Raw genomic sequence first — 56,616 nt, 5'->3', positions numbered from 1 at the left:
CGCCGCCTGGGGCGGCGGTGCGGGCGAGGCCTTGCCCGATACCGGCCCGAAGCCGCATGAGGCCGGGTTGTTGCGGCTCGATTGCTCCAAGGCGCGGGCTGCGCTGGGCTGGCGGCCGGCCCTGACGCTCGATGAAGCGCTACGATGGATCGTCGCCTGGCACAAGGCGGTCGGTTTGGGCGAGAACGCGCGTGAGGTCACGCTCGGGCAGATTGCCGATTATGTCGCGGCCTAGCCACGATTTGCCGTTCACTCAGGCTGACCGCGCCTTTACCTGCCCATATAGGCTTTTGGGTCGACTGGCTCCCCCTCGCGTCGCACTTCGTAGTGAAGATGGGGCCCGGTGGAGCGGCCGGTCGAGCCGACGTGACCAATCACCTGGCCCTTGGCTAAAGATTGGCCCGGGGCGACTCTTATGCGGGACATATGCGCATAGCGCGTCTCATATCCATTGGCGTGCCTGACGACCACCAGCAGACCATACCCACCCGACCATCCTGCGCGTGTCACAACGCCATCGGCTGTTGCGCGCACGGCTTTGCCAGCCGGGGCCGCAAGATCGACTCCGGCGTGGAACATTTGCCGGCCAAGTATTGGATTGACGCGCATCCCCATGCCGCTGGTCACGCCGCTTGCCCGGCCACCATCGCCCGTTTGCCCGGGCAGAGGGGTGATGCTGCGCCGCGCGGATGTTGAGCGCCGGGGCGCGGGTTCCTTGTCCAGCCAGTGCTGAAACAGTTCCTCGAACTTTTCTCTCTCGCCTTCGGCAGCGGTTGGGCCGGAATCGGCCCGTGCCGGACTCGAACCGATCAGGGCAAGGGCAAGGAGCGCTGTGGTCAGAGCCAGCGGTTTCATCGCTACATCCCTGTCACGTCGATGGCGCCGTGGCGACCCGATGAGCCAAGCGACCGCCCGTTGGACAATATCTTCTCGCCAGCAATGGCGTCGCCGTCGATCATGGCTACGCTCAAGGCTAGCACACCGCTCCCCTGACCGTTTACAGCGATGCCATTGGCAAATGCCTTCGTCTTGCCGCTGATGCGCAGATCCAGTTGTGTGTCGCTGCAATTATCGAGAGCGACAGCCGCCGCATCGCTGCGTTTGCCCGGATTGTGAATTTGTCCGCGCAACACGCTGCCGGTGCAGCGGGACAAATGCACGGGGCTGGCAAAATCCACCAATTTGAGCGCGGTTACATCGAGGCCGCTGCTGTCCTGCACCCACAGGCCCGTTGCACCGGGGGAATTGCTGTCGCTGCGGCCGATCAATTGGCCGCCGATGATGGACCACGCGCCATGCGCGGCCTGTGCCGCGATGGCCGCGCGCGCGCCTGGGGCGACTGCCACATAAGGATCGCTGATGTCGACGATTGCGTGCCCGGACAGATCGAGCAGTTCGATCCCTACGGCACTGCATTGGTCGATGATCGGCATACGGATGTGCAGATTGGAATGCCCGGCGACAGCCATTCCGCCGATTTTGCCGGCGTCCCCCGCGATGCGGATGCCGGTCTGCAGGCCGGTCGCTTCGAAATTCTCGATAAAGCTGTCGGCAAAACCGGCTTCCAGCAGAAGTCCGACCGAGTCCGCCACGCCCGGCGCCCCGCCGATCGACACGTTGCAATCGACAACGAAGATCGATCCATTGGCCCCGGCCAATCCCACCTGCTCCGCGCCGCCCAGCAAGAAGCCGCGATAGGGGCTGCCGGGCGTCGATCCCGGCAACGACCGAAAGGCGATGCAGTCCGAGAAATAGCTCCGCACAACCCCTTTCGCGGCAAATCCGATGCTGCTTTCCCGCGCGCTCAATCCTTCGAACCGGCAATGCAGCAGATATTGGGCGCGCAGCCCCGCCGCATCCGGCGCGACAGGCAATGTCCGCCCCAATTCCATCCAGCGGATGTCCACGCCTTGCAAGAAATCATTGACCGCGCCGGGAAAACGCGCCGGGCCAACTCTCAGCACATCGACCGTGCCGCTTTTGACGAGCAGCCGTGTGCCCTGGCCGTCCTGCGCGCCGCGATATCCTGCGCCCCAGATACGGGCGAAGGGCCGTTCTATGACGAAGCTATCGGACAGATAGTAATCCGCCGCGCGCAACAGCATGATCGGATGGGCGGCAAGGCAGGCGGAGAAGGCAGGCAGGCAATCGGCATTGCCATCCCCGGCTATCGCTCCCCACCATTCGGGAAAGGCCGCAGGAGTGCGCGAATGGTTGAGATCGACCCAGCCCGCGCCAGTGAATATATGCGAAACAGGCGCACTGAAATGGCCTTTTAAGGTCAGCGTCCGCCCGGGGGCGACTTCTATCCGCGCGCCGGGGGCAAGCGACAGATCAGCGGCGATGACAAGGTCTTCGGTTATTCGATGAATGCCGGGGGGAAGCGTTTGGTGACCGCTGCCGAGCGGCTGTGCTCCGGCAGATCCTGCCACTAGCAAGCCGGTCGCCGCCCCGCCGCCCAGCAACGCCAGATCGCGTCGCCGCCAGCCAGCCTCGGGCAAGAGGTGTTTCTTTCTCATTACGCTGTCATCCGCGAGGAAGGCGGTTCGGGTGGCGTGACGCCTGGCAAAATGGGCGCATCCCGGCGGAAACGCCAGCGCGATTCCCATCCCTGATGCCGGATGTCGGTCCATACGTCGCGCAGGGTGACAGCGGAAAGTGCCCACACGATCGACAGTAGCAGCAATGGCCGGATGAACGGGCCTATGGTGATGTAATAGGCGAAAAAGGTCGCGTGCCCGGCCAGATAGCTTTCCTGCACTTGCGGGGGCACACGGCCGACAATGATGTCGAACGGCATCAGCAGGATGTAGCACATGAAGATCGCCCAGCTGCGGCCAAATCCCCGCCACCGCTCCAGGAAAACCAGGAAGATCAGGAAATTTTCGGTATAGCCGCCCGGTTCGGACGCGACCATCGCCATGGCGAGGCCCAGGAAGGTCAAACGGTGCATCGGTACCACTTCCGGCCGGAGCCAGGCTGCTGTTGCTGCGGCCGCGATGGACGCCATGGTGGTGTATTGTAGTCCATTCAGCAGGACGATGAGCATGTCCGTGATGCGAGATCCCGCGATTCCCGCAACCACCTGATATTGGCCGGTAAGCAGCGAGATGAATGGTTTGTAAGTGGCCGCATACCACAGGTCCAAGAAGGTGACGGCCTGGTAGATACCCGAAACGTCGGCGATGTTCCTGTAGAGTTGAAGGGGTGTGCCGTCTCCCATGAGTCCGTAGGTGACGATGTAGATGGCGATGGTCGAAAGCAGCGCGCCTTCAAACCACAACCAGCGTCTCCGCAACAGTTGCGGGAACAGTCCTGCAATCAGATAGACCTTGAAATTGACCGCAAGCCCCACTGCGATCCATCGCCAGCGCGCCGACTTGAGCAGAGGTCCGAAGCCGAGGATTACGAAGGTGAAGCAGACGATCACCAGATTGCCGCGTTCCAGCCCGTAGAGGGAGGGCAAGCCCAGGCCGAGCGCCAGTGTGCGCCAGAGGGCTGTTTTGCGGTCCACCCGGCGGAAAGTCAGCCACAGCAGAAGGATATTGAGCAGGAAGAAACCGTGCAGCGTTGCAAGGCCGACCCAATCGCATTCGCGGATGATGTATCCGCTGGTTTCCCCATAGCAGCTCCCCAGACTGAAGATGCGCAGGAAAACGAATGACAGCGGCGGATAGATCGTGCCCCAGGAGTCATATGCGCCTTTTTCATAGGCCCAATAGGATGTGTTGAACCAATCCATCCACACATCGAACGGTTCGTAAAAGAACGGCTGCGGAAAATGATAATATTCCAGAAAATAGAAGAAGGCGCGGATGATCGCACCCAGTATCACAAGCAGCAGCAGCGGTTCGAGCCAGCGGTTGATCGGGAGGAACCGGAAGCGCATGGGTCAGCCTCTTTTTCGGGGCGCGAACACCAGCCGTTTGAGGATCAGGTAATTGACAGCAGACGTCAGGATGATCGCAGCCAGCCCCGCCGCGTAAGGCGATTTGAGGATCAGGCTCACCAGCGCCAGAAAGCACAAGCTTATCAGGTAGTTTACGACATAAGAGGCCGCGAAGCGTGTCTTGGCCGGATCGGCGCCGCGGAACACATGGCTGCTATATGTGAAATAGTTGAACGCAACGCCCAGAATATGGGCGATCAGCTGCGCCATATACATGCCAAGACCTGCCCACAGCAGGAGCGCATAGAGGCCGTAGCCGAATGCGGCGTTGACCGCGCCCGCTTGATAATAGCGGACAATTTCCCACAGGCGGAAGGAAAGTGTGGCGCCGGGCATGGCTTCAATAGCCTTCCGGGAAGTTTACCCGCTCGCGTTCGAACACCAGCGGCACATCCCGGGTGCGTTCCGACACCATGCGCAGCTGGTCCCCGATGAGGCCCATGAAAATGAACAGCAGCGCCAACTGCGCCTGCGCCGCGAATGCCGCGAGCCATCCCCAGCTGAAATTTCCCAGGATCAGGCTCGCGATCAGGCCGATCAGGCAAAGCCCGGCGCCGATCCCGGCGATAGCGCCGATGAAGAATGGCGCGCGCAGCAGCTTTTTCGATGAGCTGGTGAGGCCCGAGAGCGCGAAATCCAGCAGGGTGAAGAAATTGTTGTTGGATTTGCCCCTGCGGCGGATCGGCCGCGAATAGGGAATGGTTTCGATCTTGTAACCCGTTTCGACCAGCATTCCCCGGAAAAAGGGTTCCGGCTCCCTGATCGCCTTGATGGCATCCACGACCCTGCGGTCATAGAGGCCAAAGCCGGTCGCGTTGCGAATGACCGGATAGTCGCCGACCTTGCGGACAAAGGCGTAGGAAAATTCCCGCGCCCAACCCAGCAACAACGATGTCGATTCCGTTTCCCGCACGCCCAGCACGATGTCCGTCCCGGCGCGCCAGCGCTCCACGAAGGCGCCCAGCAGTTCGGGAGGGTCCTGAAAATCTGCGCACATGCCGATCACCGCGCGACCACGGGCTTCGAAAATGCCGTGGGTAGGCGAACGCATCTGGCCGAAATTGCGTGTGTTGACGATCAGTCGGATGCGTGGGTCGCGCGCGCATAATTCGCGGATCACTTCGACCGTGCGGTCGGACGAATGATTGTCGATGAAAATTATGTCGAAGCTGACCCCGGCATTCTCGAGCACCTTGGTCACTGCCGCTGCGATGGCCGGTGCATTTTCCTCTTCATTGAGGCAGGGAATGACGACCGAAATGTCGGGGATGGCAATGGTTTGGGCAGTCATTCGACCGACTTCGTTTCTGAAACGGGTGGGCGGAGCCGATAGAATTCGATCGCGCCGGCGAGCAGGGCGATCAGCATGGCGAGCGCCAGCGGGATCAACCGATACTGGCGGTCGGTGTCGATAAAGGGCTGTTCGAGCACGCGGATATTGGCGGAAGAGGTCAGGTCTTCGACCGAAGTGCCCTCCAGGAAGCGGCGATAGCTATAGTAAAGGCTCTTGGCGAGGGCCAACTCCCGCTCCAGCCGTTCCGCTTCCGTGGATTGCTTGACGACCAGCCCGATCGAGTTGTCCTCCTTGGGGTTGATGTCCTGAAGCTGCTTCAGTTGCCGATGGAGCGCGTCGAGCTGTGCGATGATCTGGCGCACCGACATATTATCGTCCGTAGCGAACTGTCGGGCGGCATTCAGCTCGACCTCCTTGGCCTTGATTGCCGTTTCCAGCGCCGGAATCCGCTGGCCGATGGAGTCGATTGCAAACTTGGGGTCGGAATAGCGTGTGGTCAGGCGGAAATTATTGTAGTCCGCCTGGGCCTTGGCCAAGCGCGTATTGGCATCTTCCACCAGCTTCAGCAGGATGTCCCGCTTGTATTCGGTCTGGCGCAGGGCGATCTTCCCCAACTGCTCGCGCAGGGCGGCGGTGACGGTCGCCACCAGATCGGTCGCCAGCTTGGCGTCCCGGTTGACACATTCGACTTGCACGATTCCGCCGCGCAGCGAGCTGATTTCGACATTCCGCTCCATCCAGCGGCTTGCCTCGATCTCGTTATCGAAGCCCAGGCGGTCGACCAGGTTGAGCTGCTTGATGACGACGCCGCGCGTATAGACGCTGCGTCCGATCTTCAGGCTGACCTCGACCGCCGCTTGATTGCCGAACACGGTGTTGAGCGCGCCAAGCTGGCCCAGCGCGCCGCTGAGGCCAAGGCTCGATGGATCGGTCGGGGTCAGGGTGGAGGCCGCGCGATAGCGTTCGGGGAATACCGAAAACAGCAGGCATACAAGGACCAGGGCGCCCAGCACCAGCCGCCGCCACCGGGCATTCCGCATCAGCGGACTGTTGGAGATCCTGCCCATGATGGAAGGCCGCGGCGTCACTTGGTAACCGTTATGAAAGCCGCGGCCGACAGGCCGAGCTGGAAAATGATCGTGCTGATATCGCGCAGCTTCGCCCAGAAGCCGGAGCTTTGCGTCTTGACCGGCACGAATACGACATCGCCCGGCAAGGCGGGCTGACCCAGTGCGCCCGCCCGCTTGGAGATTACCTCGCCATTGGCGCGCACCACGAAAATCTCGCCGCGATCGGCTGAGCGCAGCGGCCCGCCCGCCCGCTTGAGGTAGGATTTAATCGTGGCCGGGCGGCTGTCGTCGATCGAGAACGAAGCCGGGCGATACACCGCGCCGAACACGCCCACCGTGGTTGGGCGGGGGGGGATGACAATACGGTCGTTGTTTTCCAGCACGAAGGAATGGGGCAGCGCGCTGGCGGTGGGCGGCAGGTCGAGCACCACCCGGCCGTCAGGCTCCGCTTGGCGCAGTCTTTCGAGCACTGCCTTCGCCGCCGCCATCTGGGCGCCACGGTCGTTCCCGGCTCCCAGCTGGCCTGCTGTCAGGGGCGCCGCCGCCAGAGAGACTTCCATCTGGTCGATCGCTGCGAGATAGCTCTCTCGCTGTTGCATCCGCACCGAAACGCGCTCCAGCTTCGTTCCGTATACATAGGCGCGCGGCGTAAGGCCGCCCGCCTGCGCGATCACCTCGTTCATTTCGGTGTTGGCCGGAACATAATAATTGCCCGGTCGCGCAACCTCGCCTTCCACCCTGACCAGAACGGCCTGCTTCGATATCGAGCGTATCAGGGTGCCTTCCGACAAGACCTGCACAATGTCGCCGCCCTGGGCGAGCAGGGTCGCGGCCTCGGCGCGCGGTATCTCGCGCACGCCCAGACCGTCGAAATCCGTCACGCTGTAAAGCATCAGGCGCGAACGGTCCGCCAGACTGTTGGGGCCGCCCGCGAAGCTGAGCAGGTTTTCCAGCGTCTCGCCTAGCTTGATTTCGTAAATCGCTTCGTTGTTCACGCTGCCGGTGACGGCAATTTCATTGCCGACCGGGGCAATGCGGATGACATCCTCATTCTGCAGGATCGCGTCATCCGCCTTGCTGCCGTTAAGGACGAAATCGTAAAGATCAAACTCGCGGATGACTTCGTTGTTGCGCAGCAGCTGGATGGACCGGAAGCTCCCGCCAGCCGAAGGCCCGCCCGCAGCCAGCACCGCGTTTGCCATCGTCGACAGGCTGCTCACGGTGTAAGAGCCGGGGTTATTGGCAAAGCCCGTCACATAAACGCGGATCCCGCGCAGCGCCCGGATGCCGACGCTGACCGTATAGCCACGATATTGGGTGCCGATAGCGGCGGAAATGACCGATTTAAGATCGCCATATGGAACGCCGGCCAACTGCACCATGCCCACGCGTGGCAAGAAGATGCGGCCGTTGGTGTCGATTTCCTTGTCCAGGCTACCCTCGATCGAGCCTGTCATGGAGATGGTCACGACATCGCCGACGTTCAGGATATAGTCGGGCGGCACGGTGGCGGTCGCGGCCACGGCATAATCGCGATTGTCGGGCAGTAGCAATTGCTTGCCGAACCTGGGAAGGTTCTTGCCGGTATGGAACTGGACGAATTGCTCGAACTCGTTGGGCGGCGGCGGAGCTTTCTGACGTGGATTAGGCTCGGCCGTGAGCGCGCGGATCACCGCCGGGTCCGAACCACGCACCTCTACCGGCTCGATCCGGTAATCCGGGGTCGCGCTGCCGGGCGGGACAGGCGCCGTATCCCGGTCGTCCCTTCTGCTATCGGAATCCGATTGGTTCGATATAGGCGATCCCGAAGGAATGCCGTTGCGCGAACCTTCCGGCAGTAGCTGCGCCTGAACGGGCAAGGCCGCCAGATTTGCGAGGGCCAATGCGGTGATCAGGCCTCCGATCGTGCGATAAACTCGCATTCCGGGTTTCAGTTTCCTGTCACGCTCGTTCATTCCGCTATCCATGGGGCTCAATACACCTTGTTCCGAATGATGCCCGCGTGATGGCCCGGCTGATAGGCTTCGTGATGACCTCCAGTTCTGGCAACCATGCCATAACCAATACCCCTCCGGCCAGCAACGGCGATCCCATCGCAAAGGGCGCCGAAACAGTCGAAGCAATCGCTATCGGCAGGGCGCCAGCCATCGGCAGCATAACCGTAAGTCAGGAACTTGAAAGGCACGCGCAGCATTGCGGCAACCTGATAGTCAAGCTCGCTGTCGCCGACATACATGCATTCGCCCGGCGCCGCGCCCAAGCGCTTCATGGCGTATTCCAGCAGATCAGTCGCCGGTTTGGGTTGCAGGTCGGGCCGTCCTCCCACGACAATGGCGAACAGATCGTCGATACCCGTGTCGCGCAGCACCTGCTCGCACAGATTCTGCGGCTTGTTGGAGCAAATGGAGAGGATAAAGCCCATCCCTTGCAGCTTTCGCAGACTATCTGCCACAAGAGGGAACAAGGCCGTCGCAGGCGTCTTCATCCGGGCGTAACGGTTGCGAAAATCGGCCAGATCTTCGGCCGGATCGCCGCAGGCGGGACCCAACAGCGCGGCGACCATCATCTGGCCCCCCTGGCTCATGTATGAGCGGGCGAAGCGTGGATCGATCGCGTGATCGACCCCCCGGCTCCGGAGCATTTCGTTCAATATGTCGACGCAGATGGCGCAGCTGTCGACCAGCGTGCCATCGAGATCGAAGATGAGATGACGGGTCATCGCAGCGTTCCGCAAGGCGCCATGGCTTCCGCCAGCGCCTCGTCCGAAAGAAATGGAACCATATCTTCCAGCGGGGACGACACCATCGATCCGTCCTCCAGCCGGCGCGACGACAGCTTGGGAGCAAACTGCTGCCCCTTGTCGATCATCACCTCGCAGATATGCGGCCCCTCGGTTGCGAGAGAGGCGCGTATGGCGTCAGCCAGATCCGCGTCGCGGCCCACGCGCGAGGAGGAAATGCCGAACCCGGTCGCAAGACGCTGGAAATCGGGGAAGGTAAGGCCGCTGTCAGGGCCGCATCCCACGATATTATCCGCGAAATGATTCTGCTGGGCCTGCCGGATCGAATGATAGCCGTCATTGTTGAGAACGAAGATCTTGATCGGTAAATTAAGCCCCACGATGGTCTGCAGCTCCTGCAGGTTCATCATGATGCTGCCGTCCCCCGCCAGGCAGATGATGCGGCGCGGGGTGACGGCGAAGTAAGCCCCGATCGCGCCCGGCAGGTCATATCCCATCGAGGCGCAGCCCGAATTGGTGTAGAGCCGTTGTCCGGGCTTGATGCCAGCAGCCTGGAACACGGTGACGCAGGCCGTGCCGTCGCCGGTCACGATCACTTCGTCTTCCTCCAGCACATCGAACAGTATCTTGCCGAACACATAGGGATTGATCGGGCCTTCGTCCGACCAGTATTCGGGGAGCACCACTGGATATTGTTCGCATCTGGCCCGGCTGCGCGCCAGATAGGCCGCCCGCGCTTCGGCGCGATTGTCGTTCGGCAAGGGGAGGCGCTCTGCCGCTGCGAAGAAATCCCGCAGGTCGGCATGAATGGGGCGATGCAGCGACAGCGTCGGCTTGGCAAGCTCGGCATTGTCGATGTCGACCATCGCCACCTTGCCGTTGCGAGCGAAGCTGTCCCAATTATAGCTGATCTGCCGGATGTTCAGCCGCGACCCCAGCACCAGCACGTAATCGGCGGTCTGCACCGCGAAATTCCCGCCGCGGTCCCCTACCGATCCGGGGCGGCCGACGAACAGCGGATGGCTGTCCGGCATGACGTCATGGGCATTCCAGCCGGTGACGACGGGCACGCCCAGCCGCTCGACGAACGTGAGAAATCGTTCATGCTGCCCGGAAATGCGCACGCCAGCGCCAGCCAGCACCACCGGCCGTTCCGCCGCGCACAGTTCGGCCAGCATCGCGGCGACTTCTGCATCGAGCGCCGCGCCGTGAAGCGCGCCCAGTTCCGCCTGGTTGTTGGGCGCTTCGCCATCATGCTCGAGCGAAGCCGGATCGAAGGGCTCCAGCACGTCGGGATCAACCGGCGCGGCCTGCACATCGATCGGCACGTCGATCCACACCGGGCCGGGCCGTCCGCGCGTGGCGAGATAGATCGCCTTCTCCGTCACTTTGCGGGCATCGAGGGGATTATCGAGCCTCACCGCATATTTCGTGATGCCCCGCACCATCGACACGATATCGACTTCCTGATCGCCCAGCTGGCGCAGCGGGATTGGAAAATTGGGGGCGCAGTTCTCTCGCTTCACCTGGCCCGATACGACGACCATCGCAATTGAATCGACATAGGCGCCATAAACGCCGTTCAGTGCATTGACGCCCCCCGGCCCGGTGGTGACGTTCACCAGCGCGGGCCGGTTCGACAGCCGGCAATAGCTTTCCGCCGCGATCGCGGCAGCTTGTTCGTGGTGTGTGTAGATCTTGCGCAACCCGGCCTCGCGACCGAAGGCGTCATTCAGATGCATGGCGCCCCCCCCGGTGAGCATGAAGCAGTCGGTCACTCCATGCTCGACCAGTATGCGGGCGATCAGGTCGGCAACGCGGATATTGGCCATGCCTCAGCCCGCTGCCGGAAGCCGGTCGCGCCGGCGCAACTGTTTTGCATATGTGTTCACATCATTCTCCTGTAGCGTGGCAGGCGGCTTTCGTGCCGGAATCGGCCAGCCATTCGATGGTGCTTTCAACCTGCAACGACAGCGGCAGCAGGTCGATCCCCAGTTCCATCGCCAGTATCCTAGTATCCGTAAAATCTCCGAGATAGGCGCTTGAAGAGCCATGATCGACCGGCTCGCGCCGGACCGGAACATTGCCGAGCGCCGCGGCGACCAGGGCGGCGACGTCTCCCATTTCCAGCACCTCACCGCCGCACAGGTCGATCGGCCTTTGGCGGCCAACGCCCCGCAGGCCCGCCTCGATGATGAGGTTGCTCAAATCGTTCACATGCAGGAAGGACCGAAAAACCGGGATTCGTGCCTGCACCGCGATTTCGCGCTGCCTCTGCGCCTGCAAAATGAAATTGGAAATGGCATAGGCCTCATGCTTGTTGATATGCGGCCCGGCGATATTGAAGATCCGCCCTGCGATGGCCGGAACGCCGGATTTCCTGCTCCATTCCAGGAAGCGCGCTTCCTGCCGCAGCTTGACGAGGCCATAGGGATGGAGGTCCACGCCGCGCGCCGCCAGCGCCGCAGCGCCGGAAGAGGCGACGAACAGACTGGCCGGCCGTGCGCCGGAAAGGGCCGCCAGCAATGCGTCGTCGATAGCCAGATTGGTGTCGGTGAATTGCCTTTCGCCGATTTCCTCGACCTTCTCCCTGGTGAGATAGGCGAGGTGAATGACATGCGCGCCATCGACATCTTCCGGCCCGATCGAGCGAAGGTCGCGTACCGCAAGGCGTTCCCCCGACGGCAGTTCCATGCTCCGCCCGGCCGAGGCGAAGGCGATCACCCGTCCCCCCAGTGGCCCACCCGCCCGGCTCGCCAGAGCGGCGAGTGTGGCGCTGCCGATCCAGCCTGAAGGGCCGGTCAGCACGAAGCGCGCATCGGGGGGGAAGGGAAGCATGGATCTGGCTGCCACTGTCCGTTCAACCGCGGATAAACTTGCCGATGGTTTCGGCTGCGTAAGACAGATGCGCCTCCGTCAGGCCGGGGAAGAGGCCGATCCAGAAGGTGTTGGTCGTCACCAGGTCGGCATTTTCGAGACTGCCGACCACGCGATAATCGCGGCCCTTCATATAGGGCTGACGCAGCAGGTTGCCGCCGAACAGCAGGCGGGTGCCGATCTTCATGTCGTTGAGGTGGCGGACCAGATCTTCGCGGTCGATATTCGCGCCCGGGCGGATGGTGATAGGATAGCCGAACCATGACGGTTCGCTGTTCGGTGTCGCCTGCGGCAGGATCAGCACATCCTCCAGCGGGCGTAGCAATTCGGTCAGGATGGCGAAATTGCGCGCACGGGCGGCGATGAACCCATCGAGCCGGTCCAACTGGGCCAGGCCGACAGCCGCCTGCATGTCGGTTATCTTCAGATTGTAGCCGGCATGGCTGTAGGTGTATTTATGGTCGTAACCCTCGGGCAGGGAGCCGAGACGCCGAGAAAAGCGCTTGCCGCAGGTATTGTCCATGCCGGGCGCGCACCAGCAATCCCGGCCCCAGTCACGCATGGATTCGATCACCCGCTTGAGGCGGGGCTTGTCCGTGAAGACCGCGCCGCCTTCGCCCATGGTGATGTGGTGGGCAGGATAGAAGCTGAGCGTCCCGATATGGCCGAAGGTGCCCACGCCTTTGCCGTCGTAAGTCGCGCCCAGCGCGTCGCAGCAATCCTCGACCACCCAGAGATTGTGCTTCTCGGCAACGCGTATCACCTCGCCAAGGTCGAAGGGATTGCCCAGCGTATGCGCGATCATGATCGCGCGGGTCCTGTCGCTGACTGCCGCTTCGATCATTTCCGGCCTGATATTGTATGTCGGAATGTCGACATCGACGAAAACGGGCACCAGCCCGTATTGCAGCGATGGATTGACCGTGGTCGGAAAGCCGGTGGCGACAGTGATTACCTCGTCCCCGGGCTTGAGCGCGTCGCCCCGGAAATAATGGGAGGTCAGCGTCGAGAGCGCCAGCAGATTGGCCGAGGAGCCGGAATTGGTTGTGAGGGCATGGGCCACGCCCAGCCGTTCCGCCAGCCGGGCCTCGAACTGTTCGTTGAAGCGCCCAGTGGTCAGCCAGAAATCCAGCGCGCTGTCGACCAGATGGCGCATGTCGGTGTCGCCATAGACCTTGCCGGAGACCGGAACGGCGCTTTCGCCCGGAAGGAAGGGCTTGGTAGTGTGGAAGCGACGCGCATATTCGCCGGTCAGATCGAGGATCAGGGACCGCAACTGCCCTTCATCGCAATCATCCGGAATGTTCCTCGGATCGAGCTGTTTGACGTCGGTCATTTCATTCCCTTCCGGTCAAGGCGGTCATGCCCTGACGATAGTATCGAGGTCGAATAAGATATATCCAATGCGTCACGGTCCATCCTGGCTATTCTGGATCAGACGAGCGTGGCGCGCATGGAATCATCGAAGGGCGTCAGTTCAGCCCCGGTGCGGAAGCGATCGGCCAGATCGGGGTTGGCGATGAAGGCGCGGCCCCAGGTCACGCAATCGATCGCGCCATCCGCCAGTTCCCGTTCCGCATCTTCCAGGGAGAGCGAGGCCCCTGCCATCAACACGCCGGAGAAGATCGGGCGGATCTTGCGCACCATGCGGCCCGATGTTTCGGCATAGGGAGAATTGGCGCAGCTTACATCCAGCGCGCGCAATCCGCGTTGCTCCAGCGCCGGGATGAAATAGGCGAGCATTTCGTCCAGATCGGGCCATTCATACAGGCCGCCCATGAAGCGCGAAGGCGAAATACGGGCGATCACGCGTTCGGCAGGCACCTTTGCCAGCACCTTTTCGACCAGTTCCAGCGCGAACCGGCAGCGATTTTCGACCGATCCGCCATAGATATCGATCCGGTCGTTCACTTGTGCGTCCAGGAACTGGTCTGCCAGATAGCCATGGCCCATGTGCAGTTCGACCGCGTCGAATCCCGCATCGAGCGCCCGCGCGGCAGCATCCGCGAAATAGCCATAGACCACCGGCATTTCGCTGATCTCCAGCGCGCGCGGCTCGTCATAGGGCTTGTTGTTCTGGCGATTGACGCCCGCGGCCGCCCGATTGGTCGAGCTGACCGGAGCGTCTCCGGTGAAATCGGAATGCGAAATCCGGCCCATGTGCCACAGCTGGCAGGCGATGGCGCCGCCCGCGGCATGGACGGCATCGACCACAGGACGCCACGCGGCGGCATGTTCGTCGGTCGCGATATAAGGCACGTCGACCCAGCCGTCGCCGCTCGGATGGATGATCGTGCCTTCGGTCAAGATAAGCCCCGCGCCGCCCAGTGCACGCTTTTCGTAATAGGCGCGCATCTGGTCCGTCGCGCGGTGCTGCTTGTCCGCGAAGCTGCGGCTCATTGCGGACATCACGCTGCGATTGCGCAGCTTGATAAAGCCGGGCTTGTCGAGAGGGGCGAACAGATCGGGCATTTCAGGCGCCTTTCAGACGATAGCGGTCGAAATAGGGATGCCGCAGATAGGCATGGATGGTGGCGCGCCAGTCGCGTTGCAGATCCAGTCGATCTTCGCGCAGGCGCGTGCAACTGAGCACGGCTATGTCCGGGCGCTTGCCCAGTTCGTTACCCGACACGCTGGCGGCCTCCACTCGTTCGATGCGGAGACGGTCTTCCCAGCCCAATGCCGCAACGATTTCCTGCGCCAGCTCGGCAAAACTCGCCTGGCCATGGCAAGCCATCTGGTAGATGCCGCGCTTATCCGCCAGCATCATCTGGATGCTGTTCTCGGCGAGGTCGCGGGTCCAGGTCGGCTGCCATACCCTGTCGCCGATGTCGAACCGGGTCTCGCCGCGCTCCATCGCGGCGGCCATTGCGGGAATGATGCGTCCGACGAAATTCTTGTCGATCTCCTCGCCGCCGAAGAAGCCGGCCATGCGGACGATCAGCGCATCGTCCATTTCGGCGCGGATGACTTGCTCCGCTTCGAGCTTGAGCTTGCCATAGAGCGAAAGCGGCTGTGGCGTTTCGTCTTCGGGGATCGGGTTGCTAGCCCCGTCATAGACGAGGAAGGATTGGGGATAAAAAAGGCGGGCGCCGGCGGCTCTGGCCGCGCGGACGACATTGCGGGTGCCTTCGACGATGATCTCGCGAGCCGCATCGGGTTCGCGCGCGCAGCCTTCGACATCGACCGTGGCTGCGCAATGCGCGATCCATCCGCCCCTTGCCTGGGACGCGGCGTTCAGCAGGGCATCCGCATCCCGGACATCCAGCTCATCACGGCCCGGTGCGGAGAAAGTTGCGCCCGACAAGGAGGCGACGTGCTCCGCCAATGCGCGGCCGAGCATTCCCTTTCCCCCTGTAACCAGCAATCGGATCATCAAAGTTCCCTGAATCTCGTCGCATACGGGCATTTGGCGGGAAGGCGCCTGTGCCAGTCGAAATCGGCGCGGTTGGAAAACGCCTCCCTCGAGACTGTCCTGTGCCGTCCTGGGATCAAGCTCTTTTCGGTCACCCCATGCGCGGCCGATATGCGGAAGCGCGGCGTCACTGCATTGGCAGCAACGCCGCGCATGACCGCGGACACTTCCCTGTTTGGCGGCATCGTTCAGGCGGTGGCTCTCGACAATTGCTGGCGCATGGCAATGGCGCTGCGCTCCTGCATCATCCTGATCCGGTCGAGATCTTCGTCTGCGATCGTGTTGTAATAATCGCGCTTGTTTTCGAGCCAGGCCAGTTCGAAGGCGACCGCATTGGCAATCCCTGCCTCAAAATTCGCCGCTTCCACCGCGCTGCCATCGAATACGACCTTGCGTGTCTCGAACCGATCGAGCCGGATGGTGCGGATTTCACGCAGGACGGGGGCCGCCTCGACCGCAACCGAACCGCCCACCACCAGATCGAGATCAGCTTTGGCGCAGGCATATGCGGCTTTCAGCACCGCATCGGTGATCTGGCGCTCGTTGATCGCGCCGCGGGCAAGCCCTCGCGAGAGAGTGAAATCGACACGCCCGAACACGATGCCGTCCAGGCTCGCCTTGGCGAGGGGAAGCATGTCCTCGAGATTTTCAAGCGTGGCCTGAGTTTCGAGATTGAAGAGAAACTCCGTCCCTTCAGGATTGTCCCCGTAGGTTTTCGCTTTCGCATCGATGAACTTCGTCAATGCATAGGGCGTTTCCACCATTGGCCCGATGATATAGCTCGCGCCATACAGCTTGGAGGCATGGAGATCGGAAACCGCCTCGCAGCCCCCGATCTTGAGCGCCAGGTCCAGATCGGCTCGATACGTCAGCTCGATAAGGCGGAGAAGCTCGTCGGGACGGGTGCCTTCTGCCTCGAACTCAGCTTTGACCGCCACGACGCCAAACTGGTCGCGACCCTTCTTGAGCATGTCGAGCATTCGGCGTTCTGTGGCATTCATCCTTGCGTTCTCCTGTGCGCAAATCTTTGACTGGCAAACAAACAGACGGAACGGTGAGAGGGGTTCCGCAAGCGAAACATGTAAAAAATCCGCAAAAAATCCATCTTGGATGTTACAGGATTGTCATATCGGCGTTGCTTATGATCTAATGCTCGTGTGTCTGCGCCTTTTTTACCTGTCATGTGGTGTGCTTGGCCACTTCAGTTCCCGGCCCATCGCCTTGGTCGCCTTGCCTCGCATAGAGTGGCTGCCGGCAAAGTGTGGGATTTAGCGGCAAAATGACGGAATGGCCGGCTCGGTTGCGGGGACCACTTCCCGGTTTGTTCGTCCCATGCGGGTGAGTGCCTTGGAAATCCGCTTTTCGCGACACGGCCACCTGCCTGTGGCCTTTGCGCTAAGGGCTGGTTTTTGAAGCTGGCGCGCCCGGCCGCTGCGCCCAAATCTCCACAGACCGGTGTATATTTGCGCGCAAAGACGGGTCGGAGCTTGGCAAGCTTGGATGAGAGTGCTTTGCCTGATGGCATGGAACAGGGAGAACAGGCCCAGGGATTGCAGCGCGTTCTTTTGAACGAGCGCGCGCGTTTGTTGCGCTTCCTGGCCGCGCGGGGCGCGGGAGACGATGCCGAGGACGTGTTCCAGGACCTGTGGCAGCGAGTGGTTGCGGTCCCCGTCGATTCGATTGCGGAGCCGGTGTCCTATCTTTTTCGCGCCGCCGAGAATCTGCTGCGCGATCGGCGCCGTTCTAATTTAAGCCGGCAACGCAGGCAGCATGACTGGTATGAGGCCACAGCAGCGACGGAGGAGATGCCCACGGGAGAGCGGGCGTTGATCGCGCGCCAGCGATTGCGTGAAGTGGAAAATGTGCTGGCGGCATTGGGACCACGCGTGGATCGCGTGTTTCGCCGCTACCGGCTCGATGGCGTAGGCCAAGCCGTCATCGCATCGGAATTGGGGATAAGCCTGAGTTCGGTGGAGAAGGATTTGCAGAAGGCCTATCGCGCTCTCGCCGAATTGAAGGTGAGGCTGGATGCGGAGTAGCGGATAGGACTTCGTCATAGTGTCACTATGAGCACGCAAGCGCAGGGGGTGAATATTAGCGAGGAGGCTCGCGGCTGGGTCATTGCGACCCGGGATCCGCCATTCGACGGCTGGGAGCGGCTGTCCGAATGGCTGGAGCGGGACCCCGCGCATCTCGCGGCCTATGAAGCGGCGCTGGACGCCGACGAATGGGCGGCGCAGCTGCTTGCGCTGCTTGCCGATGCGCCCCCGCCTGCTTCCAACGTGATACCCTTGCGCGCGCGCCGGCGCTGGTTACTCGGCGCGGGGATCGCCGCCTCCCTGCTGGCCGCTGTGGGCGGATGGATCGTGTTCCAGCGCCTCGACAGCGGGGAAATCGTCACCGCGCCGGGCGAGCGCCGCACTGTCCAGCTGGCCGACGGGTCGCGGATCGTCCTCAATGGCGCCACCGTCGTGAAGCTCGATTCCGACGATCCGCGCCATGTCGAGCTTGCCTCGGGCGAGGCGCTGTTCGACGTGCGGCATGATTCCAGCCATCCCTTCGTGGTGATGGCCGGTTCGACCCGGCTGGTCGATGCCGGCACGGTGTTCAACGTGATTCGCGACGGGTCTTCGCTGGATCTGGCGGTCGGGCACGGGGCGGTGATCTTCGAGCCTGGCCCGCGCGAGATCCGGCTGAATGCGGGCGAGGCCTTGCACCGCTCTTCGCCGCGGGCCGCGCCGGTGCTGCGCCGGACCAATCCGCAGGCGGTGGGAGGCTGGCAGGCCGGGCAGCTTCAGTATGAGAACGCATCGCTGGATCAGATCGCGCGCGACCTCGGCCGCAATACCGGCCTTGAAGTTCGCGCCGGAGATGGCATTGAACGCATGCGCTTTACGGGGACATTGACCGTCACCGGAGCGCCGGAGGAAGTGTTCGCCCGTGTCGGTCCGCTTCTGGGTGTGACTTTCGCGCCTGAAGGGGCCGCGTGGAAGATGATGCCCGCCAATGGTTCGCGCCCATAGCCTGTTGCCCATTGCCGTCGCATTGATTGCCGTTCCCGCCCATGCGCGGGAAGCGGCGGTCAAGGTGGACGTGTCCGCCGGCCGCCTGGACGAAGCGGTGCGCGTGCTGGGGCGGCAGAGCGGAGCGAGCATCGGCTTTCGTGACACCGGGCTTGGCGGCACCCGGGTGCGCGCCGTTCGCGGCACCATGACGGCGCACCGGGCCTTGGGCGAAATGCTGCGCAAGACGGCGCTGCGCGCCCGCAAGGTCGCCCCCAACACTTTCCTGATCGAAGCCGGGCCGCCCGCGCCCAGGCCGGCGTCCCGGCCCGCCTCGTCGCCGCCGCGCGCGCGCGAACCGGCGGCGGCCCCGATGCCGCCGCCCAGGGAGATCGTCGTCACCGGCACCAAGCGCGACGTGCCGCTGGGCGCCTATCCGGGCGGGGTGCAGATCGTCGACGGGGGCGAGCTTTCCACCGCCGATGCCGCGCGCGGTTCGGGCGCGATCGCGACACGGCTGGCGAGCGTGGTTTCCACGCATCTCGGGCCGGGGCGGAACAAGCTGTTCATCAGGGGCATCGCCGATTCCAGCTTCGTCGGGCCGACGCAGGCCACCGTGGGCCAGTATTGGGGCAACAGCCGGATAACCTACAGCGCGCCCGACCCCAGTCTTCGCCTCTACGATGTCCGCAGCATCGAAGTGCTGGAGGGGCCGCAAGGCACCCTTTACGGCGCCGGGTCGCTGGGCGGCGTGGTGCGGGTGGTGCCCCATTCGCCCGATCTCGATTCCGTGGGCGGCTCGGCCTGGGGCGGGGTCCAGGCGGTGAAGAGCGGCCAGCCGGGGGTGGATGGCGGCGGCATCCTCAACCTGCCGATCGTCGAGGACAGGCTGGGTTTTCGCGCGCTCGCCTTCGGCTCCATCGAAGGCGGCTACATCAACGATACCGGACGCGACCTGAAGAACGTCAATGACGTGAAGACCATCGGCGGCAGGGCCGCATTGCGGTTCGATCCGGGTGACGGCTGGATGGCCGATCTCAACGCGGTCGGCCAGCGGATCGACGGCGACGACAGCCAGTATGCCGCAAGGGGCCGGGACGGGCTGAGCCGCTCCAGCACGATCGCCCAGCCCTACCGGAACGATTTCTGGCTGGCCGATCTCGTCGTGCGCAAGGCCTGGGATCAGCTCGAGCTGACCTCCTCGCTCGGCTACACGCGGCAATATGTGTTCGAGCAGTTCGAGGGAGCGGAGCTGTCGGAGCCGTTCAACCCGGCCAAAAGCCCGCTGGCAGACGCCGCGCCCGTCGAGTTCAGCCAGAAGAACCATATCGAAATGGTCACGGCCGAAACCCGCCTGGCGCGCCGGGGCAGGAACGGCAGGGGCTGGCTGATCGGGGCCAGCTTCCTGCACAACGAAGCCCGGGTCAATCGCGAGATGATCGCGACCTATTATGGCTCGCCGCTGACCGGGGTGCGCAACCGGGTGGAGGAATTGACCATCTATGGGGAAGGCACGGTGGAGCCGGTTCCCCGGCTGACGGTGACGATGGGCGGCCGGTTCACCCATTCCCGGCTGACCGGGGATTCCGAGGATGTGGGATACGATCTGGCGTTGAGCGCCGATCCGCTCGCGCGCGATGCCCGCAAGGAAACGCGGTTCCTGCCGTCCGCCGCGGTCGCCTATCGCCCGATGGACGAGCTGACGCTGTTCGCGCGCTATCAGCAGGGCTTCCGCCCTGGCGGCATTTCCGTGAGGCGGGAGTTCATCCAGCGTTTCAAGGGCGACCGGGTTTCCACCTACGAGGGCGGCGCGCGCTATCTCGACGCGAATTTCGAGATGGAAGGCACGGCGTCCTATTCCCGATGGCGCAACATCCAGGCGGATCTGATCGATGGCTTCGGCTTTCCCACGACCGTCAATGTGGGGGATGGCCGCGTGCTGTCGCTCGGCCTGTCGTCGCGCTGGCGCCCCCTGGCCGGGCTGGAGCTGGATGCCGCGGTCTATCTCAACGACAGCAAGGTGTCGCAGCCGTCGGAGCTTGCGCTGACGATCAGCAGGGAGACATTGGTTTCCCTGAGCGCGATGGCCGACAATGCGGCCGATGTTTCCGCTTCCGATTTCGAGCGCCTGCCCAATATCGCCGATGTCAGCGCCCGGTTCGGCATATCCTATCAGCATGCCCTGACGGACACTCTCGATTTCGATGCGCGGGGCTATTTGCGCTATGTGGGCAAGTCGACCCTGGGGGTCGGCCCGATCCTTGGCCAGCTGCAGGGCGATTACGTGGACACCGGGCTGGAATTCCGCCTCGGCAACCGGGCGCGCGGGCTGAGCCTCGCGTTCTTCAATCTGTTCGACGGGCGGGGCAATCGCTTCGCCCTGGGCTCGCCCTTCCTGGTGCGGGATCGCAACCAGATCACGCCGCTGCAGCCGCGCACCGTCCGGCTGGGGTTCGACCTGTCGTTCTAGGTCCCGACCCTAGGCTGCGTGTTCCTCAAATTACTGAGAATAAATAATTTATCTTATCTCCCGGCCCCCAGCCTGAATTTCCGGTTTCATCCCGATTCAGGGAACCTTCAGGCAGGCCGTGCATTATCAGCGGCAGGAGGAAACTTTTCAGGGAGTGTTTCTCATGTCGACCCGCACCTTTCGCAGCAGCCGGCCCGATGCATGGGTTCTTCCGAAACCCTACAGCGACGCCAGCCTGCGCTATCGCAAGCATGGGCCGATCCAGCCGATGGACCGGCCGACGCTGTGGGAGCGCCTGACCGGCCTGGGCTAATTCCGGCTGATTCCGGCCGATCCGGCCCATGCGTTCCGCCGCGCGCGGGCGGTGGCGGGGCGGCATAATCGGGCGCGCCGCTGCCGCCGTTCCGGGGCATTTCCACCGTCCGCGCCAAAGTCTTGCGCATGTGGAACCTTGCCGCTAAAGCCGCTTCCGTCTTCCGACATCGGCATACGCTGCCCTCCCGGTCCTGCCGGGGCGGCGCGGAGCCCGTGGTGGAAGGCGATGGTTTTTTACGAACGGCGAGAGACAGTCCAGTCATGGCCAAGACCAGCCCCGGCGAATTCCTCCGCCAGGTCCGTGCCGAAGCCACCAAGGTGGTATGGCCGACCCGGCAGGAAACGGTGACGACCGCGATTTTCGTGGGGATCATGATGTTCATCCTGGCGGTGTTCTTCCTGGGCGTGGATACTCTGTTCGGCGCGGTGGTGCGCTGGCTGCTTTCCCTTGCCTGACGCAGCCGCCCGGACGGCTTGACTCAATTAGGAACGAACGATGGCCCGCTGGTATATCATCCACGCCTATTCCGGCTTCGAGAACAAGGTGCGCGATTCGATTCTGTCGGAGGCTGAACGCATGGGCCTTTCGCAGCTGGTCGAGGCGGTCGAGGTTCCGACCGAAACCGTGACCGAGGTGAAGCGCGGCAAGAAGGTGCAGGTCGAGCGCAAGTTCATGCCCGGCTATGTGCTGGCCAAGCTGGCGCTGAACGACGATGTCTATCACCTCGTCAAGAACACGCCGAAAGTCACCGGATTCCTCGGTTCGAGCGGCAAGCCGCAGCCGATTTCGGAAGCCGAGGCGGCCCGCTATTTCGGCGCGGCCGAGGAAGCCGCCGCGCAGCCGCGCAAGCAGGTCAACGTCGATTACGAGATCGGCGATTCGGTCAAGGTGCTGGACGGGCCTTTCGCCAGCTTCAACGGCGTGGTGGAAGAGCTGGATTTCGACAAGTCCAAGGTCAAGGTTTCCGTCTCCATCTTCGGGCGCGCGACGCCGGTGGAGCTGGATTTCGAGCAGGTCGAGCTGGTCAAGTAAGCACCGCCTGCGGTCTGCGCGCCACGGGCCGGGCGCGGAACGCGCTTTCCTACATGCCGCCGGTCTGGCACGGGCGGGGCATGGCGAAGCGCGCTCCACATCTCGATAAACCCTTGCTTTTGCGTGCAGATTTCCTTCCCGGGCGGGGAAGGTTTTTCGCGCATGGAACAGTGTCAACTGTGTCAACTTGGTTCATCCGGCAGCGCGCCCCGATGAACCCTGCGTCGATCCTTGGCGCGCCATTGCTTTTATCGGCCGATGCCGCTATCGGCCCCGCTTTCCATCGGGGATTCCCGGCGGAAATCCATGCGGGAGGAGGGTTCCCCTCTGTCTGACCGCTCAACATGAAGGCGCCCCGGCGCCCGACAGTGTGAAAAGGAGTGGCCTCATGGCCAAGAAAATCGACGGCTATATCAAGCTGCAGGTGCCCGCGGGCGCCGCCAATCCCTCTCCGCCGATCGGCCCGGCCCTGGGCCAGCGCGGCGTGAACATCATGGAATTCTGCAAGGCGTTCAACGCCGCGACGCAGGATCTCGAAAAGTCCATGCCGATCCCGACGATCATCACCGTCTATGCGGACCGGTCGTTCACCTTCGTCACCAAGACGCCGCCCGCCACCTTCCTGCTGAAGAAGGCCGCCAACCTCAAGTCCGGCTCGAAGGAACCGGGCAAGGTTTCGGCCGGCACGATCAAGCGTTCGGCGGTCCAGGCGATTGCCGAGCAGAAGATGCAGGATCTCAACGCCAACGATATCGAGGCGGCGACGAAGATCATCGAAGGCTCCGCCCGCGCGATGGGCCTTCAGGTTGTGGAGGGCTGACGACATGGCGAAGCAGACCAAGAAGCAGAAGGCCCTGAACGAGAAGCTGGGCGACAACCAGAAGCTCTATGGCTTCGATGAAGCGCTCAAGACGCTGCGCGAGCTGTCCAGCGTGAAGTTCGACGAGACGATCGAGATCGCGATGAACCTCGGCGTCGATCCGCGCCATGCCGACCAGATGGTGCGCGGCATGGTCTCGCTGCCCTCGGGCACCGGCAAGGACGTGCGCGTCGCGGTGTTCGCCAAGGGCGACAAGGCCGAGGAAGCCAAGGCCGCCGGGGCCGACAAGGTCGGCGCGGAAGACCTGATGGAAGACATGCAGGCCGGCAATCTGGATTATGACCGCGTCATCGCCACGCCCGACATGATGGGCGTGGTCGGCCGTCTCGGCAAGGTGCTCGGCCCCAAGGGCCTGATGCCGAACCCGAAGCTCGGCACCGTCACTCCGAATGTCGCGCAGGCCGTGAAGGACGCCAAGGGCGGCCAGGTGGAATTCCGCGTCGAGAAGGCCGGCATCATCCATTCCGGCATCGGCAAGCTGAGCTTCACCGACGATCAGCTCAAGGCGAACTTCACCGCCTTCGTCGATGCCATCGTCAAGGCGAAGCCGAGCGGCGCCAAGGGCAAATATGTCCGCAAGGTCGCGCTCAGCTCGACCATGGGGCCGGGCCTCAAGATCGACACGGCGGACGTCGCCGGCGCCTGATCCCGGCAGGATCGGAAAAAACAACGGAGGCCGGGAGGAGCGATCTTCCCGGCCTTTTTGCCTGGCCGGCCGGGCCTGTGGCTTTCGAGTCACAATAGCCATGTTTTTCATGGCGTTGGCCTTGCGGTCCTTGATCTTCGCGCAAGGCGGTCATAACTCGGCCCCGGGTTCGCGATAATATCTTGGCTTAATGCCGAGAGATAAATCCCAAATCCCACGATCTCGTATCGTATCTATCTGCGCCTCATGCCGCGATTACTGAAAATCGCGGTAGGTTGGCGCGTGCTTGAAAATATAATGGAGAATTTTGTGAAAAAGATTACTTTCGCCGCTCTCATCGCAGGCGCCGCTCTTCTTCCTGCCGCCGCCAATGCGCAGGCCTACGTGCAGGTCCAGACCGGGCTGGACAGCGTATCGGCGGCCGGCGAATCCGACGAAGGCATCGCTTACGGCGTCGCGGCGGGCTACGATTTCCCGATCGGCGAAAAGATGTTCATCGGCATCGAGGGCAGCGTGGATGACAGCTCGACCAAGGAATGCGAACGCGATCTGCTGGTTATCGGCGACAAGGCTTGCCTCAAGACCGGCCGCGATCTCGCCGCGGTGGTGCGTCTCGGCACCAACCTGAGCGAAAGCAGCCAGCTCTATGTGCTGGGCGGCTACACCAATGCCCGCATCAGGTTCACCTATGACGATGGCGTCACTTCGAGTTCCGTTGGCGAAAACGGCGACGGCTTCCGTCTGGGCGCGGGCTTCAAGCACAATTTCGGCCAGAACTTCTTCGGCAAGCTGGAATATCGCTATTCCAACTACGAAGGCGATGTCAGCCGCCATAACGGCCTGGTTGCGGTTGGCGTGAACTTCTGAGGAAGTCATCCGCTTGAACCGAGGGGGGCAGCGCCGCTGCCTCCCTTTTTTTGCGCCGCCTTGCTGACGCGCTTTCGGCTTTTCGCTTGCCTTGGCCCCTGCCTTGCGGTTGTCTGGGCCGATAGAGCGAGAGGAGCCGTATCGTGATAGACCTGCATTATGTCGCCACCGCCAATGGCATGAAGGTCGCGATCATGCTCCAGGAAGCGGAGCTGGAATACCGGGTCATCAATTACGATCTGTTCGCCGGGGCGCATCTCACCGCGCAGTTCAAGCGGATCAATCCCAACAACAAGCTGCCCGCCATCGTGGACCACGACCCCGCCGATGGCGGCGCGCCGCTGCCGGTGTTCGAATCCGGCGCGATCCTGCTCTATCTGGCGGAGAAGACCGGCCGCTTCCTGCCCGCCGATCCGAGGGGCCGGGCGGTCGCGCTGCAATGGCTGTTCTGGCAGATGGCGGGCCTCGGCCCGATGCATGGCCAGGCCCATCATTTCCTGCGCTATGCGCCGGAACGCCTCGAATATCCCAGCACGCGCTACGCCAATGAAGCGCTGCGCCTGCTCAAGGTGCTGGAATACCGGCTGGAGCAGGCCGAATATCTGGCGGGCGAGGAATATTCGATTGCCGACATGGCGGCATGGCCCTGGGTCGGCGGCGCGGCTCTGATCGACATCGACATCGCGGATCTGCCCGCCGTTGCCGCCTGGGCGGCCCGGATCGGCGAGCGGCCCGCGGTGCAGGCGGCGGTGGCGGGCAAGCAAACCGCCGTGCCGCCGGAATATATGCAGAAGCACGCGGTGCTGACGCCGGAGCAATGGTCCAATATGTTCGGCGAGAATCTGCTGGCCGCGTCGGACCTGCGCTGAAGCCTGTCAGATGCCGCCCAGGGTCGTCTCGCGGCCGAGCGCGTGCAGGCCCTCGAGCAGTTTCGCCACGCAATCGTTCACGGCCGCCCGGTCGGTGGAGCGAACCACGAAATTGGCCCCGACCTTTCCTTCGCGGAAGAAGGGATAGCTGCCGATCTGGCAGCCCGCATGGGTCTGCTCGGTTTCGCGCAGCAGGTCCGCCACTTCGCTTTCCGGAATCCAGCAGCCGATCGTCTCCGCGATCAGCGGCTTCCCGCCCTCGAGCGTGCCGGTCAGCCCGTCCAGCATTCCGGCGGTGATGTAGGGCACGCCGGCCATCATGTAGATATTGCCGAACCTGATGCCGGGTGCGCCGGACATGTAGTTGGGGATCAGGCTGGCGCCATCCGGCACCCGGGCCATGCGCAGCCGCGCTTCGGTCAGCCCGCCCCGGGTGGAATAGTAATCCTCCAGGAAGGCGCGCGCTTCGGGGTGGATGACGACCGCGACGCCCAGCGCCCTGGCCACGGCGTCGACGGTGATGTCGTCATGGGTCGGGCCGATCCCGCCGGTGGTGAACAGATAGTCGTGGCCCGCCCGCAAGCTGTCGACCGCGCCGATGATCGCATCCTCGAGATCGGGCACCACGCGGACTTCCCGCAGCCTGATCCCCTGCACGTCGAGCCAGGTGGCGATCTGGGCGATGTTCTTGTCATGCGTGCGGCCGGAGAGAATCTCGTCGCCGATCACCACCAGGGCGGCGGTCCAGATGCGGTCGGGGTCGTTCATGGCACTGGATTAGGCGAAAATTCCGTGGCGCGCCACCGGGCTTGTTCGAATGAGAGGATGCCGTCATCCACCGGCCGGTCGCGGAAATCGCGGCGGTCTTCCCGGTAATCCTGGTTCAGCCGCCAGGGCAGGGTGGCCGCGCTCTTCGGCATCAGCGGCAAGGCGCGCTGGATATAGCCGGAGGAAAATTCGCTGAGCGCGCTTTCTTCGGGGCGATCCTTCTCCGCCAGCCGGGGCATGGCGATATCGGCGCCGGTCGCGGCCATATGGTTGAGCACGCTGCAGATATAGCGGGCGGTGGCTTCGGCGCGCAGGGTCCAGCTCGCATTGAGATAGCCGAACACCACGGCGAGGTTCGGCACGTTGGAGAACATGCAGCTGCGATAATAGAAGTGGTCGCGCCAGCGCAGCCGCTGGCCGTCCAGCGTCACGCGGATATTGCCCGCCATGGCGAGGCGCAGCCCGGTGGCGGTGACGATGATGTCGGCATCGAGATGCCTGCCCGACTGGAGCCGGATGCCGCTCCGGTCGAAGCGGTCGATCCGGTCGGTGACCACCGATGCCCGGCCCTGCCTGACGGCATCGAACAGATCGCCGTCCGGCACCAGGCACAGCCGCTGTTCCCATGGGCCGTAGGGGGGGAGCCAGTCCTTCTCGTTGTAATGCGGGCCGAGCGCCTGCCTGGCCTTGCGGGTGAGGAAACGCGCGATCTTGTCGGGCCTTGTGCGGGCCTTGCGATAGATGAAGTCCTGCACCCGGATATTCCAGCGCCGCACCAGCCCGGCGGCGGCGCGGTGCGGCAGGAACTTGCGCAGGAAAGCGCCGAGCCTGTCCTGCGAGGGCCGCGCGCCCATCCAGGTCGGGGTCCGCTGCAGCATGGTCACATGGCTGGCCGTCGCCGCCATTGCGGGCACGAGCGTAACGGCGGTTGCGCCCGAGCCGACGATCACCACGCGCTTGCCCCGGTAATCCAGCCCGTCCGGCCAGAATTGCGGATGGACCACGGGGCCGGAGAACTCCTCCCGCCCCGGGAAGGGCGGATCATGCGGGGAATCGTAATCGTAATAGCCGGCCGCGAGATAGAGGAAGCTCGCGGTCATCCGGCTCTCCCGGCCCGCTGCATCTTCCAGCGTGACCAGCCAGCGGCCCTCGGTGTGGCGGAAGTCGGCCGCGATCACCCTGGTGCCGAACCGGATATGCGGCGGCACGCCATGGCTGGATGCGACCTGTTCGAGATAGGCGCGGATGGCGTCGCCCGCGGCAATGCTTTCCCGGTCGGACCAGGGCGCGAAGGAGAAACCCAGCGTGTGCATATCGCTGTCGGAACGGACGCCGGGATAGCGGAACAGATCCCAGGTGCCGCCGAACTGCTCACGCCGCTCGACAATCTGATAGCTGCGGCCGGGGCAGAGCTTGCCCATATAGGCCGCCATGGCGATTCCGGAGATGCCGCCGCCCACAATCAGAACATCGCTGTGCGAAGGCTCGCTCACGGATTTCCTTTCTGCGTCCAAGCCGTCGACAGGCCCTGACCCTAACGCCTTTTGCCACGGGTGGAAGGAAGAAGTGGCGACAAGGGGGGTGACGGCCATCCCCTCTACCGCTAGGCGCGGTCCCGAAAATGACTCGAAAGATTGCGGGCGCTATGAAACGGGCGAGATATTCGAAGACCTCTCTGGCAACGGTGGCGATTCTGGCATCGGCTGCGCCCGTGCTGGCCCACGCTGAAACCGGGGCCGAAACCCGAGACGCATCGTTCGATGCGCGCGAGATCGTCGTCACCGGCCGGGGCCTGCCGGAAACGCCCGCCACTCCGGCCTATGATGTGCAGGTGCTGGAGCGGGACAAGATCCTGTCGAGCGGCTCCGGGCGCATCGAGGACGTCCTGTCGTCCGTCGCCGGTTTCCAGCAGTTCCGCCGTTCCGACAGCCGGTCGTCCAACCCCTCGGCGCAAGGGGCGACCTTGCGCGCGCTGGGCGGGAACGCGACCAGCAGGGCGCTGGTGCTGCTCGACGGGGTGCCGATGGCGGACCCGTTCTTCGGCTATATTCCGTTCAGCGCCATCGTGCCGGAGCGCCTGAGCATGGTCCGGGTCACGCGTGGCGGCGGCGCGGGGGCGTTCGGCGCGGGCGCGATCGCGGGCACGATCGAGATGGAAAGCGCCGATGCGGCGACGCTCGGCCTCTTCAATGGCGGGCTGCTCGTGAACAATCGCGGCGAGACGGAGGCGAGCGCGCAACTGGCGCCCGGCATCGGCTCCGGCTTCGCGGTCATCGAAGGGCGGTGGGATCGCGGCCAGGGTTTCCATACGACCCCGGCGGACCAGCGGGTTCCGGCCACGGCAAGGGCGAAATACGATAGCTGGTCGGCCTCCGCCCGCGTGGTGCAGCCGCTGTCCGACGATGTGGAGCTGCAGGCGCGGGGCCTGCTGTTCGACGATCATCGGACCTTGCGGTTCAAGGGGGCCGACAGCACCAGCACCGGGCAGGACGCCAGCCTGCGCATCGTCGGGCGTGGAGACTGGCAGTTCGACGTGCTGGGCTATGCGCAATGGCGCGATTTCTCGAACATCGTAATCAGCTCCAGCACGTTCCGCCCCACGCTGGACCAGCACGACACGCCGTCCAGGGGGCTGGGCGGGAAGATCGAGATCCGTCCGCCGGTGGGCGAGAACCACGTGCTGCGGCTGGGCGCGGATTACCGCCGGTCGAAAGGCCGGATGGAGGAAATCGGCTACAACGCCACCACCGGCGCGGTCACCACGCACAACCGGGCGGGTGGCACCAATGGCGATCTGGGCCTGTTCATCGAGCATGACTGGACCCTGGGCGACGTCATCCTGACCGCCGGGGCGCGGGCGGATCGCTGGACCGTCCGCGACGGCTATTACCAGCAGCGCAACGGCAGCGGCGCGTTGCTGACCGACAATCGCTTTGTGGGCAAGTCCGGCTGGGACGCGTCGTTCCGGGGCGGGGTGCTGGCGAATCTGAGCGAGACGCTGCGCCTGCGGGGCGCCGCCTACAGCGGCGTACGCCTGCCTACCCTGAACGAGCTTTATCGCCCGTTCGTGGTCTTTCCCGTGCGGACCGAGGCCAATGCCGAGCTGGGCGTGGAGAAGCTGCGCGGCTTCGAGGCGGGGATCGAGCTGCAGCCGTCGCCCGGCGTGAGCCTCGCGTTGACCGCCTTCGACAACCGGGTGAAGCACGCGATCGCCAATGTCACCATCGAGCAGAATCTTCGCCAGCGGCAGAATATCGACGAGATCCGCGCACAGGGCGTCGAACTCTCGGCCTCGGTCGAGCGCGGCCCGATTTCCCTGTCGGGAACGCTCGCCTATACCGACGCCAAGGTCCACGAAAACGGGATCGACGATACCCTGGACGGCAATCGTCCGGCGCAGACGCCGAAATGGGCGGCGAGCGGCACCTTCGCCTGGCAGCCGCGCGAGAACTGGCTGCTTTCGCTGACCCTGAGGCACATTGGCCGCCAGTTCGAGGACGATCTCGAAACGGACGTGCTGCCGGCCGCGACCACGCTCGATGCCTTCGCCCGCGTGCCGCTGTGGGATCGCCTGAACCTCGTCCTGCGCGGCGAGAATCTGTTCGACGAAAAGGTCATCACCCGCAATCAGGGCGGCTCGATCGACCTGGGCGTGGCCCGTACCGTCTGGGCGGGGTTGCGTTACGGGTTCTGAGCGTTCCGGCTCGTCCCGGTGCCGTTCAGTGCGTTTCAGGCGCCTTCAGCCGCGCCTTGCCGGGCGGGCTGCCGAAGCGCCGCTTGAACGCGCGGGAGAAGTGGCTGCTCCCCGAAAAGCCGCAGGAAAGCGCGATTTCCGTCACTGGTAGCGATGTCGCGCGGAGGAGCTGCGCGGCATGGTCGAGGCGGATCGCCATATAGGTGTCGGCGATGGTCGAGCCCAGCCGTTTCGCGAACAGGCGCTCGAGCTGGCGCAGCGTCACACCGCAAAGCGCGGCCAGCGAAGCGCGGGAAACCGGCACTTCCACCGCGCGCTCCATCGCCGCCAGCGCGCGCAGCACCCGCTCGTCGGTGGTGCGGAAGCGGTCTTTCAGGCTGGGCCTTTGGGCCAGCCCCGCCTCGCGCGCCTCGGTGCGGATGAACCATTCGCCCACCTTCATCGCCAGGGCTGGCCCCTGTTCGCGCTCGATCAGCTCCAGCGCCATGTCGAGCGCCGCCGTCCCGCCCGCGCATGTCATCCGCCGGCGGTCGATGACATAGAGCGCTTCCTCCAGCATCAGGTCGGGAAACGCCTCGCGCATCGCGGGCGCATGTTCCCAATGGACCGTGCAGCGATGCCCGCTCAACAGGCCTGCGCGCGCAAGCAGGAACGGGCCGCCCGACACGCCGCCGAGCAGGAGCTGGGCCGCCGCGAGCCGGCGCAGCGCGGCGAAGGTCGCGCGATCCGCGAAGGCGGCGGGATCGCCGCCCGCGATGACGAAGGCCATGTCGCAGGCGGCCGCATCCTCGATCCGTGCCTCCGCGAGGATCGCGGCGCCGTTCGAGGCACGGGCCGGCTGGAGCGCGTCCGTATCTCGCACTTCGGGAATAGCCACGTGCATCCAGCGATACAGCGTGCGTCCCGCCAGAATATTGGCGGCGCGGAAGGGCTCCACGATGGAAGCATAGGCCAGCATCGGGAAGCCTTCGACAAGCAGCAGGGCAATGCTGCGCGGGGAAGGGGAGAGGTCGCTTTCCGGCATGATCGTGTCGTTATGGGAAAAATTGCCGATAGCGCAAGCCGCCGGAGACTGGTTCCCTGCCGCCCTCAGCGGGAATGGTGCAAGGGCTGGGCCGCGAAGGAAAATCCCGGTTCGATGTCGCGCCGCAGCCGTTCCAGCACATCGTCCAGCTGCTGCCGCGCTTCGCTGGTGGCGGCGGGATAGACAATGCAGGCGCCGCCCTGCATCATCCGCGCCCGGAATTCCCGATCGGTGAATTCATGCTGGACCCACAGATCCAGCAAGCCGATGCTGTGCGAAAGCAGGGCCACCGCAATATCCTCTGCCGGAAGGCGGCAGCCTTCGGAGAAATATCCCGCGTCGATCAGGCCAGACAGGGAGTGCCGCCAGTAATCGAGCGCCCGGGTCATATAGGCCGGCCGTTGTTCCTTGGCATATTCGCCGAGTTGATATTTGTAGAGCGGGCGAAAAAGCTCGGGATCGCCGATGAAGTAATTGGCGGCGTTTTCCATGGCCAGCACCGGGCCGAGTGCGGCAGGCGCCTTTCCTTCGAGTTGCGCGCCGGAGGAAAGCAGGTCGTCCATCGCCCGGTTGAGCAATGAATAGAGGATGGCGCCCTTGCTGCCGAACAGATTGTAGGGGGTGGGTGCGCTCATCCGCGCGCGCTTGGCGAGCTGGACCATGGTGAACGATGTGCCGTTCGTCTCGCGGACGAGGGCCTCGGCGACGTCGAGGATACGCTGGCGGCGTTCCTTGCGCTGTTCGTCGCGCAGCATGGCTCTCGCTTTCCCCCGCTCCATGGCTGCCAGCAGCCGGATTTATGGAACATGGCGCAAGCATGTTGGGGGTGCAATCCGGACAATTTTTTAGCGCACTAAAAAATCCTGCTGGACATGGAGGCAAGGCCGCTTAGGTTGATCTTATAAACCGTTCGGATCGAATCCGGCTGCGGCCGCTGCAAGCGCTGCGCGTCATAAGTCCTTGTGGAGAGGGTAGAATGATCGAGGAAAGCGACATCCTGTTCCATACGCCGGCCTGGCCGCCTTGCAACTGGGCGACGGGTTTCTTGGGCTTCTGCATTCCCTCTGCCGACATGAGGGGCTGGAACGCTGAAGGTGCGGACGGATACGGCGCCTATATGAAAGGCATGCCGCTGAACCATTCGCGCGTGGGCTGAGTGCGGGCAACATGGTGGCGCCAGTGATAGACAAGCAGAATCCGCCTTCGGATTGGATCGAAGCGGTTCGTGCGCGCTTCCCTACGGAGCGCACGATGGACGAGGCGCTTACCCGAAAGATGCGCGCCCGTTCGGGACCCGCCTATTCGCCGACATCGATTTCCGACATCGAGCAGCGGCTGGTCCGCTTCTTTTCCGAAGTTGCGCCGGGCAGCCGGGTGGGCGGTGTCGCGCCGCTGGGCGGGGGCGCCTCGAAGGAGCAATTCCGGTTCGAGCTGGCCGAGCCGGGGCAGGCGCCGGTCGCCTATGTCCTTCGGCGCGAACCGCCCGAATCCGTGGTCGAGACGCATCGTTTGCGGGAATATCAACTCATGCGGGCAATGCAGGGCGTGGTCCCCGTGCCGGATGTGCCGTGGGTGGATAGCGATGGAAGCTGGTTCGGCCGCCCCGCCCTCATCAGCCGCTTTGTCAGCGGCGTGACCAAGCCGCCGGGCGGCAGCGGCAATGTCACTGGCCTGGGCGCGCAATACGGCCCGGAATTGCAACGGGCGCTGGGCGCCCAGTTCACGGAGCTGTTTGCCAGGATTCACACGTTCGATTGGCGGAATGCGGAGCTTGACGCTTTCGACGTTCCCGAGGCCGGGTCGAACGCGGGCGTGCAGGCAACCATCAACTGGTATGACCGGGTCTGGGAGGAAGATTCCTTCGAGCCGATGCCGATCATCCGTTTCGCAGCCCAATGGCTTCGGGCCAATGCGCCGCCGATCGATCATGTTTCCGTCATCCATCACGATTACCGGGCGGGCAATTTCCTGTTCGATCCGGAGAGCACCGAGATCACGGCGGTGCTCGATTGGGAGCTGGCTCATCTGGGGGATTATCACGAGGATCTCGCCTGGAGCCTGCAGGAAGGTTACGGCAGGTTGGACCATCAGGGGCGCTTCCTTGTCTGCGGGCTGATCGAGCGATCGGAGTTCCTGCAGCGCTGGCAAGACCATACCGGCTTGCCGGTCGATCCCGCGAAGCTCGATTACTATGCGGTCATGAACTGCTGGAAATCGACGATCATGGTGCTCGGAACCGCGGTGCGCTGCGCGATGGGCGGCAAGAGCCATCAGGACATATTGCTGGCCTGGCTGGCCGGGTTCGGCCCCACCTGCGTCTATTCGCTGAACGCGCTGCTGAGAAAGGCGATCCATGGTTCCTGATACGACACTTCGCCTCAAGGCCGTGCTCAAGGCGCTGAACGAGGTCATCGAGCCGGTCATCCCCGAGGATGCCGCCCTGGCGCGGGAGCAACTGGCGCTGGCCCGGAAATCCATCGCGCTGGTGATCGAGCAGATCCCGCTGGAGCTGGCCTATATGATCCGCGATGTGAGAGAGGATATGGCGCTGGCGCGCCAGGTCCTGCCCCGGCTTGGCCCCGATGACCCGCTTTCGACGCGGCTCGAAGATTCCATCGCGGATGCCGAAGCGGCTCTGCCGGTCGTGCCGCCGGATGCCGCCGCCCTCAAGGCGACTTGGCTGCAAATGAAGGAAGCCTTGCAGGATGCGGTGGACAATCTGTTCGCCGATGCCCCGGACGAACTCTGGGCGAGTCTGGGCCGGGCCGTGATCGAATACAGCGAGCGGCGCAATCTTCGCGAACGGGCTTGGGTTGCCGCCACCGGCTTCGATCCGGAACCCGGCAAGCTGCCGTCGCTGCGCGAGGCGGCGTTGGGCTGATCGAGCCGGCCCGGGGCGGACGGATCGCTGCCCGCTCCGGACCTTGCTTTTTTCTAGCCCGCTCGGATCAGGTCCTCGATCCGTGGCAGCTCGCCTGCGTTCACATCGAACCCGCAAGCCACGAACCAGGCCCGGTCGCGAAACGCCTGTCTCTTGCCGAATTCCAGCACTTCCTTGTGAAGATGGCGCCGGAAGGCATCGCCGCCATCCTCATCGACAGCCTGAACCAGCTCCTCCAGCGCCGCCGAGACTTCGCGGAAGCTCTCTTCGCTCGGCGCTTGCGCGGCTGCGATCCGGTTCGAAAGCTCTTCGCCGGCAGCCGTCGTCGCCGCGCCGCCTTCCGGCTTCAGCGCCTTGGCCGTGGAGGTGAGGTCGGCGTGGCAGAGTTCGGTATATCTCTCGACCTTGTCCCATTGCCCCGACATCATCGCCAATTGGCCGAGCAGGAGCGCGGCCTGTTCCTGGGCCAGGCGGTTCTCCGGATCGATGGCCGGGATGATGACGCTGCTGATGGCACGGCTCATGCTGTCGAGCCGGATGGCAAATCCCGGGATCATTCTGCGTTCTCCTCGAGCAGGAGGCGGGTCAATTCGTCGAGCAATGGCGGGGACACCATCGAAAGCCAGGTGAGGAGGATGTCCTGGTGATTATGATGGCGCGAAGCTGCGGTCAGGCCATTGCTGGCCATGGCGACCACGCTCCATGCGAGCAGGATGCGGTAGAAGCGCAGGATTTTGCGATCCACCTTGCGGCCCGTGGCGTCTTCGTAACTTCCTATGAATTCGTCCGCGGTCATCAGGTTGGAACAGAGATATTCGCCCTGCTCGTTCCGCGCGCCGAAGATTTCCACGAAGGACCAGGCAAGATCCTCGTGATAATCCCCGATATGGGCGAGTTCCCAGTCGAGGATGGCGGTGATCTCGCCGCTGTCCTCGTCGAACAGGTAATTGCCGGTGCGGAAATCGCCGTGGACCAGAACGAGTTCCTGCGTTTCCGGCATATTGGCGCGCAGCCAGGATTCGACCACCGCAAACACCGGATTGGGGGCGAAGGCCGATTCCCGCCAGACCCACGCCCACAGGTTCACGCGGAAACGCGCGGCCTGATAGGGGTCCGCATCCGGAATCTCGAAATGGGGCAGGGAATTGGCGCGGAAATCGAATTCATGGATCGCGCGCAGGTGATGCATGAATTGCGGCGCCAGCCTGCGGCGCCATTCGACATTGAAGCCGGTTCCCAGCCCCGATACGCCCGCTCCGCCCGCGGTGGGCTTGGTCGTGCCCTCGACGAATGTGGTGATCATGCTCGGGGAGCCGAGCCACTTGCCTTCCTTGTCCAGAAAGCGGGGCTGTGGCGCGGGAACGATGCCCTGCATCGCTTCCAGCAGCTCGAATTCCCGCTCACGGCTGGTTTCCAGCACGCCATCGGTGGGGTCCATGCGCAGCACGAGCCGTTCGGCTGTATCTTTGCCAGGCTGGAGCAGAGTGAACAGGAACTGTTCCTTGGAAGCGCCCCCGGCCAGCCTGGAAAGCTCGGCGATGGAGAAATTCTCCAACCCCTGCGCACTCAGGAAATTCGTCAGCCGTTCTTCGATCTCTTGAGGCGAAACGGGCTGGTAAGCGCCCCATTCGCGTTTGCGCAGGCGCTGGTTGAGCATCTCCTGGAGAAAGCGGTCCTGATCCTTCAGATGCGCAAGCGGTCTGGCGTCCACCGTCAGTTCCGCGGTCATGCCGCGCTCATCGACGAAACGGCCTCATTCGAACGAACGATGGAGCCGGTTGCGGCTTCCATCCCGCCAGCGCTGGCGGCATATTCTTCGATCAAGGGGCATTCCATTGTCACTCTCTCCAAATCAATGTTTTAAGGAAATTTACTTCTTGCGCGTTTCGTGGGGCGCGTTCTTCCGCAAGAAGGAGAATTTCCTGATCTGCGGCCGGACGGACGCGATGATCTCCTCGATCTTCCTGCGCTCGGCATCGGGAACCACCGCATAAACGAGCAGCGCCGCGTCATGAGTCATGCGGGCGACGAATTCCTCATTGTCGATATCTTCCTGCACCCAGAGATCGATCACTCCGGAACTGTGGGTCAGCAGCGCAAGCGCGACGTCGTCCCGGGAAAAACTGCCATCGGCCGGATCGTCCTGAAGATATCCGCGCTCGACCAATCCCTCGAGACTGCGCTTCCAATAGGTAAGCCCGCGATCGAGGTAGAACGGGCGCGCGCCCATGTCCCGCTCGCCCAGCTGGAATTTGTAGAGAGGCCGGTACAAGCCGGGCTTATCGACAAAAATCTTCGCGGCGTGCGTCATACTATAGATCGCATAGATGACCGGATCATCCGAAGCTGTGCCATCGTGCCGCTCATTGATGATCTGATCCAGCCCCCGATTCAACAGGCTGTAGAGAACAGCGCCCTTCGACCCGAAAAGATTATAGAATGTCGTAGGGCTGATTCCGACGAATTCGGCAAGCTGATACATGGTGAAATCGGTGCTGGAATTTTGCAATATCAGCTTCTCGACCCCGTCGAGTATCTTTTTCTTGCGTTGCTCTTTCGGTATTTTTCTAAGCATTTGTCTGCCCCGCCATGGTCCCGTTATTTCACGCTTGCGCGGCGACGTTAGCCGAGTGATCCCTTGCTGCAAATTGCATGATGCGGCTCTCCCGAAGCTCGGGCAAACAGGCTTGCCCGGATTCTCTCCGGAACGAGTGCCGCAAGTTATGATTCCAGCCGAATTCATGACTTGTAATGTAAGACATTACACGTCTATGCCGTCAAGCCGAAACGATATTCGAGAGTTTGGGAGAAGGAACAGCATGCTGGAAAGGACATCCGTCCATTCCGTCGACCGCGACGCGATCGAGCCGAGGTTGCGCGAGATCCTGGTGGAAAAGCACGAGAGGCGGAAACTGGGCGCCTACCGGCCCAGAACGGCGGCCGAGATCGCGCAGGGCGCCAGCGCGCTGTTCGCGCGATCGAAGTTGGATGCAACGGCGTCCAATGTCCGCCGGATGGGCGGCGGCGCTTCCAAGGAGCAGTTCCTGATCGATCTGGAAGGGCCGCAATTTCCACCCGGCTCGAAATGCGTGCTGCGCATGGACCCGCGCGAAGGCATTCTCGAGACATGCCGGCGCAGGGAAGCGCAAGTCATCCGCGCGGTGGCCGATGTGGTGCCGGCGCCGCCGGTTCTTTGCGTGGATGCGGACGGCGAGGCCCTTGGTCAACCGCTCCTCGTCACGGGTTTCGTGGGTGGAGTGACCAAGCCGACTTCGAATGAATCCGGCCCATCCGGCCTCGGCGCCAATCTTGGCCCGCGGATCGGTGGCGCCCTGGCTCCGCAATTCATCGACTATCTCGCCGCGATTCACGACGTGGATTACGAGAAGGTCGGTCTGGATGATTATGCCAAGCCGAGGCCGGGGACCACGGATGCCGCGCTCTGGCAGGTCAATTACTGGCGCTATGTGCGCGAGGTCGATGGCACGGATACCTCCGTTCTGCTCACGCTGGCCGAGAACTGGCTCTACGAGCGGCTGCCGGTATGTCCGCAGCCCGTGCTGCTGCAGGGCGACTATCGGCTGGGCAATTTCCTGTTCGACGAGGAAACGCTCCGCATCACGGCCATTCTGGATTGGGAACTTTCGCATATCGGCGATTTCCACGAAGACCTGGCCTATAGTTTCGAGCCGCTGTTCGGCACCCGCAATGCGGAGGGTGAACTCATCGTCGGGACGATGTTCACGACGGGCGAACTGCTGGAAAAATACCAGGCTGCCTCGGGCCGAACCGTCGATCCCGATGTGCTTTACTGGTATCGGGTGCTGACGAGCTACAAGCTCATCGTGATGAACCACACCTCCTCGGTGCTGGCTGCGCGCGACGGAACCAATCACCAGAACGCGCTGCTTGCCTATCTCGCATCCGTTACGGCAGGTCTTTCCGAAACGCTGTGCCGCCTGCTTGAAGGAGATCTCGGATGACGCCCAATCCGAACATCCGGCTGCAAAGCCTCGTTCATACGCTTGAGCAGGTGATCTTCCCCGCGGTCGATCCCGCCAATTCGCTGGCGAACGAGCAATGCGGCCTCGTACTGGCGCAGCTGAGGATGCTGATCCGGCAGATGCCCTATATCGGGGACTATCATGCGATGTGCCTGGACGACATCCGGCATACGATCGACGATCTGCCGGAAGCGAAGGGCGGGGCGCTCACCTCGGATGCGGCACGGCGGCTTGGCGTGGCTCGCGACGAGGTGAAGGCTGCCGCCAATCCGGCTGCCGCCTATCAGCTTCTCGGCAAGGCGTTCGAGGCATTGCTCAGGGCGGCGGCCGAGGACGGCGATGCGAATTATCGCGACCGGCTCGAACGCGCGGCCTTCGCCTTTTCCCGGCGTCAGGCAGGGCGTGAGCGGGTCTGGTTCAAGGACGCCGGTTTCGATCCTCATCCGGAAGAGGTGCAGGAGCTTGAGGAAATGTTCGCCAAGGCCCAGGAGAATGCGTCATGATCTTGCCCGAGCACGCCGAGTTTCAGTTTGGAGCGGATTCGCCCTACGACTGGTGCGAAACCAATTTCTTCCCGTTCGCCGTTCCGGAGCATCGCATCTCCGGCAGCATCTATCTCCTGTCCCGGCCCAGGCTCGGCGTAACCATGTCCGATATCGTGATCCAGGATCGGATCGCGCCTGAATGGGAGGCGCAGGCCTATGTCGACAATCAGCAGCATCTGCCGTGCCCGCAATCGCTGCTCGATTATTCCCTGCCCAATGGCCTTTCGGTCCGTGCCGTCAAGCCGCTCGAGCATTATCAAATGAGCTACGAGGGTATCGACGACACATCATTCGAACTGGAATTCCGATCCCTCATGTCTCCCTTCGACATGAACGATCCGGACATGGACCCCATGGCGGCAGGCCGGATCGGCGCGGGCTGGGGCGGTGCCGCCTTTTCCGGCCATTACGAGATTACCGGGCGGATCACCGGCCGGCTCACCCTGCGCGGGCGCGAATATGCGGTCGATTACGTGGATACGCTCGACCGGAGCTGGGGACCGCGCAAGGAAAGGGCAAATGGCAATGCGATCTGGATTCACGGCTCTTTCGGCGAGGAACTGACCGTCCATGCCTTTCTCGGGCTCGATCCGGCGCGCACCAGCGCGTTCGGCCCGCTGATCAGCGGCTATGCCCTGGCGGATGGGGAGTTGAGCGGGCTGGTCGCGGCCGAAGGTGGCGCGGAACGTCACCGGCTGCTGCCGATGTCCAACACGCTGCACGTCACGGACAAGCTGGGCCGGTCTTTCAGCCTGACCGGCGCGGCCATCAATGGCTGCGTCTGGGCGCCTTTCCCGTCGATGGTCTATGCGCAGAGCTTCATGCGGTGGAACTGGAATGGCCGGATCGGCCATGGCGTGCAGCAGGATGTGCTCAGCCGGGCCTACCTCACGCGGGAGCGCGATCTGATCGCGCGAATCTGACGCGACAGAGATTTCTGCGACCATCCTCAGCCCCGGTCTGGAATGCCAGGCCGGGGTTTTTCCTTTGCCCGCCACCACCATGGAATGAATTACATTTCACTCATTGACAGCAAAATGTAATGTAATGTATTACATTGTGAAGCGGTGAACTAAACCGCCATTGGGTTGAAAGGGAGAGGAGAGGGTCGAGCAGGAGCGATTCCCGTAGCCTGGGCGCCGATGCGCTGGCCGCCCGGATTTGCCGATGAGACGGCGGTCGGGTCATGGGCCGGCTCGGGCAAGGCCAGTTTCAGGCGCTGTAACTTTAACGCATTAAAGCAATGGAAGAAGATCGGCCATATCTGGAAACCCGGCGGGAGGGGGCGGGCAGGCTGTGTCTCGATAAGATTTGGAAAACACAAGAATGAAATTCAATAAAAACAGATAGATATAATTATCAAATCATTAAATGGTTTATCCATTTGACTCGTTCCGGGCAGAACTTTACGAGAGGCATTCGGATGATCCCGATGGGGCAATGGCCTCGTCATTCCGGGCGTGCCGGTTCGGATGAGGTTCGCCATTCGGGATAAGATATTGATTTAATGAATTTATCTTCGGCTGGTTTTCAGCTCGTTCAATAAGATAACGGTGCAAGGAGAGGAAAATGGAATTGAGGTATGGGAAAGCGTTGCTTGCCGGGGCTGCTGCACTGGTTCCTTTCTCGGCGGTGCATGCCCAGGGCGCCCCTGGCGATGAGATCGTGGTCACCGCGAACAAGCGCGAAGAAAGCCTGAACAAGGTCGGCCTGACAATCACGGCAATCACCGGCGAGGCGCTGGCCGAGCGCAAGGTGACCTCGATCGAGGATATTGCCGCCACCGTTCCGGGCCTCAGCTTCGCGCCCAGCGCCACCGCTACCCCGATCCTGACCCTGCGCGGGGTGGGCTTCAACGAATATTCACTGGGCGTCTATCCGGCGGTAACCGTCTATATCGACCAGGCGCCGCTGTCGTTCCCGGCGCTGACCGCGCATTCCGCGTTCGATCTGGAACGGATCGAAGTGCTCAAGGGGCCGCAGGGCACCCTGTTCGGCCAGAACTCGACCGGCGGCGCGATCAACTACATCGCCGCCAAGCCCACCGATACGTTCCAGGCCGGCGGCGATATCGGCTATGGCCGGTTCAATGCGATCGAGGGCAATGCTTATATCTCCGGCCCGCTGACCGAGACGCTGCGCGGCCGCATCGCGGTGACCGGGCTGAACTCCGACGGCTGGCAGAAGAGCTACACGCGCGACGACAAGAACGGCAAGCAATCCTATATCGCGGGCCGCATGCTGCTCGACTGGGATGCCAGCTCGGCCCTGCGCTTCCAGCTCAACGTCAATGGCTGGCGCGACAAGTCGGAGCCGCAGGCGCAGCAGCTGATCGCGACCCATGAAGGCATCGGTGGCGACACGCCGCCCCTTCCGCCGAGCTTGAGCAATGCGATCGACGATCCGCTGCGCAACGCCTATCAGCCGCCGCTGATCCCGGGCGCGCCATCCGCCAACCTGAGCTATCCCTTCTCGCCGCTCAATCCGCGGGCGGCCGACTGGTCGACGCTCGCGCTCGATCCCAACACCGCCACAACCCAGGGGCCGGGCGGTACAAGCGATCCCGCGACCGCGTCCTATACGGAATTCGAGCCGCGCGCCAACCGCAGGCTGTTCCAGGCTTCGCTGCGCGCCGACCTCGATGTCACCGACGACATCACCCTGACCTCACTCACTTCCTATGTCGATTACAAGCAGCGCCAGACGATCGACAGCGATGGCATGGCGATCGTCGCCTACGACTTCCCGATCTCGGACGGCACGGTGAAGTCCTTCAACCAGGAATTGCGCATCGGAAACGGCGCGAGCAATTCTTTCCGCTGGCTGCTCGGCGCGAACTATGAGGACAGCAAGACCTTCGAGGATCTGCTGATCCGCTATTGGGGCAACACCAACTACTCGCCGGGCAACTTCTATATCAATGCCAGCGGCGACAGGCTGAACCAGAAAATCCGCAATTATGCCTTCTTCGGAAATCTGGAGTTCAGCGTCACGCCCGAACTTACCCTGAAGGCCGCTGGGCGCTACACCAACTCGCGCATCCGGGCGCGTAACGCCTCCTACTCGCTGGCTAACGGCAATCTGGACGATCTGTTCAATCTGCTGGGCGGCTATTCCGACCAGCCGTTCACGCCGATCGGCCCGGGCGACAGCTATACGCTCAACTCGCTGCAGCTTGGCCTCGACCTGCCGAAGGGCCTCACCATTTTGAGCCCGCTCACGACCACCAGCGCTTTCGGCATTCCCGGCATCCCGTTCCAGGCCCAGCTGAAGGAGGACAACGTGTCCTGGCGCTTCGGGGCCGACTATCAGGCGACGCCCGATCTGCTGCTATACGGCAATGTTTCGCGCGGCTACAAGGCGGGCAGCTTCCCGACCGCGGCGGCCGCGTCCTACACCTCGATGCTGCCGGTGACGCAGGAGAAGGTCACGGCCTATGAAGCCGGCCTCAAGGCATCCTTCGCCGACCGCAAGATCCAGTTGAATCTGGCGGGCTTCTACTATGATTATCGCAACAAGCAGGTCCGCGGTAAGCTGTATGACGTGATCTTCGGCACGATCGATCTTCTGGTCAATGTGCCCAAGTCCCGCATCTGGGGCGCGGAAGCGGAGTTGACTGTCCGTCCGGTCGACGGGCTGACCCTGACCGGCGCAGTCACCCATCTCAATTCCAAGGTACAGCGCTACATCGGGTTCGACGGCTTCGGCGGCGTCGATAATCCCGACTATATCGTCGGTGGCGACAACCGGGAGGATCTGTCGGGCAATCCTCTACCCTACACGCCGAAATGGGCTGGCGTGTTCAATGCCGACTACAAGTTCAGCGCGCTTGGCGGGCAGCCGTTTCTCGGCTTCACGGTCAGCGCCCGCTCCGGCCAGGATGCGGCGATCGGGGGCGGCGTGACCACTCTGCCTGACGCACCGCGCTACCGGATCGCGCCTGGGGTTAGCCGCTTCCCCTACACCGTCGACGGCTATGCCACGGTGGATGCCCGCGCTGGCTTCGAAGCCGAAGATGGCGCATGGCGCGTCATGGTGTGGGGCAAGAATATCTTCAACAAGTACTATTGGACCTCCGTCATCCCATCCAGCGACTCCTCGGGCCGTCTGGCTGGCAGGCCCGCTACCTATGGCATAACCTTTGGGTTCAAGATCAGGTGATACGATGATTACAGATGCAGACATCAAGCTTCACGTCCCCGATAATATTCCGTGGAATTGGGCGGAGACAGGCTATTTCAACTTCTACATTCCCGAAGCGAACATCTTCGGCTTCGTCTACATCGTCCATCGGGCGGGAGTGGGAGCGACCATCTCGGATATCGAGATCGTCGATCGGCCCGGTTTCAGCGCCGATGATGCGGTCTATATCGATCTGATCAACCACAATCCGCTGGTTGAAAAGGCAGAGGATTTCACGCTCGAAACCGGGCTGAGCTTCCGCGCAAAGTCTATCCGGGACTATGAGATCGATTATCGTGCCGGCGGGATCGATTTGCACCTCGAATGCGAGGCGCTGATGGAGCCTTACGATATTCACGATCCGGAGATGGACCCGATGGCGGTCGTCGACGAAGCCGCCGCCATCGCCAATACCGGCTTCGGCTCCGCCTACAGCGCGCATTTCGACATGACGGTCAAGGTCGTCGGGCGCCTGAAGATCGGCGGCAAGGAATATCCGATCGATTGCGTTTCGACCATGGATCACAGCTGGGGTCCGCGCCCGGAAAACGGCTTCCATCCCATCCTCTGGGCGAATGCGCATTTCGGCGAGAATTACAGCCTGCATGGCATCTTTTCGGTCGACCGTGACGCCCCTGTCGGCCAGCAGCATGTGTTCAAGCATGGCTATGCGCTGATCGACGGCCAGGTTCGGGGCGCCAAGGGCGGCCGGATCGGAACTCTCCGCCCGGAGCTTTTCCCGACTTCCATGGAAATGACGCTGATCGACCGCGATGATCGCGAGCACACGGTTTACGGCTCCGTGCTCACCCATCACCCGTGGGTGCCCTATGGCAACAATCTGTCTCCGATCACCATGACCCGCTGGCACACCACGGATGGCCGGGTGGGTATCGGCACCTATCTCGAGGGTTTCCCTCTCAACCGGATACGCAAGTAAACGCTTCCCGGCGGTTCGATCACGTTACGTCGCCAGGCTTCGCGCTGCGGAGCCTGGAGCGTATTTTCGCCTCCTCATGGAGATTGCATTTTGACTCCCAGTATAGATCTTCGCATCGCCACAATGCTGCGTGCGATGCAGGAAGTCGTTTCTCCTGCCATCGACGGCAACAACAGCCTTGCGCGGGAGCAGGCGGCGCTGGTGATCGGCCAGTTGAAATTGCTGGCGGCGCAATGGAACAAGGCGGAAGACTACGCGAAGGCCTGCCTGGCCGATCTGGTTCAATCCATCGAGGGGCTGGATGCGCAGGGCGGGGAACGCACGCAGCAAGCTTCCGCCGGCCTGATCGCGGCGATTGCGGGCAGTGCCGACTGGTCGGCCGAACAGCATTTCAAGGCGGTGATGGCGGGCGCGGACGCGCTTGTCCGGGCTGCCGACCTCGATGGAGAAGCGGCGTTCCGCACAGCGCTCCGCAAGGCGCTGCTGGCCTTCAGCAAGCGGCAATCGCTGCGGGACCGTTCCTGGTTCCAGCTTAGCGGCTTCGATCTGAAGCCCGATGAACTCCACCCCGTCGACGACATTATCAAGGGACATGCAAGTTGATCTCCGATATCGATGATATCGAACCGCGCATTCGCGAAATATTGCACGAGAAACGCGCCCGCCGGCTGCAGGGACCTTATAGCCCGCGAACAGTCGCGCAGGTGAGCGAAGGCCTCTCGCGTCTTCTGGCCGAAGAGGGCGGCGCCATTTCCGATGTGCGCCGCATGTCGGGCGGTGCGTCGAAGGAGCAATTCCTGTTCATCTACGACGGGCCGCGCGGGCGAGAGCAGCTTGTCCTGCGCATGGACCCGCTCGAGGGCCTGCTGGAAACCTGCCGGCGCCGGGAAGCGCAGGTGTTGCGTGCGATGCGCGATGTCGTGCCGGTGCCGGAAGTGCTGTATGTCGATGCCGACGGCTCGGCGCTCGGGCTGCCTGGGCTGGTGACCAGCTTCGTTTCGGGCGTGGCCAAGCCGCCGCAGGCCGCTGCCTCGGTTTCCGGCCTGCGCACGGATTTCGACGAGGGCTGGCGTGCCTTGCTGGCTCCTGCGTTCATGGACAATCTGATCAGGATCCACGGGTTCGATTTCCGCTCCGCCGATCTTCCCGATTTCGCGGTTCCGGACGCGGATCCACTGCAGCCTGCGCTCCGTCAGGTCAATTGGTGGGCGCTGGCATGGCGCGACGATGTGGTGGACGCGTTTCCAATCATGGCCATCGCCGAAGGCTGGATGCGGGAAAACCTGCCAGCCTGCAATGAGCCCGTGCTGGTGCACGGGGACTATCGCACGGGCAATTACCTGTTCGATCCCGAAGATGGCCGGGTGACGGCGGTCCTTGACTGGGAGCTGGCGCATATCGGCGATTTTCACGAGGACCTTGCCTGGAACCTCCAGCCGATTTTCGCCAACAAGGGGGAGGATGGCCGGGAGCGCATATCCGGCCTGTTCACCCGGGAAGATTTCCTCGAAGGTTACGAGCGCCATTCCGGCCGGGTGATCGATCCGAAGACGCTGCATTTCTATAATGTGCTCAATGCATGGAAATGCGCGGTGATCGACCTTTCCTCATGCCTCACGGCTGCAAGGGACGGGAACAATCATCAGGACGTCCTGCTGAGCTGGCTGGCCACCTCGGCGCATATGGTGCTCGACCATCTGGCCGAACTCCTGGCGGAAGACATCCACTAAGTTCGCGGAAAGAGGCAAGGACGTGCGCGGGCGGCTCCGGCTGCCTGCGCTGATACCGTTTGTGTTGCATGGACGGAGATATGCCCGAGGGCGAAAATCAGCTCCAATTGAAGACTGATTGGTGCACCTAATGTCCACCCCCTGACGAGGCCTAAACTTCCCTAATTTACGCCGCGATCTGCTAGCTGTTTTGGAGAGCGGACAAGCTGGCTTAAAGGAGCTTTCCTCTGGTTCCCGTTTGTAAGTCTTAAGGTTTGGCGATTGTATACCTTGCAAACACGTCCTTCACAAAGCAAAGGAAATATCCGCACCTCCTTGCTTTAGCGGGGAACACCCTCTTTAAGCAGGGCTTCTTCCCATGATGTGAGCGTCATCCCACGTTCTTGTTTCTTGCGTACTTTGGCCACCATTGGCCCCCATAGGCGCGCTCGCCGAGCTGCCATAAGGTCTTTGTCATGCTGTTTGGAACGCTCTTCCCGTTCTTTCCGCTCTTTAGCTAGTTCGGCCTCTCGCTTCACCCGCTCTTTATGTGAGCGCGCAGGCCGCCCCGGCTCCGAACTAACGTCGATCACCGCGCCTGGGTCCTTTGCGCGCTTATCCGCCTTGTCCCATTTGAGCTTCGTCATTCCGACTTCTCCGGCTTCGGCTTCACCTTCGCGATCTTCGCCAATTTCTCATCCCAACGCACTTCATCCTCGTCCGCCTCTATTTCGCGGGCGAGCTTCTTGAACTTGTCGAGCTGGGAGGAGTTATCCCCATCCTGCGGCTTCATAGTTAAGAATCTCCTTGCAGGCTTGATAGCGCGCCCTTATCAAGAGCCGGTGCCCGCTTGGCGGAATGGTAGACGCACCGGTCTTTAAAACCGAAATCCTTGGCGGGATGTGGGGGTTCGAGTCCCCCAGCGGGCACCAGGTCTTACTTCCAAAGGACTATACAATGGCAAGAGAGAGCAAGCAAATGAGCATAGTCAAAGCCCAGCTTGAGGCTGTGCGGGCTCAGATCGAGCGGTTACGTGTCAAGGAGGAAACCTTGATCGAACTGTTGCGTGAACTGTCAGGCGAACCACCCGTCGCGGAGAAAACCGCTCGGAAACGCGCGCCCAGCGTGAAGCCTCACGTTCTCGACTTTATGCGGGAAATGGGAGAGCGTGGTGCAACAACGACTGAAGTCGATAACGCGATCCGCGCCCTTAACCCGGATGTTGCCAAGGATACTGTTGGTTCCGTTCTTTCTCGGCTCAAGAGCGAGGGCGCGCTCGTCTATGACGGAGAACGCTACTACGAAAAGCGCCACGCTCCGCAGCGCCCTTTTGACGGAGGTCTGCGAGCAGTGAACTAAAATTGAAAACGCCGGGAGGTTTTAGCTCCCGGCGTTTTTGCTGTGTGGCCCTCGTAGCTCAACTGGATAGAGCAGGTTCTTCGTAGGTCCCCGGCTGCTGGTTCGAGTCCAGCCGAGGGCGCGCACGGCGGAAGGTAGTACCTTGGCGGGATGTCTCACTTCCAAGTATGCTTCTAAGCCATACCCACCTTAAAATCCCGTCAATGCTGTTGATAGCTGATCAGTTTGACTCGTTATCAACGGCGATGAGGTTTGGTGATCCAGCGTGAACGGTTTCGCCTTCGACGTGATGGTCGCTTGAGTGGAGACTTTGATAGTCCGGTCTATGAAGCGTAAGTGAGCCGCTTGCCAACGATGCCTGACAGCGCCGCAACAGAGCGGTCGGTGTCGTTGCGGCCGAGTGCCGCGCGGTTGTTATAGCGGAATTCGAACTCGGCCAGATAGCGGTGTAAATGCTGCTCGCCGCAGTGCTGGTAGACGCCCTTCATGCCACGCTTGAAGATGCTGAAATAGCCTTCGACAGTGTTGCTGTGGATGCTGCGATCGTCGGGATCGACATAGATGCCGCGACCGTGCGCCGTCGTGCCATGGGCGGCGAAGAACTTGCCCATGTCGCGATAGCCGCTGTGTTCGTCGGTCATTACGCGGCCCTCGCGGGCGACGTTCGCCTTGACGATCGGCATAAGCGTCTCGGCCTTCACGTCGTCGATAACCATGGTGCGGGCTTGGCCGCTATCACGGTCAACCAGCGCCAATACCTTCATTTTGTGATGGAAGGCGCGGCGCTTCGGAACGCCCTTGAGCTTGCCGATGAAGGTTTCGTCAACTTCCACTGCACCACCGTTGCCGCCGAACGGAGTAAGGTCGCCAGAAGCCATCGCTTCGCGGATACGATGGGCGAGGAACCACGCACTCTTGTAGGTGATCTCAAGCATACGGTGGAGTTGGTGCGCCGAGACGCCCTTCTTGCTGCTCGTCATCAGATAGACGGCTTGCATAGCCTTGTGCAGCGGAAGGCGCATGTGCTCGAACACCGTGCCGACCTTGACGGTGAACTGCTTCTTGCAGTCGCCGTGACGCCACAGGCCCTCACGAATGCGCTTCGCCGGGTTCGCCTTGACCTTCGTGATCCGGTCCATGCCGCCGCAATGAGGACACACCGGCTCACCAGCCCACACGATGGTTTCGAGGTGGGCGAAGGCCGCTGCTTCACTGTGGAACTCAGGACGGGAAAGGGCAGACATGGGGTTGAACTCCTTGCCGGAGTTTATGCCATTTCAGCACCGTGTTTGCAAGGTATATAATCGCCTAAGGTTTAGGGGCGTTTGCCACATGGGCGAACTGGTAGATCATTAAGGCGCTTTCGTTCCGGAAACGGAATAGTCTCTATTTTACATCGACTTATTATCATGCGTAGCTTTCCCGAGTCTCGCAGCTGCCTTTTTATTGCTCGCGTAGAGCGGCGGCACTGCGCGTTTGTTCGGGGAATTTCAGCAGAAACTCCGAACTTCGAATGATTGCCGATGCGATTGAACGGAGAGAAGTGATGCCAGTTGAAATTCTCGATAAAGCTACCGGGACAACCCAAACGGCAACTTTGGATTCAATCGCTGTCAATGGCCCAAGCGTAGTCAAGTTGCCGGTCGAACGGGAAAATCTGGCTGCGCTTGAACGCGAAGGAAACGATCTTCTCATTCGTCTAAAGTCAGGCGAGGTTATCCGGGCCGCGAACTTCTATCTCGTTGCCACCGAAACCGATTACAGCGAGCTGGTCCTTCAGGAAGATGACGGCACGCTCTGGCTCGTACGCGGTACTGACAGCCTGGAGTTTTATGAACTGGATGGACTTGGCGATCTTCTAGCGGGTTCGTCGGTTGCGTCGGGTGATGGTGGCGCCGACCTCCTTGTGCCTGCTTTGGGATTGCTAGGAGGCGCGGGCCTGATCGCAGCCGTCGCAAGCGATGGAGATGATGATACGAAGGCCGTTGTCCCCGTCGATGCTGATGCTGACGCCGATGCGGACGCGGACGCCGATGCTGATGCTGACGCCGATGCAGACGCTGACGCTGATGCTGATGCCGACGCTGACGCTGACGCGGATGCTGATGCCGACGCGGATGCAGATGCTGACGCCGATGCAGATGCTGACGCCGATGCAGATGCTGACGCCGATGCAGATGCTGACGCCGACGCCGATGCTGACGCTGACGCTGATGCTGATGCCGATGCAGATGCAGATGCAGATGCAGATGCAGATGCCGATGCAGACGCCGACGCTGATGCTGACGCGGATGCGGATGCGGATGCAGATGCCGATGCGGATGCAGATGCAGATGCCGACGCGGATGCTGATGCGGACGCTGACGCTGACGCAGATGCTGATGCTGACGCCGATGCGGATGCAGATGCCGACGCTGACGCTGACGCTGACGTAGATGCGGACGCCGATGCGGATACTGATGCGGACGCCGATGCCGATGCCGATGCGGACGCTGATGCCGATGCGGACGCTGATGCTGATGCGGACGCCGACGCCGACGCCGATGCTGACGCGGATGCCGACGCCGATGCCGATGCGGACGCTGACGCAGACGCAGACGCTGACACCGAGGCTCCGGAAGCCCCAGTGGCAGAAGTGAATCAGGAAACTGGCGCAACCGTAACAGGCACAGGCGAGCCTGATGCCCTTGTTACAGTCTATGGCGGGCTTGACGGAACGACGATACTTGGCACGGGCACAGTCGCTCCGAACGGAACCTTCACGGTCAATATCGATCCGCCGCAAACGGATGGAGAGCAGTTGACGGTGACGCTGACCGATGAGGCAGGCAATGAATCGCTGCCTGCTCTAGTCGACGCTCCGGACCTGCTGATTGCGATCGACAATGAGGAGACCCTGGACCTCGACGTTGTCCCGACACAAACGCCTCAGGACACTCAGTCGGCTGCTATTGGCAGCCTTCTGGATCTCGGATTGCTGGATGATACAGTCACTCTATCGCTCCTGACGGCAAATAGCGTGCTGACCTTCGATGTGGCGGAAGGCACTACCAGACAGGTGACTCTCGACGGTGCCGGCCAAGCACTAGCCGCCTTGAATCTAGATGGAGACGCCAGCTTCGATCTTCAAATCTACCGGGTTGCGGATGGTGGCACGGAAGGTGAACTGGTTGACGAGCAGGCCGATTGGCTTGTCTACAATCCTGGATTTCTGGGTGTTGTCGGCTCGAGTTGGAGTGCGGAAGCGTTGATTCTGCCCGAGTTTGAAGGCGGTTACACTTACTATGTCGTCACCGGCAACTCGAGTGGTGGCATTCTCGATGTCGCACTGTTGCCTACGATTACGGTCGAAACCACATCCGACGTCATCTTCGACTACAACAATCCGGAATCGGTTTCCGGCTCGGTTTCGGGCAATGTGATCAGCGATCCTGGGCCGGATGGAATCGATACCGCTCCTGTCGGAACGGTTGTAACCGATGTTGACGGGACGCCTGTGGAAGCAGGTGGAACGGAGATCGAGGGTGATTACGGAACGCTCACCATCAATCCGAATGGCTCCTACAGTTATGAGGTCGATCCGGATTTTGCCGGTTCTAGCGGGGCGCAGGACGTCTTCACCTATACAATCGAGGCGCCAAACGGTGAAACGGAGCAAGCAGAGCTGACGATTACGCTCAATCTTTCGGCGCCTGGAGAGGAGCCGGAAGTATTCGCATTGACCAGCTTCATGGAGGGGGATGTCATTCCGCTGGGCGAGTCAGCATCGTCTTCGAATGAGCCAAATGGTGAACAGAAGCCGTCCGACAGCTTCGAATTCGAACTGTTTGAAGGAAAGGGCGACTTGCTGGATGTCCTTGAAGGCTACCTGCAGCAACTGGGTGAATCCGACAGTGACGGAGATGCCGAAAAGGGCGCTCCGCAAGGGCCTGCGGGCGATGGCGATCAAAGCGATCCACCTCCCGCCAACCCGGATGCGTTGGATGATCCACTGGGGTATCTAGCTGATAATCAAACGCAAAATTCGGATGACGATAACCATTCCTTAATCTAGCCTCGAGAGGCTAAAGGCCAGGAGCACCATGGAATGTCCGGTGTCTCCTGGTTTCGGCCACACAACAATAATACGAGACTATGGGATGAGATGGCAGGGTGCATGGGCACGGGTAAATCATGACCTGATCGCGGCCAGACGATATTTCCTTGGTGGAGGCGTTTTCCTGCTGGCGAGCGTGGCTGGTGCCGCCGACTACGGCTTCGGCGATCAGGGGCCGCTTCTTACGCTTGAAACAGCCGTCGATGAAGCCGTGGCCTGGCACCCCTCCATCGAGGAAGCATCCGGCAATGTGGACGCTTCCACAGAGAACATCGCTGCCAGCAGGGCGGGCTATCTTCCCCAGATCAGCGTCGGCCTCGGTTCGGGTTACGACAATACGGTCAGGAGCAATTGGCGCCCGCGCGCAAGCGTATCGGCATCGCAGATGCTGTATGACTTCGGGAAGGTTTCCAGCTCGGTTGCGATAGCCGAAGCCGATACAAGGGACAGTGAAGCCCAATTGCTGCAAGCCGTCGACAGCCTGGTTCGCGACACGAGTTACGCCTTCGTCGAAATCCAGCGGACGAACGATCTCCTGCAGGTCGCCGGGGAACAGCTAGCGAGCATCCGCGAGATCAGCGAACTTGTGGGCCATCGCTTCGAGCGAGGCGCGGCAACCCGCTCCGATGCGTTGCAGGCCCGCGCGCGTGTGCAGGCAGCGCAAGCGACCATCGAGGAAATCGAAGCGGAGCGCGAGCGCTGGATAAGCAATCTGGCCTACCTTCTCGGCAGGGAATCCATCGGAAATGTTTCCGCCGATATGCCAGACTGGTTCCTTACCGCTTGCGATCAGGATGCGGTGGACTGGGGGGCCGTTCCCGCGATCATGCAGGTGAGAGCCCAAAGGGATCACGCATTGGGTGAACTCGACAGGAGCAGGGCGGATGGCTTGCCCACCGTTTCGTTCGGCGCGGATGCGGGAACGGAAATCGCCGATCCGGTTTCCGGCCGGAAAGAATACAGTTTCGGCCTCAATATATCGAGCGCGCTTTACAGCGGCGGAGCCAGCAAGGCGCGGGTGCGCAGCGCCACGGCGGCGCTGGGAGCGGCAGATGCCGCCGAAGCCAAAGTGCGCAATGAGATACGCCGGCAGTTTGCTGAAGCCCGTGGCCGGATCGACGGCTTTACCCGGGTGATGGCTACCCTCGACCTGCGCGAAAGCAGCATGAGGGAAACTGGCAAGCTCTATCGCCTGCAATATCTGGAGATGGGCACGCGGACATTGGTGGATCTGCTCAATGCCGAGCAGGAACTGCATCAGGTGCGGTTCGAATTCGTCAACACGAAGCATGATCTGCGCCGGCTCCAGGCCGATTGCCTGTTCTTCTCCGGGGCCACGCGCAGCGCTTACGGCCTGAACAAGAGCGCTTTCGCGGAGAGGGTGGGATGAAAGGCGTGGTTGAAAAGACGGCCGACGCAAGTTTTCAGGCGGATCGCTGGATCGAAGCCTTCCGCGAAGTGGCGGGATATTATCGCCTGCCCGTATCCTCCGAAAACGCGAGGCGGATCGCGCAATGGGAGAGGGGAGAGACGGAAGATCGCCAGATACGCACCATAGCGCGCAGTATCGGGTTTTTCGTCCATTTTGCGGCGCCGGAGGGTTTCAGGCTCAGCAGCGGCAAGCTGCCTGCCATAGCACAGCTCGCCAATGGCGAACTCGCCATAATCTCCGCGATCGGATCGGCGGGCCAGGCAAGCGTGTCAATCACGGGCGAAGGGGGTTTGCGGAACAGCATTCCCGTAGAGGAATTGATGCGGGATGCGGTGCGCTTCGTCCTGCCGCGCCCGTCGCGCACGGTGCCGGATGCTCGAGTGGACGCCTATATCCGCCCTTACAGGGAACACTGGCTGCGGCTTCTCCTGCTCAAGGATGCGCGCTCCTACGGTCCGATCGTGATCGCGTCCCTCATCGCCAACGCGCTCGCGCTCGCCAGCGTTCTGTTCTCGATGCAGGTCTATGACCGGGTGATTCCGGCGCAATCCTTTCCGACGCTTTACGTGCTTTTCATCGGAGTGCTGCTGGCGATCGGCCTCAATTTCATGCTCCGATGGCTGCGCATGAACATTATCGACGTGCTCGGAAAGCGCGCCGACATGCGCATGTCCGATCAGGTGTTCGGCCACGCCCTGCGGGTCCAGACGCGCGAGCGGCCGTCTTCGACCGGCACCTTCATCGCCCAGCTTCGAGATCTCGAGCAGCTGCGGGAAATGCTGACCTCGACCACGGTGTCGGCGATTGTGGACCTTCCCTTCTTTCTGCTGTTCCTGCTGATTCTGCTGTTCATCGCGGGGCCGCTCGCGCTGGTGCCGCTGGGAGCGCTGGCTCTGCTGATCGTGCCGGCGTTGCTCGTCCAGCGTCGCCTGCGGGCCTATACCAGCGAAGCGATGCGGGAAGCGTCGCTGCGCAATGCGATGCTGGTCGAAGCCGTGCAGGGCATCGAGGACATCAAGGCGCTCCAGGCCGAGGAACGCTTCCAGCAGCACTGGAATCATCTGAATTCCGTGACTGGCGATGCCCAGCTCAGATTGAGGGGGCTTACCAACAGCATTTCCGCCTGGAGCCAGAGCGTCCAGACCGGCGTCTATGCGGCTATAGTCTTTTTCGGAGCGCCACTGGTGATGGCGGGCGAAATGACCACCGGCGCGCTGGTCGCGGCATCGATTCTGGGTTCGCGGATGATGGCGCCCATCGCCCAGGTCACACAGGTTCTGGCCCGGCTTCAGCAGGCCAAGGTCAGCGCCGCGAGCGCGGATCGGATCATGGCCTTGCCGGTGGACAATCCGGATGACGAGCACCGGATCGAAGTGCCGTCGATCGCCGGAGACTTCGCGGTTCATTCCGCGGTCTTCAAATATGGCGATTCCAATTCTCCCCCGGGGCTCGCGATCAAGGAATTGCATATTCGGCCGGGAGAGAAGATCGCGGTGCTGGGGCGCAACGGTGCCGGCAAGTCCACCTTGCTCCAGGGCTTGTCTGGTCTTCTGCGCCCGGATTCCGGTGAAGTGCTGCTGGACAATTTTGCGCTGCATCAGATCGATCCGGGCGACGTCCGCAGGGATGTTGGCTTGCTGACGCAGAACAGCCGGCTGTTTCACGGCACGATCCGGCAGAATCTGACCCTCGGCGCGCCACGGGCTTCGAACAGCGATATCGCTGCCGCGTTGGAAATGGTTGGAGCCGACGAGTTCATCCGCCGTTCGCGCGCGGGCCTGGAGCATGTGGTGCAGGAGGGCGGGGGCGGCCTTTCCGGAGGCCAGATCCAGGCTTTGCTGCTTGCGCGGCTGTTGATCCGCGAACCCAGGATTTTGCTGCTAGATGAACCCACAGCCTCGATGGATGAGACGACCGAGCGCCTGTTCACCGAAAAATTCAAGGTGTGGAGCAAGTCCAGGACGGTCATCCTGGCGACCCACAGAATGCGTCTCCTCGATCTCGTGGATCGGATCATCGTCATTCACAATGGCGCCATCACGCTCGATGCCGGGAAGCAGGAAGCGCTATCCATTATGCAAGGAAAGAGCAAGGCGGCATGAGCGCCGAACCGGACATAGGCGACTGGCTGGAAGACGGCGGAAAAGGTGGCCGCCTGAAGCGCTCGAAATGGCTGGTATGGGGGCTGCTGGCGTTCTTCGTGGTCGCGTTTGCGTGGGCCTCGCTTGCGGAGCTGGATGAGGTGGCTACAGGCAGCGGGCGTGTGGTCCCGACCTCGCGGGAGCAAATCGTTCAATCCCTCGAAGGGGGCATTCTCGCCAAACTGCTCGTCAGGCAGGACGATATCGTCAGGCCCGGTCAGGTGCTGGCGCAGCTGGACCCCACTTTGGCGCGCTCCACCGTGGAGGAAAGCGCCGCGAAATATCGCGCCGCGCTGGCGGCGGCGGCGCGCCTTCGCGCGGAAGTCAATCAGACGCCGCTGACCTTTCCGGCGGAATTGGATGATTATCCCGATCTCAAGGCAGCGGAGACCCGGCTCTACACGGCGCGGCGGCGCAGCCTGACCGATTCGATAAGTCTGATCGATGAATCCCTGGCTCTCATCGGCAAGGAAGTCGCCATCGGTGAATCGCTGATCGAGGTCGGAGCGGCCAGCAATGTGGAAGTCATTCGCCTCAAGCGGCAGAGAGCCGATCTCGCGTTGAAGAAAGCCGATCTGCGTTCGCAATATATCGTCGAGGCCCGAGAAGAACTGGCCAAGGCGGAAGCGGAGATCGAGACGCTCGCTCCCGTCGTCACGGGCCGTTCCGACACGCTCAATCGCCTGACTCTTCGTTCGCCCGTGCGCGGCATCGTGAAGAATATCGAAGTGTCGACCGTAGGAGGCGTCGTGCCGCCGAACGGGCAGGTGATGGAGATCATTCCGCTCGATGACAGGTTGATGATCGAAGCCCGCATGTCTCCGCGCGACATTGCCTTCATTCATCCGGGTCAGCGAGCGACCGTAAAGATAACCGCCTATGATTATTCGATTTATGGCGGTCTGGACGGGGAAGTGACTTCCATCTCGCCTGATACCATCCGGGACGAGGTGAAACCCGAGATATTCTATTATCGTGTGTTTATCCGCACCAGGACGGATTCTCTCATCGACAAGCAGGGGAAACGATACCCCATCGTGCCTGGCATGATCGCCACGGTCGATATCCACACCGGGCAGAAGACCGTCCTGCAATATCTCCTGAAACCATTGAACAGGGCGCGGGAAGCCCTGCGTGAGCGGTGAACGCTATGTGTCGCCCGCTTCTCGATGAACTCTATCGCGATTTGCAGGACATCGCTCCGGCGAAGGTGGAAGGCGAGGATCGCTTCATACTTTTCTTCTCTTTCACCGACGGCACCGAACGGGCGAAGGTTGTCACGGTCAATAGCGCTTCTCTCGATGAGGCATGGCGGGAAGGAAAGGTGCAATTGCTCGCCAGCGGCGTTGAGGCCCGCTGGATAAGAATTGATTGGGTGGAACAGGTCGAACGGCAGAGCTGGAAAGCTGTTCGGGCCACGCTCGATAAGGTCAAGCGCAATTATTTCCGATTGGGCATTGCTCTCGATCCGGCCTTTCGCCACGCCTTTCTGGAAACCGAGCTGAATGGAAATGCCATGCTGTATGGCGGTGGGACGAAGGCTTCCGCCATACTGAATGAGCACAATTTCCGTATCTATGCCCGGAAGCGCCATGGGCTTCGGGATGTCTCCTTCGCGGATGAAGACCCTGTCTGGGTGTTCACGACCAAGGCGGTTTTTATTCGCGATGACGGAGCCGGTGTTCAGAGATTGGGGGGGAGCGGGCTGGACGCGGGCCGGCGGACGATCGACAAGCTGACCGCCGACGATCTGGAGAGGCTGATCGCCGCAGGCAGCAATTATCTTGCTTCACAGGTTCGCGAAGACGGATGTTTCCATTACGGCTGGCATCCCTGCTTCGACAGGCCGATCGGCTCCTACAACGGTCTGCGCCATGCCAGTTCGCTCTACGCGATGCTGGAAGCCTGGGAGGTCACGCGCAGCGATGCGCTCAAGGACGCGATCGATCGCGCCCTTGATTACCTGACGAACAAGCTGATCCGGACGATGCGATTGCCTGAAGGTGGGGAAGCGGCGTTTCTCGTCGATGAAGGGAACGAGATCAAGCTGGGGGCCAACGCCGTTGCCATTCTGGCGCTGGTCAAGCACGCGGAACTGACGGGTGCCAGCCGTAACGCCGGCCTGCTTGAAAAACTGGGCTTGGGTATTCTCCACATGCAGGACCCTGCCACGGGAAGTTTTGTCCACGTGCTCGATTATCCGACGCTCAAGGTAAGGCAGGCCTTCCGCATCATCTATTACGAAGGCGAGGCGGCATTCGGCCTCCTGCGCCTTTACGGCTTGACGGGAGATGCCCGCTGGCTGAAAGCCGTGGAGAATGCTTTCGAGCATTTCATTCGGGAGAAGCACTGGAAATCGCATGATCACTGGCTGAGCTACTGCGTCAACGAGTTGACGCTGCATCGCCCGGAAG

The 56,616-nt window shown here is 62.2% G+C and carries 52 protein-coding genes and 1 tRNA gene (2 of these 53 running past the window's edge); 29 read left to right on the top strand and 24 right to left on the bottom strand.

From position 1 onward, the window contains the following. A protein-coding gene (gene rfbG / locus U8326_RS11090; RefSeq protein WP_324740336.1) for a CDP-glucose 4,6-dehydratase crosses the window boundary here: on the top strand, positions 1–235 show its end. Its footprint begins 830 nt before the window's first position; the window shows 235 of its 1,065 coding nt (coding positions 831–1,065); its start codon lies off the left edge, out of view; it ends in the stop codon at positions 233–235. 35 nt (positions 236–270) lie between these two features. On the opposite strand, the gene U8326_RS11085 is transcribed toward rfbG, so the two are convergent. The 14 genes from U8326_RS11085 to U8326_RS11020 form a co-directional block, all read right to left on the bottom strand. After that, positions 271–855: a M23 family metallopeptidase gene (locus U8326_RS11085; protein ID WP_324740335.1), complete on the bottom strand. Its 585-nt coding sequence runs from the start codon at positions 853–855 to the stop codon at positions 271–273. 2 nt (positions 856–857) lie between these two features. Next, complete coding sequence (locus U8326_RS11080) at positions 858–2,519, bottom strand: hypothetical protein (RefSeq protein ID WP_324740334.1); 1,662 nt, start codon at positions 2,517–2,519, stop codon at positions 858–860. Further along, the gene (locus U8326_RS11075; RefSeq protein WP_324740333.1) at positions 2,519–3,889 is read right to left on the bottom strand and encodes a hypothetical protein; all 1,371 of its coding nucleotides are present in this window, start codon (positions 3,887–3,889) and stop codon (positions 2,519–2,521) included. The genes U8326_RS11080 and U8326_RS11075 overlap by 1 nt, the downstream gene beginning before the upstream one ends. Positions 3,890–3,892: 3 nt before the next feature. Next, positions 3,893–4,285: a GtrA family protein gene (locus U8326_RS11070; RefSeq protein ID WP_324740332.1), complete on the bottom strand. Its 393-nt coding sequence runs from the start codon at positions 4,283–4,285 to the stop codon at positions 3,893–3,895. A gap of 4 nt (positions 4,286–4,289) precedes the next feature. Next, positions 4,290–5,240, bottom strand: coding sequence for a glycosyltransferase family 2 protein (locus tag U8326_RS11065; protein ID WP_324740330.1), 951 nt, complete (start codon positions 5,238–5,240; stop codon positions 4,290–4,292). Further along, entirely contained in the window at positions 5,237–6,310 is a 1,074-nt protein-coding gene (locus tag U8326_RS11060; protein WP_324740329.1) for a hypothetical protein, read from the bottom strand. The genes U8326_RS11065 and U8326_RS11060 overlap by 4 nt, the downstream gene beginning before the upstream one ends. 17 nt (positions 6,311–6,327) lie before the next feature. Continuing rightward, positions 6,328–8,268 (bottom strand): SLBB domain-containing protein, encoded by a 1,941-nt coding sequence (locus U8326_RS11055; protein ID WP_324740328.1) that lies wholly within the window; start codon positions 8,266–8,268, stop codon positions 6,328–6,330. A 17-nt stretch (positions 8,269–8,285) separates the two neighbouring features. Continuing rightward, positions 8,286–9,032: an HAD family hydrolase gene (locus U8326_RS11050; RefSeq protein ID WP_324740327.1), complete on the bottom strand. Its 747-nt coding sequence runs from the start codon at positions 9,030–9,032 to the stop codon at positions 8,286–8,288. Further along, positions 9,029–10,885 carry a thiamine pyrophosphate-binding protein gene (locus U8326_RS11045; protein ID WP_324740326.1) on the bottom strand — a complete coding sequence of 619 codons (1,857 nt, stop codon included), beginning with the start codon at positions 10,883–10,885 and terminating at the stop codon, positions 9,029–9,031. Before U8326_RS11045 ends, U8326_RS11050 begins: the two co-directional genes overlap by 4 nt. 61 nt (positions 10,886–10,946) lie before the next feature. After that, positions 10,947–11,891, bottom strand: coding sequence for an NAD(P)-dependent oxidoreductase (locus tag U8326_RS11040; protein WP_324740325.1), 945 nt, complete (start codon positions 11,889–11,891; stop codon positions 10,947–10,949). 22 nt (positions 11,892–11,913) lie between these two features. Next, positions 11,914–13,266, bottom strand: a complete 1,353-nt coding sequence (gene rfbH, locus U8326_RS11035; protein WP_324740324.1) for a lipopolysaccharide biosynthesis protein RfbH — start codon at positions 13,264–13,266, stop codon at positions 11,914–11,916. A gap of 98 nt (positions 13,267–13,364) precedes the next feature. Further along, positions 13,365–14,402, bottom strand: coding sequence for an alkene reductase (locus U8326_RS11030; protein ID WP_324740323.1), 1,038 nt, complete (start codon positions 14,400–14,402; stop codon positions 13,365–13,367). Position 14,403: 1 nt separating this feature from the next. Next, on the bottom strand, positions 14,404–15,306 hold the full coding sequence (locus U8326_RS11025; RefSeq protein ID WP_324740322.1) for an SDR family oxidoreductase: 903 nt from the start codon (positions 15,304–15,306) through the stop codon (positions 14,404–14,406). A 227-nt stretch (positions 15,307–15,533) separates the two neighbouring features. Then, positions 15,534–16,346, bottom strand: a complete 813-nt coding sequence (locus U8326_RS11020; RefSeq protein WP_324740321.1) for an aldolase/citrate lyase family protein — start codon at positions 16,344–16,346, stop codon at positions 15,534–15,536. A gap of 408 nt (positions 16,347–16,754) precedes the next feature. On the opposite strand from U8326_RS11020, the gene U8326_RS11015 reads away from it, so the two are divergent. From U8326_RS11015 to U8326_RS10970, 10 genes are all read left to right on the top strand, one after another. Further along, complete coding sequence (locus tag U8326_RS11015; protein ID WP_324740320.1) at positions 16,755–17,384, top strand: RNA polymerase sigma factor; 630 nt, start codon at positions 16,755–16,757, stop codon at positions 17,382–17,384. A 27-nt stretch (positions 17,385–17,411) separates the two neighbouring features. Beyond that, positions 17,412–18,368 (top strand): FecR family protein, encoded by a 957-nt coding sequence (locus tag U8326_RS11010; protein ID WP_324740319.1) that lies wholly within the window; start codon positions 17,412–17,414, stop codon positions 18,366–18,368. Continuing rightward, the gene (locus U8326_RS11005; RefSeq protein ID WP_324740318.1) at positions 18,352–20,817 is read left to right on the top strand and encodes a TonB-dependent receptor; all 2,466 of its coding nucleotides are present in this window, start codon (positions 18,352–18,354) and stop codon (positions 20,815–20,817) included. The genes U8326_RS11010 and U8326_RS11005 overlap by 17 nt, the downstream gene beginning before the upstream one ends. Before the next feature lie 163 nt (positions 20,818–20,980). Beyond that, positions 20,981–21,130, top strand: coding sequence for a hypothetical protein (locus tag U8326_RS11000; protein WP_324740317.1), 150 nt, complete (start codon positions 20,981–20,983; stop codon positions 21,128–21,130). A 263-nt stretch (positions 21,131–21,393) separates the two neighbouring features. Beyond that, positions 21,394–21,588: a preprotein translocase subunit SecE gene (gene secE / locus U8326_RS10995; RefSeq protein ID WP_324740316.1), complete on the top strand. Its 195-nt coding sequence runs from the start codon at positions 21,394–21,396 to the stop codon at positions 21,586–21,588. A 40-nt stretch (positions 21,589–21,628) separates the two neighbouring features. Beyond that, positions 21,629–22,165, top strand: a complete 537-nt coding sequence (nusG, locus tag U8326_RS10990) for a transcription termination/antitermination protein NusG (protein WP_324740315.1) — start codon at positions 21,629–21,631, stop codon at positions 22,163–22,165. Positions 22,166–22,553: 388 nt separating this feature from the next. Then, positions 22,554–22,985, top strand: coding sequence for a 50S ribosomal protein L11 (gene rplK, locus U8326_RS10985; RefSeq protein WP_324740314.1), 432 nt, complete (start codon positions 22,554–22,556; stop codon positions 22,983–22,985). A gap of 4 nt (positions 22,986–22,989) precedes the next feature. After that, positions 22,990–23,691 carry a 50S ribosomal protein L1 gene (rplA, locus tag U8326_RS10980; protein ID WP_324740313.1) on the top strand — a complete coding sequence of 234 codons (702 nt, stop codon included), beginning with the start codon at positions 22,990–22,992 and terminating at the stop codon, positions 23,689–23,691. Between the two features lie 309 nt (positions 23,692–24,000). Beyond that, positions 24,001–24,558 (top strand): porin family protein, encoded by a 558-nt coding sequence (locus U8326_RS10975; protein WP_324740312.1) that lies wholly within the window; start codon positions 24,001–24,003, stop codon positions 24,556–24,558. A 143-nt stretch (positions 24,559–24,701) separates the two neighbouring features. Next, the gene (locus tag U8326_RS10970) at positions 24,702–25,427 is read left to right on the top strand and encodes a glutathione binding-like protein (protein WP_324740311.1); all 726 of its coding nucleotides are present in this window, start codon (positions 24,702–24,704) and stop codon (positions 25,425–25,427) included. Between the two features lie 6 nt (positions 25,428–25,433). On the opposite strand, the gene U8326_RS10965 is transcribed toward U8326_RS10970, so the two are convergent. Beyond that, positions 25,434–26,195: a competence/damage-inducible protein A gene (locus U8326_RS10965; protein ID WP_324740310.1), complete on the bottom strand. Its 762-nt coding sequence runs from the start codon at positions 26,193–26,195 to the stop codon at positions 25,434–25,436. Then, complete coding sequence (locus tag U8326_RS10960) at positions 26,192–27,688, bottom strand: NAD(P)/FAD-dependent oxidoreductase (protein ID WP_324740309.1); 1,497 nt, start codon at positions 27,686–27,688, stop codon at positions 26,192–26,194. The genes U8326_RS10965 and U8326_RS10960 overlap by 4 nt, the downstream gene beginning before the upstream one ends. Before the next feature lie 152 nt (positions 27,689–27,840). Between U8326_RS10960 and U8326_RS10955 the strand changes: the two genes are divergently transcribed. Next, positions 27,841–29,889 (top strand): TonB-dependent receptor plug domain-containing protein, encoded by a 2,049-nt coding sequence (locus U8326_RS10955; RefSeq protein ID WP_324740308.1) that lies wholly within the window; start codon positions 27,841–27,843, stop codon positions 29,887–29,889. A 25-nt stretch (positions 29,890–29,914) separates the two neighbouring features. Here the strand turns inward: U8326_RS10955 and U8326_RS10950 are convergent, their stop codons facing one another. Then, entirely contained in the window at positions 29,915–30,913 is a 999-nt protein-coding gene (locus U8326_RS10950; RefSeq protein ID WP_324740307.1) for a GlxA family transcriptional regulator, read from the bottom strand. Between the two features lie 65 nt (positions 30,914–30,978). Beyond that, on the bottom strand, positions 30,979–31,692 hold the full coding sequence (locus U8326_RS10945; RefSeq protein ID WP_324740305.1) for a TetR/AcrR family transcriptional regulator: 714 nt from the start codon (positions 31,690–31,692) through the stop codon (positions 30,979–30,981). A 197-nt stretch (positions 31,693–31,889) separates the two neighbouring features. Here U8326_RS10945 and U8326_RS10940 point away from each other — a divergent pair, with 197 nt between their 5' ends. Genes U8326_RS10940 through U8326_RS10930 form a run of 3 tightly spaced genes read left to right on the top strand, consistent with a single transcriptional unit; the run spans position 31,890 to position 33,794 of the window. After that, on the top strand, positions 31,890–32,069 hold the full coding sequence (locus U8326_RS10940; protein ID WP_324740304.1) for a hypothetical protein: 180 nt from the start codon (positions 31,890–31,892) through the stop codon (positions 32,067–32,069). 11 nt (positions 32,070–32,080) lie between these two features. Then, entirely contained in the window at positions 32,081–33,277 is a 1,197-nt protein-coding gene (locus U8326_RS10935) for a phosphotransferase family protein (RefSeq protein WP_324740303.1), read from the top strand. Next, complete coding sequence (locus tag U8326_RS10930) at positions 33,267–33,794, top strand: hypothetical protein (RefSeq protein ID WP_324740302.1); 528 nt, start codon at positions 33,267–33,269, stop codon at positions 33,792–33,794. Before U8326_RS10935 ends, U8326_RS10930 begins: the two co-directional genes overlap by 11 nt. 53 nt (positions 33,795–33,847) lie before the next feature. Here the strand turns inward: U8326_RS10930 and U8326_RS10925 are convergent, their stop codons facing one another. The 3 genes from U8326_RS10925 to U8326_RS10915 form a co-directional block, all read right to left on the bottom strand. Next, entirely contained in the window at positions 33,848–34,351 is a 504-nt protein-coding gene (locus tag U8326_RS10925) for a hypothetical protein (protein WP_324740300.1), read from the bottom strand. After that, a complete protein-coding gene (locus tag U8326_RS10920; protein WP_324740299.1) occupies positions 34,348–35,523 on the bottom strand; it encodes a phosphotransferase family protein in 1,176 nt (391 codons plus the stop codon). Before U8326_RS10920 ends, U8326_RS10925 begins: the two co-directional genes overlap by 4 nt. 141 nt (positions 35,524–35,664) lie before the next feature. Beyond that, a complete protein-coding gene (locus U8326_RS10915) occupies positions 35,665–36,369 on the bottom strand; it encodes a TetR/AcrR family transcriptional regulator (RefSeq protein ID WP_324740297.1) in 705 nt (234 codons plus the stop codon). Between the two features lie 244 nt (positions 36,370–36,613). Between U8326_RS10915 and U8326_RS10910 the strand changes: the two genes are divergently transcribed. The 7 genes from U8326_RS10910 (at position 36,614) to U8326_RS10880 (ending at position 45,195) form a co-directional block, all read left to right on the top strand. Beyond that, on the top strand, positions 36,614–37,777 hold the full coding sequence (locus tag U8326_RS10910; RefSeq protein ID WP_324740296.1) for a phosphotransferase family protein: 1,164 nt from the start codon (positions 36,614–36,616) through the stop codon (positions 37,775–37,777). Beyond that, complete coding sequence (locus U8326_RS10905; protein WP_324740295.1) at positions 37,774–38,301, top strand: hypothetical protein; 528 nt, start codon at positions 37,774–37,776, stop codon at positions 38,299–38,301. The genes U8326_RS10910 and U8326_RS10905 overlap by 4 nt, the downstream gene beginning before the upstream one ends. Continuing rightward, positions 38,298–39,266 (top strand): DUF7064 domain-containing protein, encoded by a 969-nt coding sequence (locus tag U8326_RS10900; protein ID WP_324740294.1) that lies wholly within the window; start codon positions 38,298–38,300, stop codon positions 39,264–39,266. The genes U8326_RS10905 and U8326_RS10900 overlap by 4 nt, the downstream gene beginning before the upstream one ends. A gap of 646 nt (positions 39,267–39,912) precedes the next feature. Then, on the top strand, positions 39,913–42,504 hold the full coding sequence (locus U8326_RS10895; protein WP_324740293.1) for a TonB-dependent receptor: 2,592 nt from the start codon (positions 39,913–39,915) through the stop codon (positions 42,502–42,504). Between the two features lie 4 nt (positions 42,505–42,508). Then, on the top strand, positions 42,509–43,465 hold the full coding sequence (locus U8326_RS10890) for a DUF7065 domain-containing protein (protein WP_324740292.1): 957 nt from the start codon (positions 42,509–42,511) through the stop codon (positions 43,463–43,465). A 123-nt stretch (positions 43,466–43,588) separates the two neighbouring features. After that, the gene (locus U8326_RS10885; protein WP_324740291.1) at positions 43,589–44,068 is read left to right on the top strand and encodes a hypothetical protein; all 480 of its coding nucleotides are present in this window, start codon (positions 43,589–43,591) and stop codon (positions 44,066–44,068) included. Positions 44,069–44,169: 101 nt separating this feature from the next. Continuing rightward, a complete protein-coding gene (locus U8326_RS10880; RefSeq protein ID WP_324740289.1) occupies positions 44,170–45,195 on the top strand; it encodes a phosphotransferase family protein in 1,026 nt (341 codons plus the stop codon). Positions 45,196–45,515: 320 nt separating this feature from the next. On the opposite strand, the gene U8326_RS10875 is transcribed toward U8326_RS10880, so the two are convergent. Both U8326_RS10875 and U8326_RS10870 read right to left on the bottom strand, forming a co-directional pair. Further along, positions 45,516–45,821, bottom strand: a complete 306-nt coding sequence (locus tag U8326_RS10875; protein WP_324740288.1) for a hypothetical protein — start codon at positions 45,819–45,821, stop codon at positions 45,516–45,518. Then, positions 45,818–45,967 carry a hypothetical protein gene (locus tag U8326_RS10870; RefSeq protein WP_324740286.1) on the bottom strand — a complete coding sequence of 50 codons (150 nt, stop codon included), beginning with the start codon at positions 45,965–45,967 and terminating at the stop codon, positions 45,818–45,820. Before U8326_RS10870 ends, U8326_RS10875 begins: the two co-directional genes overlap by 4 nt. A gap of 185 nt (positions 45,968–46,152) precedes the next feature. Here U8326_RS10870 and U8326_RS10865 point away from each other — a divergent pair, with 185 nt between their 5' ends. Together U8326_RS10865 and U8326_RS10860 are read left to right on the top strand one after the other, a co-directional pair. Then, positions 46,153–46,533: a hypothetical protein gene (locus tag U8326_RS10865; RefSeq protein ID WP_324740284.1), complete on the top strand. Its 381-nt coding sequence runs from the start codon at positions 46,153–46,155 to the stop codon at positions 46,531–46,533. A gap of 47 nt (positions 46,534–46,580) precedes the next feature. Further along, positions 46,581–46,654 (top strand) — tRNA-Thr (locus U8326_RS10860). A 202-nt stretch (positions 46,655–46,856) separates the two neighbouring features. Here the strand turns inward: U8326_RS10860 and U8326_RS10855 are convergent. Then, the gene (locus tag U8326_RS10855; RefSeq protein WP_324740283.1) at positions 46,857–47,777 is read right to left on the bottom strand and encodes an IS1595 family transposase; all 921 of its coding nucleotides are present in this window, start codon (positions 47,775–47,777) and stop codon (positions 46,857–46,859) included. Between the two features lie 269 nt (positions 47,778–48,046). Between U8326_RS10855 and U8326_RS10850 the strand changes: the two genes are divergently transcribed. From U8326_RS10850 to U8326_RS10830, 5 genes are all read left to right on the top strand, one after another. Beyond that, a complete protein-coding gene (locus tag U8326_RS10850) occupies positions 48,047–50,587 on the top strand; it encodes a BapA/Bap/LapF family prefix-like domain-containing protein (RefSeq protein ID WP_324740281.1) in 2,541 nt (846 codons plus the stop codon). 178 nt (positions 50,588–50,765) lie between these two features. Then, positions 50,766–52,019 (top strand): TolC family protein, encoded by a 1,254-nt coding sequence (locus tag U8326_RS10845; protein WP_324740279.1) that lies wholly within the window; start codon positions 50,766–50,768, stop codon positions 52,017–52,019. Continuing rightward, positions 52,016–54,163, top strand: a complete 2,148-nt coding sequence (locus U8326_RS10840; RefSeq protein WP_324740278.1) for a type I secretion system permease/ATPase — start codon at positions 52,016–52,018, stop codon at positions 54,161–54,163. The genes U8326_RS10845 and U8326_RS10840 overlap by 4 nt, the downstream gene beginning before the upstream one ends. After that, positions 54,160–55,347 carry an HlyD family type I secretion periplasmic adaptor subunit gene (locus U8326_RS10835; RefSeq protein ID WP_324740276.1) on the top strand — a complete coding sequence of 396 codons (1,188 nt, stop codon included), beginning with the start codon at positions 54,160–54,162 and terminating at the stop codon, positions 55,345–55,347. Before U8326_RS10840 ends, U8326_RS10835 begins: the two co-directional genes overlap by 4 nt. A 491-nt stretch (positions 55,348–55,838) precedes the next feature. Then, positions 55,839–56,616 carry the 5' end (the start) of a Mur ligase family protein gene (locus U8326_RS10830; RefSeq protein ID WP_324740274.1) on the top strand. The gene runs 2,516 nt beyond the window's last position, so only the first 778 of its 3,294 coding nucleotides appear in the window; it begins with the start codon at positions 55,839–55,841; the stop codon falls past the right edge of the window.

The organism is Tsuneonella sp. CC-YZS046 (assembly GCF_035581365.1).
Taxonomy (GTDB): domain Bacteria; phylum Pseudomonadota; class Alphaproteobacteria; order Sphingomonadales; family Sphingomonadaceae; genus JAWKXU01.
This window is presented reverse-complemented; position numbering and strand designations above follow the sequence as displayed.

What these genes read in the sequence shown, in the direction of transcription:
- U8326_RS11085 (WP_324740335.1), bottom strand. Translation starts at nt 855, where the DNA reads ATGAAACCGCTGGCTCTGACCACAGCGCTCCTTGCCCTTGCCCTGATC.
- U8326_RS11080 (WP_324740334.1), bottom strand. Translation starts at nt 2,519, where the DNA reads ATGAGAAAGAAACACCTCTTGCCCGAGGCTGGCTGGCGGCGACGCGAT.
- U8326_RS11075 (WP_324740333.1), bottom strand. Translation starts at nt 3,889, where the DNA reads ATGCGCTTCCGGTTCCTCCCGATCAACCGCTGGCTCGAACCGCTGCTG.
- U8326_RS11070 (WP_324740332.1), bottom strand. Translation starts at nt 4,285, where the DNA reads ATGCCCGGCGCCACACTTTCCTTCCGCCTGTGGGAAATTGTCCGCTAT.
- U8326_RS11065 (WP_324740330.1), bottom strand. Translation starts at nt 5,240, where the DNA reads ATGACTGCCCAAACCATTGCCATCCCCGACATTTCGGTCGTCATTCCC.
- U8326_RS11060 (WP_324740329.1), bottom strand. Translation starts at nt 6,310, where the DNA reads ATGGGCAGGATCTCCAACAGTCCGCTGATGCGGAATGCCCGGTGGCGG.
- U8326_RS11055 (WP_324740328.1), bottom strand. Translation starts at nt 8,268, where the DNA reads ATGAACGAGCGTGACAGGAAACTGAAACCCGGAATGCGAGTTTATCGC.
- U8326_RS11050 (WP_324740327.1), bottom strand. Translation starts at nt 9,032, where the DNA reads ATGACCCGTCATCTCATCTTCGATCTCGATGGCACGCTGGTCGACAGC.
- U8326_RS11045 (WP_324740326.1), bottom strand. Translation starts at nt 10,885, where the DNA reads ATGGCCAATATCCGCGTTGCCGACCTGATCGCCCGCATACTGGTCGAG.
- U8326_RS11040 (WP_324740325.1), bottom strand. Translation starts at nt 11,891, where the DNA reads ATGCTTCCCTTCCCCCCCGATGCGCGCTTCGTGCTGACCGGCCCTTCA.
- rfbH (WP_324740324.1), bottom strand. Translation starts at nt 13,266, where the DNA reads ATGACCGACGTCAAACAGCTCGATCCGAGGAACATTCCGGATGATTGC.
- U8326_RS11030 (WP_324740323.1), bottom strand. Translation starts at nt 14,402, where the DNA reads ATGCCCGATCTGTTCGCCCCTCTCGACAAGCCCGGCTTTATCAAGCTG.
- U8326_RS11025 (WP_324740322.1), bottom strand. Translation starts at nt 15,306, where the DNA reads ATGATCCGATTGCTGGTTACAGGGGGAAAGGGAATGCTCGGCCGCGCA.
- U8326_RS11020 (WP_324740321.1), bottom strand. Translation starts at nt 16,346, where the DNA reads ATGAATGCCACAGAACGCCGAATGCTCGACATGCTCAAGAAGGGTCGC.
- U8326_RS11010 (WP_324740319.1), top strand. Translation starts at nt 17,412, where the DNA reads ATGAGCACGCAAGCGCAGGGGGTGAATATTAGCGAGGAGGCTCGCGGC.
- U8326_RS11005 (WP_324740318.1), top strand. Translation starts at nt 18,352, where the DNA reads ATGGTTCGCGCCCATAGCCTGTTGCCCATTGCCGTCGCATTGATTGCC.
- U8326_RS11000 (WP_324740317.1), top strand. Translation starts at nt 20,981, where the DNA reads ATGTCGACCCGCACCTTTCGCAGCAGCCGGCCCGATGCATGGGTTCTT.
- secE (WP_324740316.1), top strand. Translation starts at nt 21,394, where the DNA reads ATGGCCAAGACCAGCCCCGGCGAATTCCTCCGCCAGGTCCGTGCCGAA.
- nusG (WP_324740315.1), top strand. Translation starts at nt 21,629, where the DNA reads ATGGCCCGCTGGTATATCATCCACGCCTATTCCGGCTTCGAGAACAAG.
- rplK (WP_324740314.1), top strand. Translation starts at nt 22,554, where the DNA reads ATGGCCAAGAAAATCGACGGCTATATCAAGCTGCAGGTGCCCGCGGGC.
- rplA (WP_324740313.1), top strand. Translation starts at nt 22,990, where the DNA reads ATGGCGAAGCAGACCAAGAAGCAGAAGGCCCTGAACGAGAAGCTGGGC.
- U8326_RS10965 (WP_324740310.1), bottom strand. Translation starts at nt 26,195, where the DNA reads ATGAACGACCCCGACCGCATCTGGACCGCCGCCCTGGTGGTGATCGGC.
- U8326_RS10955 (WP_324740308.1), top strand. Translation starts at nt 27,841, where the DNA reads ATGAAACGGGCGAGATATTCGAAGACCTCTCTGGCAACGGTGGCGATT.
- U8326_RS10950 (WP_324740307.1), bottom strand. Translation starts at nt 30,913, where the DNA reads ATGCCGGAAAGCGACCTCTCCCCTTCCCCGCGCAGCATTGCCCTGCTG.
- U8326_RS10945 (WP_324740305.1), bottom strand. Translation starts at nt 31,692, where the DNA reads ATGGAGCGGGGGAAAGCGAGAGCCATGCTGCGCGACGAACAGCGCAAG.
- U8326_RS10940 (WP_324740304.1), top strand. Translation starts at nt 31,890, where the DNA reads ATGATCGAGGAAAGCGACATCCTGTTCCATACGCCGGCCTGGCCGCCT.
- U8326_RS10935 (WP_324740303.1), top strand. Translation starts at nt 32,081, where the DNA reads ATGGTGGCGCCAGTGATAGACAAGCAGAATCCGCCTTCGGATTGGATC.
- U8326_RS10930 (WP_324740302.1), top strand. Translation starts at nt 33,267, where the DNA reads ATGGTTCCTGATACGACACTTCGCCTCAAGGCCGTGCTCAAGGCGCTG.
- U8326_RS10925 (WP_324740300.1), bottom strand. Translation starts at nt 34,351, where the DNA reads ATGATCCCGGGATTTGCCATCCGGCTCGACAGCATGAGCCGTGCCATC.
- U8326_RS10920 (WP_324740299.1), bottom strand. Translation starts at nt 35,523, where the DNA reads ATGACCGCGGAACTGACGGTGGACGCCAGACCGCTTGCGCATCTGAAG.
- U8326_RS10915 (WP_324740297.1), bottom strand. Translation starts at nt 36,369, where the DNA reads ATGCTTAGAAAAATACCGAAAGAGCAACGCAAGAAAAAGATACTCGAC.
- U8326_RS10910 (WP_324740296.1), top strand. Translation starts at nt 36,614, where the DNA reads ATGCTGGAAAGGACATCCGTCCATTCCGTCGACCGCGACGCGATCGAG.
- U8326_RS10905 (WP_324740295.1), top strand. Translation starts at nt 37,774, where the DNA reads ATGACGCCCAATCCGAACATCCGGCTGCAAAGCCTCGTTCATACGCTT.
- U8326_RS10900 (WP_324740294.1), top strand. Translation starts at nt 38,298, where the DNA reads ATGATCTTGCCCGAGCACGCCGAGTTTCAGTTTGGAGCGGATTCGCCC.
- U8326_RS10895 (WP_324740293.1), top strand. Translation starts at nt 39,913, where the DNA reads ATGGAATTGAGGTATGGGAAAGCGTTGCTTGCCGGGGCTGCTGCACTG.
- U8326_RS10890 (WP_324740292.1), top strand. Translation starts at nt 42,509, where the DNA reads ATGATTACAGATGCAGACATCAAGCTTCACGTCCCCGATAATATTCCG.
- U8326_RS10885 (WP_324740291.1), top strand. Translation starts at nt 43,589, where the DNA reads ATGCTGCGTGCGATGCAGGAAGTCGTTTCTCCTGCCATCGACGGCAAC.
- U8326_RS10875 (WP_324740288.1), bottom strand. Translation starts at nt 45,821, where the DNA reads ATGACGAAGCTCAAATGGGACAAGGCGGATAAGCGCGCAAAGGACCCA.
- U8326_RS10870 (WP_324740286.1), bottom strand. Translation starts at nt 45,967, where the DNA reads ATGAAGCCGCAGGATGGGGATAACTCCTCCCAGCTCGACAAGTTCAAG.
- U8326_RS10865 (WP_324740284.1), top strand. Translation starts at nt 46,153, where the DNA reads ATGAGCATAGTCAAAGCCCAGCTTGAGGCTGTGCGGGCTCAGATCGAG.
- U8326_RS10855 (WP_324740283.1), bottom strand. Translation starts at nt 47,777, where the DNA reads ATGTCTGCCCTTTCCCGTCCTGAGTTCCACAGTGAAGCAGCGGCCTTC.
- U8326_RS10850 (WP_324740281.1), top strand. Translation starts at nt 48,047, where the DNA reads ATGATTGCCGATGCGATTGAACGGAGAGAAGTGATGCCAGTTGAAATT.
- U8326_RS10840 (WP_324740278.1), top strand. Translation starts at nt 52,016, where the DNA reads ATGAAAGGCGTGGTTGAAAAGACGGCCGACGCAAGTTTTCAGGCGGAT.
- U8326_RS10835 (WP_324740276.1), top strand. Translation starts at nt 54,160, where the DNA reads ATGAGCGCCGAACCGGACATAGGCGACTGGCTGGAAGACGGCGGAAAA.